The 55343-nt window shown below is 58.2% G+C and carries 60 protein-coding genes and 1 tRNA gene (2 of these 61 only partly in view); 35 read left to right on the top strand and 26 right to left on the bottom strand.

Translation table 11 applies throughout. The features are described from left to right. The 6 genes from IG617_RS09600 to IG617_RS09625 all read left to right on the top strand — a co-directional run. Window positions 1–522, top strand: partial view of a branched-chain amino acid ABC transporter substrate-binding protein gene (locus IG617_RS09600; protein WP_192108990.1) — the end only. It extends 594 nt beyond the left edge of the window; the window shows 522 of its 1116 coding nt (coding positions 595–1116); its start codon lies off the left edge, out of view; the stop codon is at window positions 520–522. 148 nt (window positions 523–670) lie between these two features. Continuing rightward, a complete protein-coding gene (locus tag IG617_RS09605) occupies window positions 671–1177 on the top strand; it encodes a L,D-transpeptidase (RefSeq protein WP_192108991.1) in 507 nt (168 codons plus the stop codon). A 136-nt stretch (window positions 1178–1313) separates the two neighbouring features. Further along, complete coding sequence (locus tag IG617_RS09610; protein WP_338109960.1) at window positions 1314–1847, top strand: YeeE/YedE thiosulfate transporter family protein; 534 nt, start codon at window positions 1314–1316, stop codon at window positions 1845–1847. Between the two features lie 12 nt (window positions 1848–1859). After that, entirely contained in the window at window positions 1860–2483 is a 624-nt protein-coding gene (locus IG617_RS09615; protein WP_192108993.1) for a YeeE/YedE thiosulfate transporter family protein, read from the top strand. Between the two features lie 196 nt (window positions 2484–2679). Continuing rightward, the gene (locus IG617_RS09620; protein WP_192108994.1) at window positions 2680–3048 is read left to right on the top strand and encodes a CidA/LrgA family protein; all 369 of its coding nucleotides are present in this window, start codon (window positions 2680–2682) and stop codon (window positions 3046–3048) included. Then, window positions 3041–3760, top strand: coding sequence for an LrgB family protein (locus tag IG617_RS09625; RefSeq protein ID WP_192108995.1), 720 nt, complete (start codon window positions 3041–3043; stop codon window positions 3758–3760). Before IG617_RS09620 ends, IG617_RS09625 begins: the two co-directional genes overlap by 8 nt. Here IG617_RS09625 and IG617_RS09630 read toward each other — a convergent pair. The 3 genes from IG617_RS09630 to ftrA form a co-directional block, all read right to left on the bottom strand. Then, window positions 3757–4986: a vWA domain-containing protein gene (locus tag IG617_RS09630; protein WP_192108996.1), complete on the bottom strand. Its 1230-nt coding sequence runs from the start codon at window positions 4984–4986 to the stop codon at window positions 3757–3759. The two genes, IG617_RS09625 and IG617_RS09630, sit on opposite strands and share 4 nt — an antisense overlap. A 268-nt stretch (window positions 4987–5254) precedes the next feature. Then, window positions 5255–6211, bottom strand: coding sequence for an AAA family ATPase (locus IG617_RS09635; protein ID WP_192108997.1), 957 nt, complete (start codon window positions 6209–6211; stop codon window positions 5255–5257). A 116-nt stretch (window positions 6212–6327) separates the two neighbouring features. Beyond that, a complete protein-coding gene (gene ftrA / locus IG617_RS09640; protein ID WP_192108998.1) occupies window positions 6328–7311 on the bottom strand; it encodes a transcriptional regulator FtrA in 984 nt (327 codons plus the stop codon). Between the two features lie 96 nt (window positions 7312–7407). Between ftrA and IG617_RS09645 the strand changes: the two genes are divergently transcribed. The 3 genes from IG617_RS09645 to IG617_RS09655 all read left to right on the top strand — a co-directional run bounded on the left by IG617_RS09645 (window position 7408) and on the right by IG617_RS09655 (window position 8675). Next, on the top strand, window positions 7408–7821 hold the full coding sequence (locus IG617_RS09645) for a rhodanese-like domain-containing protein (protein WP_192108999.1): 414 nt from the start codon (window positions 7408–7410) through the stop codon (window positions 7819–7821). A 98-nt stretch (window positions 7822–7919) separates the two neighbouring features. Further along, window positions 7920–8276, top strand: coding sequence for a c-type cytochrome (locus IG617_RS09650; protein ID WP_192109000.1), 357 nt, complete (start codon window positions 7920–7922; stop codon window positions 8274–8276). A gap of 126 nt (window positions 8277–8402) precedes the next feature. Further along, entirely contained in the window at window positions 8403–8675 is a 273-nt protein-coding gene (locus tag IG617_RS09655) for an usg protein (protein ID WP_153768509.1), read from the top strand. 11 nt (window positions 8676–8686) lie between these two features. Here IG617_RS09655 and IG617_RS09660 read toward each other — a convergent pair whose 3' ends face one another. After that, window positions 8687–9508 (bottom strand): tRNA1(Val) (adenine(37)-N6)-methyltransferase, encoded by an 822-nt coding sequence (locus IG617_RS09660; protein WP_192109001.1) that lies wholly within the window; start codon window positions 9506–9508, stop codon window positions 8687–8689. After that, window positions 9505–9747 (bottom strand): putative signal transducing protein, encoded by a 243-nt coding sequence (locus IG617_RS09665; protein ID WP_192109002.1) that lies wholly within the window; start codon window positions 9745–9747, stop codon window positions 9505–9507. The genes IG617_RS09660 and IG617_RS09665 overlap by 4 nt, the downstream gene beginning before the upstream one ends. A 163-nt stretch (window positions 9748–9910) precedes the next feature. On the opposite strand from IG617_RS09665, the gene IG617_RS09670 reads away from it, so the two are divergent. Beyond that, window positions 9911–10927, top strand: a complete 1017-nt coding sequence (locus IG617_RS09670; RefSeq protein ID WP_420826143.1) for a polyprenyl synthetase family protein — start codon at window positions 9911–9913, stop codon at window positions 10925–10927. A 10-nt stretch (window positions 10928–10937) separates the two neighbouring features. Here IG617_RS09670 and IG617_RS09675 read toward each other — a convergent pair whose 3' ends face one another. Further along, window positions 10938–11819: a 4-(cytidine 5'-diphospho)-2-C-methyl-D-erythritol kinase gene (locus IG617_RS09675; RefSeq protein WP_192109003.1), complete on the bottom strand. Its 882-nt coding sequence runs from the start codon at window positions 11817–11819 to the stop codon at window positions 10938–10940. 9 nt (window positions 11820–11828) lie between these two features. After that, entirely contained in the window at window positions 11829–13646 is a 1818-nt protein-coding gene (locus IG617_RS09680) for a tetratricopeptide repeat protein (protein WP_192109004.1), read from the bottom strand. 290 nt (window positions 13647–13936) lie between these two features. Between IG617_RS09680 and ppdK the strand changes: the two genes are divergently transcribed. Both ppdK and IG617_RS09690 read left to right on the top strand, forming a co-directional pair. Beyond that, window positions 13937–16603: a pyruvate, phosphate dikinase gene (gene ppdK / locus IG617_RS09685; RefSeq protein ID WP_192109005.1), complete on the top strand. Its 2667-nt coding sequence runs from the start codon at window positions 13937–13939 to the stop codon at window positions 16601–16603. Window positions 16604–16652: 49 nt separating this feature from the next. Continuing rightward, window positions 16653–17618, top strand: a complete 966-nt coding sequence (locus IG617_RS09690; protein ID WP_192109006.1) for an ArgK/MeaB family GTPase — start codon at window positions 16653–16655, stop codon at window positions 17616–17618. A 15-nt stretch (window positions 17619–17633) separates the two neighbouring features. Here the strand turns inward: IG617_RS09690 and IG617_RS09695 are convergent, their stop codons facing one another. From IG617_RS09695 to map, 3 genes are all read right to left on the bottom strand, one after another. Beyond that, window positions 17634–19925, bottom strand: coding sequence for a putative bifunctional diguanylate cyclase/phosphodiesterase (locus tag IG617_RS09695; protein ID WP_192109007.1), 2292 nt, complete (start codon window positions 19923–19925; stop codon window positions 17634–17636). 165 nt (window positions 19926–20090) lie between these two features. Beyond that, window positions 20091–20819 carry a RadC family protein gene (gene radC, locus IG617_RS09700; protein ID WP_420826144.1) on the bottom strand — a complete coding sequence of 243 codons (729 nt, stop codon included), beginning with the start codon at window positions 20817–20819 and terminating at the stop codon, window positions 20091–20093. Between the two features lie 42 nt (window positions 20820–20861). Next, window positions 20862–21692, bottom strand: coding sequence for a type I methionyl aminopeptidase (gene map / locus IG617_RS09705; RefSeq protein WP_192109153.1), 831 nt, complete (start codon window positions 21690–21692; stop codon window positions 20862–20864). Window positions 21693–21906: 214 nt separating this feature from the next. Here map and IG617_RS09710 point away from each other — a divergent pair. The 3 genes from IG617_RS09710 to sfsA all read left to right on the top strand — a co-directional run bounded on the left by IG617_RS09710 (window position 21907) and on the right by sfsA (window position 24342). Next, window positions 21907–21992 (top strand) — tRNA-Leu (locus tag IG617_RS09710). A gap of 154 nt (window positions 21993–22146) precedes the next feature. Next, window positions 22147–23592 (top strand): TrkH family potassium uptake protein, encoded by a 1446-nt coding sequence (locus IG617_RS09715; RefSeq protein WP_246542513.1) that lies wholly within the window; start codon window positions 22147–22149, stop codon window positions 23590–23592. A 45-nt stretch (window positions 23593–23637) separates the two neighbouring features. Next, on the top strand, window positions 23638–24342 hold the full coding sequence (sfsA, locus tag IG617_RS09720) for a DNA/RNA nuclease SfsA (protein WP_192109009.1): 705 nt from the start codon (window positions 23638–23640) through the stop codon (window positions 24340–24342). Between the two features lie 27 nt (window positions 24343–24369). Here the strand turns inward: sfsA and IG617_RS09725 are convergent, their stop codons facing one another. The 5 genes from IG617_RS09725 to IG617_RS09745 form a co-directional block, all read right to left on the bottom strand. Continuing rightward, window positions 24370–25041, bottom strand: coding sequence for a L,D-transpeptidase (locus IG617_RS09725; RefSeq protein ID WP_192109010.1), 672 nt, complete (start codon window positions 25039–25041; stop codon window positions 24370–24372). A 220-nt stretch (window positions 25042–25261) separates the two neighbouring features. Next, window positions 25262–25771, bottom strand: coding sequence for a xanthine phosphoribosyltransferase (gpt, locus tag IG617_RS09730; protein WP_192109011.1), 510 nt, complete (start codon window positions 25769–25771; stop codon window positions 25262–25264). 36 nt (window positions 25772–25807) lie between these two features. Next, on the bottom strand, window positions 25808–26551 hold the full coding sequence (locus IG617_RS09735; RefSeq protein WP_192109012.1) for a competence/damage-inducible protein A: 744 nt from the start codon (window positions 26549–26551) through the stop codon (window positions 25808–25810). Window positions 26552–26655: 104 nt separating this feature from the next. Continuing rightward, window positions 26656–27843 (bottom strand): FAD-dependent monooxygenase, encoded by a 1188-nt coding sequence (locus IG617_RS09740; RefSeq protein WP_192109013.1) that lies wholly within the window; start codon window positions 27841–27843, stop codon window positions 26656–26658. A gap of 60 nt (window positions 27844–27903) precedes the next feature. Next, a complete protein-coding gene (locus IG617_RS09745) occupies window positions 27904–28149 on the bottom strand; it encodes a zinc-finger domain-containing protein (protein ID WP_192109014.1) in 246 nt (81 codons plus the stop codon). Window positions 28150–28405: 256 nt separating this feature from the next. Between IG617_RS09745 and IG617_RS09750 the strand changes: the two genes are divergently transcribed. Next, complete coding sequence (locus tag IG617_RS09750; RefSeq protein WP_192109015.1) at window positions 28406–29161, top strand: alpha/beta fold hydrolase; 756 nt, start codon at window positions 28406–28408, stop codon at window positions 29159–29161. After that, the gene (locus IG617_RS09755; protein ID WP_192109016.1) at window positions 29158–30039 is read left to right on the top strand and encodes an alpha/beta fold hydrolase; all 882 of its coding nucleotides are present in this window, start codon (window positions 29158–29160) and stop codon (window positions 30037–30039) included. The genes IG617_RS09750 and IG617_RS09755 overlap by 4 nt, the downstream gene beginning before the upstream one ends. Window positions 30040–30169: 130 nt before the next feature. Here the strand turns inward: IG617_RS09755 and IG617_RS09760 are convergent, their stop codons facing one another. Further along, window positions 30170–30976: an enoyl-CoA hydratase gene (locus IG617_RS09760; RefSeq protein WP_338109961.1), complete on the bottom strand. Its 807-nt coding sequence runs from the start codon at window positions 30974–30976 to the stop codon at window positions 30170–30172. Window positions 30977–31130: 154 nt separating this feature from the next. On the opposite strand from IG617_RS09760, the gene cysE reads away from it, so the two are divergent. Beyond that, on the top strand, window positions 31131–31997 hold the full coding sequence (cysE, locus tag IG617_RS09765; RefSeq protein WP_192109018.1) for a serine O-acetyltransferase: 867 nt from the start codon (window positions 31131–31133) through the stop codon (window positions 31995–31997). Window positions 31998–32076: 79 nt separating this feature from the next. Continuing rightward, window positions 32077–32295, top strand: a complete 219-nt coding sequence (locus IG617_RS09770; protein WP_192109019.1) for a DUF3126 family protein — start codon at window positions 32077–32079, stop codon at window positions 32293–32295. A gap of 116 nt (window positions 32296–32411) precedes the next feature. Here IG617_RS09770 and IG617_RS09775 read toward each other — a convergent pair whose 3' ends face one another. Next, window positions 32412–33125 (bottom strand): hypothetical protein, encoded by a 714-nt coding sequence (locus IG617_RS09775; protein ID WP_192109020.1) that lies wholly within the window; start codon window positions 33123–33125, stop codon window positions 32412–32414. 236 nt (window positions 33126–33361) lie between these two features. On the opposite strand from IG617_RS09775, the gene IG617_RS09780 reads away from it, so the two are divergent. After that, the gene (locus tag IG617_RS09780; protein WP_192109021.1) at window positions 33362–33688 is read left to right on the top strand and encodes a DUF6949 family protein; all 327 of its coding nucleotides are present in this window, start codon (window positions 33362–33364) and stop codon (window positions 33686–33688) included. A gap of 19 nt (window positions 33689–33707) precedes the next feature. Beyond that, the gene (locus tag IG617_RS09785) at window positions 33708–34235 is read left to right on the top strand and encodes a gamma carbonic anhydrase family protein (RefSeq protein ID WP_192109022.1); all 528 of its coding nucleotides are present in this window, start codon (window positions 33708–33710) and stop codon (window positions 34233–34235) included. A 154-nt stretch (window positions 34236–34389) separates the two neighbouring features. Here IG617_RS09785 and IG617_RS09790 read toward each other — a convergent pair whose 3' ends face one another. From IG617_RS09790 to IG617_RS09800, 3 genes are all read right to left on the bottom strand, one after another. Continuing rightward, on the bottom strand, window positions 34390–35004 hold the full coding sequence (locus IG617_RS09790) for a transglutaminase-like cysteine peptidase (RefSeq protein WP_209008380.1): 615 nt from the start codon (window positions 35002–35004) through the stop codon (window positions 34390–34392). Window positions 35005–35605: 601 nt separating this feature from the next. Then, window positions 35606–36241, bottom strand: a complete 636-nt coding sequence (locus tag IG617_RS09795; protein WP_192109023.1) for a PilZ domain-containing protein — start codon at window positions 36239–36241, stop codon at window positions 35606–35608. A gap of 102 nt (window positions 36242–36343) precedes the next feature. Further along, window positions 36344–37009 carry a PAS domain-containing protein gene (locus tag IG617_RS09800; protein WP_192109024.1) on the bottom strand — a complete coding sequence of 222 codons (666 nt, stop codon included), beginning with the start codon at window positions 37007–37009 and terminating at the stop codon, window positions 36344–36346. Between the two features lie 568 nt (window positions 37010–37577). Between IG617_RS09800 and IG617_RS09805 the strand changes: the two genes are divergently transcribed. Continuing rightward, window positions 37578–38330, top strand: a complete 753-nt coding sequence (locus tag IG617_RS09805; protein WP_192109025.1) for a rhomboid family intramembrane serine protease — start codon at window positions 37578–37580, stop codon at window positions 38328–38330. Between the two features lie 101 nt (window positions 38331–38431). Next, a complete protein-coding gene (locus IG617_RS09810) occupies window positions 38432–38863 on the top strand; it encodes a CBS domain-containing protein (protein ID WP_192109026.1) in 432 nt (143 codons plus the stop codon). 65 nt (window positions 38864–38928) lie between these two features. Here the strand turns inward: IG617_RS09810 and hisI are convergent, their stop codons facing one another. Together hisI and folE are read right to left on the bottom strand one after the other, a co-directional pair. After that, entirely contained in the window at window positions 38929–39393 is a 465-nt protein-coding gene (hisI, locus tag IG617_RS09815) for a phosphoribosyl-AMP cyclohydrolase (protein WP_192109027.1), read from the bottom strand. Between the two features lie 20 nt (window positions 39394–39413). Beyond that, window positions 39414–40049, bottom strand: a complete 636-nt coding sequence (folE, locus tag IG617_RS09820) for a GTP cyclohydrolase I FolE (RefSeq protein WP_192109156.1) — start codon at window positions 40047–40049, stop codon at window positions 39414–39416. Between the two features lie 262 nt (window positions 40050–40311). Between folE and IG617_RS09825 the strand changes: the two genes are divergently transcribed. From IG617_RS09825 to IG617_RS09855, 7 genes are all read left to right on the top strand, one after another. After that, window positions 40312–40776: an iron-sulfur cluster assembly scaffold protein gene (locus IG617_RS09825; RefSeq protein WP_192109028.1), complete on the top strand. Its 465-nt coding sequence runs from the start codon at window positions 40312–40314 to the stop codon at window positions 40774–40776. Between the two features lie 24 nt (window positions 40777–40800). After that, complete coding sequence (gene yidD / locus IG617_RS09830) at window positions 40801–41160, top strand: membrane protein insertion efficiency factor YidD (RefSeq protein WP_192109029.1); 360 nt, start codon at window positions 40801–40803, stop codon at window positions 41158–41160. A gap of 164 nt (window positions 41161–41324) precedes the next feature. Beyond that, a complete protein-coding gene (gene thrS, locus IG617_RS09835) occupies window positions 41325–43295 on the top strand; it encodes a threonine--tRNA ligase (RefSeq protein ID WP_192109030.1) in 1971 nt (656 codons plus the stop codon). A 141-nt stretch (window positions 43296–43436) separates the two neighbouring features. Beyond that, a complete protein-coding gene (locus tag IG617_RS09840; RefSeq protein WP_192109031.1) occupies window positions 43437–44267 on the top strand; it encodes a lysophospholipid acyltransferase family protein in 831 nt (276 codons plus the stop codon). Between the two features lie 202 nt (window positions 44268–44469). Continuing rightward, complete coding sequence (locus IG617_RS21935; RefSeq protein WP_192109032.1) at window positions 44470–44685, top strand: 4Fe-4S dicluster domain-containing protein; 216 nt, start codon at window positions 44470–44472, stop codon at window positions 44683–44685. A gap of 4 nt (window positions 44686–44689) precedes the next feature. Continuing rightward, window positions 44690–45364 carry a ferric reductase-like transmembrane domain-containing protein gene (locus IG617_RS09850; RefSeq protein ID WP_192109033.1) on the top strand — a complete coding sequence of 225 codons (675 nt, stop codon included), beginning with the start codon at window positions 44690–44692 and terminating at the stop codon, window positions 45362–45364. Continuing rightward, entirely contained in the window at window positions 45365–47116 is a 1752-nt protein-coding gene (locus tag IG617_RS09855; RefSeq protein WP_192109034.1) for an FAD-dependent oxidoreductase, read from the top strand. It begins immediately after the preceding gene. A 41-nt stretch (window positions 47117–47157) separates the two neighbouring features. Here IG617_RS09855 and IG617_RS09860 read toward each other — a convergent pair whose 3' ends face one another. Further along, window positions 47158–48102: a hypothetical protein gene (locus IG617_RS09860; protein WP_209008381.1), complete on the bottom strand. Its 945-nt coding sequence runs from the start codon at window positions 48100–48102 to the stop codon at window positions 47158–47160. A 312-nt stretch (window positions 48103–48414) separates the two neighbouring features. Between IG617_RS09860 and IG617_RS09865 the strand changes: the two genes are divergently transcribed. The 4 genes from IG617_RS09865 to IG617_RS09880 all read left to right on the top strand — a co-directional run bounded on the left by IG617_RS09865 (window position 48415) and on the right by IG617_RS09880 (window position 52132). Continuing rightward, window positions 48415–49008, top strand: a complete 594-nt coding sequence (locus IG617_RS09865; protein ID WP_192109035.1) for a nitroreductase family protein — start codon at window positions 48415–48417, stop codon at window positions 49006–49008. A 6-nt stretch (window positions 49009–49014) separates the two neighbouring features. Further along, the gene (locus tag IG617_RS09870; RefSeq protein WP_192109036.1) at window positions 49015–49617 is read left to right on the top strand and encodes a flavin reductase family protein; all 603 of its coding nucleotides are present in this window, start codon (window positions 49015–49017) and stop codon (window positions 49615–49617) included. Window positions 49618–49843: 226 nt separating this feature from the next. After that, window positions 49844–50866, top strand: a complete 1023-nt coding sequence (locus tag IG617_RS09875; RefSeq protein WP_192109037.1) for a transglycosylase SLT domain-containing protein — start codon at window positions 49844–49846, stop codon at window positions 50864–50866. A 111-nt stretch (window positions 50867–50977) separates the two neighbouring features. Continuing rightward, a complete protein-coding gene (locus IG617_RS09880; protein WP_192109038.1) occupies window positions 50978–52132 on the top strand; it encodes a DUF2336 domain-containing protein in 1155 nt (384 codons plus the stop codon). A gap of 43 nt (window positions 52133–52175) precedes the next feature. On the opposite strand, the gene IG617_RS09885 is transcribed toward IG617_RS09880, so the two are convergent. From IG617_RS09885 to IG617_RS09895, 3 genes are all read right to left on the bottom strand, one after another. After that, entirely contained in the window at window positions 52176–52688 is a 513-nt protein-coding gene (locus IG617_RS09885; RefSeq protein WP_192109039.1) for an Hpt domain-containing protein, read from the bottom strand. Window positions 52689–52842: 154 nt separating this feature from the next. Continuing rightward, window positions 52843–53643: an NAD kinase gene (locus tag IG617_RS09890; protein WP_192109040.1), complete on the bottom strand. Its 801-nt coding sequence runs from the start codon at window positions 53641–53643 to the stop codon at window positions 52843–52845. A 155-nt stretch (window positions 53644–53798) separates the two neighbouring features. Next, on the bottom strand, window positions 53799–54689 hold the full coding sequence (locus IG617_RS09895; RefSeq protein ID WP_162009355.1) for a LysR family transcriptional regulator: 891 nt from the start codon (window positions 54687–54689) through the stop codon (window positions 53799–53801). A gap of 120 nt (window positions 54690–54809) precedes the next feature. Here IG617_RS09895 and IG617_RS09900 point away from each other — a divergent pair, with 120 nt between their 5' ends. Continuing rightward, on the top strand, window positions 54810–55343 hold the 5' end (the start) of the coding sequence (locus tag IG617_RS09900) for an ABC transporter ATP-binding protein (protein ID WP_192109041.1). 624 nt of this gene lie beyond the right edge of the window; the window shows 534 of its 1158 coding nt (coding positions 1–534); the start codon lies at window positions 54810–54812; its stop codon lies off the right edge, out of view.

Consider the following 55343-nt stretch of genomic DNA (forward strand, 5'->3'; position numbering starts at 1 on the left):
CTCTACGAGGCTTTCGACGCTGGCGCGAAAGACTACAGTGGTCTGGTGTCGCGGCTGAACTCAGAAGGCGTCGAGGCCGTCTATCTGGGTGGCTATCACAATGAGGCCGGGCACATAAAACGCCAGATGACCGAGCAGGGCCTTAGCGCAGTGCTGATCACCGGGGATGCGGTCGCGACCGAGGAATTCTGGTCAATTGCAGGCGAAGCCGGGGCCGGCACGCTGATGACGCTTGCGCTTGATCCCCACGACAATGCGCAAGCCAAGCCTGTGATAGAGGCCCTTGAGGCTGCAGATAAACCCGCAGATGGCTACACGCTGTTCACATACGCCGCTGTTCAGGCGTTCGCTCAGGCTGCGCGCGAGGTTGGGACTGGTGACCATGCCGCGCTGGTCGATGCGCTTGATACGGGCGCTTTCTCGATGGTTTTGGGCGAGGTTTCCTTTGATGAGAAGGGTGACTCCACTCTGCCGGGCTTTGTCTGGTACGAATGGCGCGATGGCAAATATGACCCTAGGTGAGATCTTCGGCTGATCTTGGAAGGAAGGCCTGCTAAGCGGCGCCGCAGGCTTAAGGTTAACAAGAGGTTTCCTCGCCTGAGCATTTCACAGGCGTCGTTGGTGACCTAGTTTGGGCAGATCCTGTTCCCGTTAAAACGGTTGATCTGTTATGCGTTCCGGTCTTGCTCTTTGCGTCATGGCTGCCGTTCTCGGCCTTTTTTCCGGTGCTTCACATGCAGCGGAGCTCGTGGGCTTTCATGAGCGTGGCTATCGTCCGGGAACCATCGTGATCCGAAACTCCGAGCGGAAACTCTATCTGGTTCTTGGGCGGGGGCAGGCGATCCGTTACAAGGTGGCCGTTGGAAAGCGGCAGAAGTCCTGGACAGGCTCTGCCCACATCACAGCAAAATACGTGCGGCCGGACTGGTCTCCGTCTGCGGAAGTGCGCCGGGACCATCCGAACCTGCCGAGGCTGATCAAGGGCGGTGCGCCGAACAATCCCATGGGCGTTGCCGCGATGACGCTTTCAAATGGCAATTACGCAATCCATGGGACCAACCGGCCGGGGTCCATCGGCCGGGCCGTCTCTTACGGCTGCATCCGCATGGCCAACAGCGACATTGCCGACCTGTTCCAGAGGGTGGGCGTTCGTACGCCGGTCATCGCCGTCGATTGACGATAAAAAGCGCCAGATTTTAGTCCTTCATTCAGGCCTGAGCGCCCTGAAATCTGCGATTTTGTGCAGGTATCCGTGTTCTTCCTGATTATATATTCGTAAAGATGAATATATAAGTCCATATGCATATCCTGAAGTGTTCAAGGAGGGCAAAATGGACATCCTAACCAAGAAATCCTGGTCGCCATACGCGGCTGGTGTCGTGATTGGCCTCTTGCAAATCCCGGCCTTTCTTCTGGTCGACACCGCGCTGGGCGCATCCTCGTCCTTTGTGACGGCTGCTGCCTGGGTCGCGGGTCTCTTCGATCCGGCGGCAGCGCAGATCGACTATTTCGCGAAATACATGACCAGCTCGAAATACTATTGGCAGTCCGCACTTGTCATCGGGATTGCGCTGGGCGCTTTCCTCTCGGCCAAAGCCTCCGGGACGGAACGGGCCAATTATGCTCCGAGCTGGACGAAAATGACCGGTATTCGGTCCCTGGCAGCGCGCATGGTGATGGGGTTTGCAGGCGGGTTCGTCCTGCTGATCGGCGCCCGGATTGCAGGCGGCTGTACGTCCGGCCATGGAATTTCCGGCATGGCTCAGCTTGCGGTCGGCTCGACCGTTGCCGTTGCCACCATGTTCGCTGGCGGCATTCTCATGTCGCTTGCTTACAAGAAGATCTGAGGAGGATCCGATATGTCCTTGTTTTTCATGATTGTCCTCGGCCTGGTCATGGGGCTGGTGTTTGGTGTCGCCCTGGAAAAGAGCCGCGTCATGGAGCCAGGTGTGCTCGTTGGCCAGTTCCAGTTCCGCAATTTCATCATGCTGAAAATGTTTCTGGCAGCGACCGCCACAGGTCTTGTTGTTCTGGCAGTCTTGAACGGTGTCTTTGATGTGCCGCTGCATCCGAAGGCGGCCGCTTGGGGACCGGTCATCATCGGAGGCCTGATCCTGGGGATCGGGATTGCCTTGGCGGGCGCCTGCCCGGGCACCGCGCTGGCCCAGATCGGGGCAGGCTACAAGGATGCCTGGGCCATCGTGGCCGGTGGCATCCTGGGCGCGATGGTCTATGGCTACAACATCAACTGGTTCAAGTCGGTTCTCGATTTCGGCGACGCCGGCAAGATCACCTTTGCGGATCTGAACCCGCTGCCATTCTGGGCGCTGGCCCTGCTTGCGGCAGCTGGTCTCATTGCCCTGATGGTTGTGCTGGAGAGACTATCGCCAAGTGCGATCGAAAACGGCAGATGCGACGTTCCCATGGAGGGAGCGGACGATGATCGGCTGGGTCATCAGGTGCACGGCCAGCCTGCCGAATAGGCGCTGATCGACATTTTGGAACACCGGGCCCGCCCGGTTTGAAGGCCCGCTTTTGCAATGGCAGCCCCAAGCCCTGCAGAAGCGGGCCATCTTTTTAGCCCAAATACAAAGGCGGTATCATCGCGGCCAGCTTGCGTTCTTTCTGTACCGGCAGCACTCTTGCTGCAACAAGGGCAGCGGATTCGGGGTGGCCTCCATGATTTTTTACCTGACTTTGATCTTCGCCTGTCAGCTGGTCGGCGAGCTTCTCAAAGTCGCACTCGAGTTGCCGGTGCCTGGACCGGTGATCGGCATGGTGCTGCTCTTCGCCGGACTGATGATCAAGCGGGGAATTCCCGAAGATCTGGCCGAGGTTGGGTACACGTTCCTCTCCAATCTCTCGCTCCTGTTTGTGCCAGCTGGTGTCGGCGTCATGCTGCATATTGCACTGATCGGGGAGCAGGCGCTGGCAATCACCCTCGCGCTGGTCGGCAGCACACTGGCGACGATCGCGGTGACGGCCCTTGTCATGCGAGCGATGAGCCGCGCCGAGGACGCTGATACGGGCAGATCCACGGATGGATAAGGGCTTCAGCGAAATCTGGGTTTATCTCTCCGCCAGCCCTTTGCTGGCCCTGACTCTGACGCTTGCCGCTTACCAGCTCGGCAACTGGGTCTATCAAAAAGGCGGAAAAAACCCTCTGCTTAATCCAGTTTTGATTGCGGTCGTGGTTCTGGTGGCGACCCTGCTTGTGACCGGGACGGACTACGCGACTTATTTCGAAGGCGCTCAATTTGTACATTTCCTGCTTGGCCCGGCGACGGTGGCTCTCGCCCTGCCGCTTTACCGGCAGATCGAGCGGGTCAGAAAGTCTGCACTGGCCATATCAGTCAGTCTGCTGGCGGGATCCCTGACCGCGACTGCGACTGCCGTCAGTATCGCCTGGGGCTTTGGCAGCAGCCAGGAGATCCTGATCTCGCTGGCGCCAAAGTCCGTGACTGCACCCGTTGCCATGGGCATTGCCGAGCAGCTGGGCGGGCTTCCGTCCCTGACAGCAGTGCTGGTGATCCTCACCGGGATCATCGGCGCAGCGCTCGGACCGCTTCTTCTCAACGTCATGGGCGTGAAGGACATGGCTGCGCGGGGCCTTGCCATCGGAACCGCCTCCCACGGCATCGGCACTGCGCGAGCCTTTCAGGTGAGTGAAGTGGCAGGTGCTTTCGCTGGCCTCGCCATGGGCCTCAATGCCCTGGCGACCGCGATTCTTCTGCCATTGATGTGGAAGTGGGTGTTTTAACCAGCCGGCTTCAGCCACCGCTTGGGATCGCTGAGCGAAGAGGTGGCGCCGTCCTTCGACAGGACCTTCACCAGATCCTCGACCGCGTTCAGGGAATGTGCGGCGCGGAACTCGTCGACATGGGGCAGCATGGCCCGGATGCCCTTGGCCTTGGCCTGGAAACCGTCAAACCGCAGCAGCGGGTTCAGCCAGATCAGCCTGCGGCAGGACCGGTGTAGCCTGTCCATTTCCCGCTCAAGATCTTCGTCCGTGTCCCGCTCCAGACCGTCGGTGATCAGGAGAACGGTCGGACCTCCCGACAGGACACGGCGGGACCAGACACGGTTGAACTCGTGCAGGGCTGTGGCGATGCGCGTGCCGCCGGACCAGTCCTCGACGCCGGCGCCGCAGGCCTCCAGCGCCTCATCCGGATCCTTCATCCGCAATTGCCGCGTGACATTGGTCAAGCGGGTGCCGAACAGGAAGGTGTGCACATCGCGCCGCTGTTCCTTGATGCCATGGAGGAAATGCAGCAGAAGGCGGGAATACTGGCTCATGGAGCCGGAAATGTCGCAAAGCGCAATGAGCGGCGGGCGCTTCTCCTGCTGTTTGCGAAACTTGAGGTCAATGATGTCGCCGCCTGCGCGCATGGACGCCTTGAGCGTGCGGCGTGGATCGATCCGCCCGCGCAGGGAGGGCTTCAGGCGGCGCTGACGCACTGTGTCCATGGTCAGGCTGAGAGAACGCAGCGCCTGTTTGGCTGTCTCCAGCTCTTTTACGGTCATCTGGGCGAAGTCCTTGGCCTGAAGCAGCTCCTTGCCGGACACCGTGAATTTGGCGTCTACCTCCACCTCCGGCCGCGTCTGGTCGCTTGCGCGGTCCTTGGCGGATTGAAACGCCTGGGAGACCCGTGTCTGTCCGGCCTTGGGCTTTTCCGGATTGGACCGTGGCGGGGCGACCGGAGACAGAATGGCCAGCATCTTCTCGATCAGGCCGCGGCTTTGCCAATAAATCCGGAAAGCTTCGTCGAAGAGAACCCGGTGCTCGCGCTTGCGCACAAAGACCGCATGGAGGGTCCAGTAGAGGTCCTCCCGGTTGGTGATGCCGGCAACTTCCACTGCTTGTACCGCATCGACCACCGAAGAAGGGCCTGCGGGCATCCCGGCCTTGCGCAGCGTGCGGGCAAAATGAACGATGTTGTCGACGATCTTGCCATGGGACGTGGCGAGCTGTTCGGCGGCGGTCATGAGCCGTGCTCCGCATGCGCGGATAGCGCCTGTTCGCTTAGGTTTCTCCCCCCTCTGTCTCCTGCGGAGACATCTCCCCCTCCAGGGGGGAGAGGAGCGCAAGCTGTGAAACCAGCGAGCCGACGCGCAACAATTGGTGTGTAGTCCCGGATTTTGTTGGAGGATACATGGATACCTATTCTCCCCCCTGGAGGGGGAGATGTCCGCGAATGCGGACAGAGGGGGGGGAGCTCCTGAACCAGTCTGGTGTCCGCTACCATCGACCCACTCACACGTTCGGCATGGCAGCGGCCGCCGCAATGGGAGCATCCTTGCGGATGTCATCGATCATCTGGCGCACCTTGGAGCCGCGGACACGCTCGATGTCGTCCTGGTATTTGAGCAGAACCCCGAGGGTATCGGAGGCCATGTCCGGATCGAGGGCAATCTCGTTGAGTTCGCTGAGGGCCGTGGCCCAGTCGAGTGTTTCGGCAACGCCTGGCTGCTTGAAGAGGTCTTCCTCGGCGCGCAGCGTTTGCACGAAGGTGACGATTTCTGCGCTCAGCCGTGCGGCTGCGCCAGGCACCTTGGAACGGACAATCTCGAGCTCCCGTTCCGCATCTGGGTAGTCGACCCAATGATAGAGGCAGCGGCGTTTGAGGGCGTCGTGGATCTCACGTGTGCGGTTGGTGGTGATGATGACAATCGGAGGCTCATCGGCTTTCACTGTGCCGAGCTCGGGGATCGTGACCTGATTGTCGGAAAGGACTTCCAGAAGAAAGGCCTCGAAGGCTTCGTCTGCCCGGTCCAGCTCGTCGATCAAAAAGACCGGCGGGCCGGAAAGGGAGGGTTCCAGCGCCTGCAGAACCGGGCGCTTGATCAGGAACCGTTCGTCGAAAATGGATTTGGACAGGTCCGAATGGTCTGTGTCCCCGGCTGCCTCCGAAACGCGGATCTCGACCATTTGGGCCGGATAGTTCCACTCGTAAACTGCAGAAGCGATGTCGAGCCCTTCATAGCATTGCAGGCGGATCAGATCCCGGCCGAGGGTTTTTGACAGAACCTTGGCGATTTCTGTTTTTCCGACGCCTGCCTCTCCTTCGAGAAAAAGCGGGCGTTTCATGCGCAGGGCCAGATGCAGGACGGTCGCCAGCGAGCGGTCAGCCACATATCCAGCGCTTTGCAGGAGATCCAATGTTTCGGCAATGGATGCGGGCATCGAAGCGGGCAAGGTGGTCTCGGTCATAGGGTCGGCTCGTTCTGGCTACTGGACGATTGGCTCTCTTCGAGAAGCATATAGGGTCTTTGACAATTGCGACACGGCGGATGGGGCAGGAACCGATTTGGGTCGGCGCAATTGTCTCAATCCTGGGGCAGGATCGCAAAATTTCCGCGATACGCCGTGGGTGTGGTGCCGAGCTCACGGCGGAAGTGATGCCGCAGGTTGGTGGCTGAACCGTAACCGCAGATCTCGGCAATGCGGTCGACCGACCTGGTGCTTTCTTCCAGAAGACGGCGAGCCTGTGTAAGCCGTTCGGCTTGAAGCCATCGAGCTGGTGTTGTTCCCGTCGCGCCCTCGAAGCGTCTCAGCAGCGTGCGTTCGCTCATGCCCGCAAGCTGGGCCAGCTCGCGCAAGGGAACTGCCCGGTCGAGATGTTGCCGCATATGATCAAACAGAGGGCTGAGGCGGGAACCTTCGTGGGCTGAGGGGACCGGTGTTGCCATGAATTGTGCCTGGCCGCCGTCTCTGTGTGCCGGAACCACAAGGCGTCGGGCGACGGAATTGGCTGCTTCCGGCCCCTTGTCCCGGCGCACGAGATGAAGGCAGAGATCAATGCCTGCGGCGCTTCCGGCCGATGTCAGAATCTGGCCGTTGTCCACGTAAAGCACATCCGGCTCGATGGTCAGTTCGGGATAGCGGGCGGCGAGTTTGTCGGTGTAGCGCCAGTGGGTCGTCACTCTGGCGTCCCGCAGCAATCCGGTTGCTGCAAGGACGAACACGCCGGAGCAGATTGACAGAAGCCTCGCGCCCCGGGCATGGGCCGCGCGCAATGCGTCAGTCAGCTCTTCTGGCACCGGTTCATCCGCGCCGCGCCAGCCAGGCACAATGATGGTTCCGGCTTGCTGCAGCAGTTCGAGCCCGCCATCGACCTCAAGTCTCAATCCCGCTGTGGAGCGGATCTCTTTCTGATCTACGGAAGCGATCGCAAAACGATACCAGTCGGGTCCCATTTCCGGGCGGGGCAGGCCAAAGACCTCGACCGCCAGTCCGAACTCGAACATGCACAGACCGTCGTAGGCGAGGGCAACCACAAGTGAGGAAGGTGGGGAATTCGAGTTTGTCATGATTTTTACGATAGGTGGCAATGCAGCCAGGCGTCAAAGAGAATTTGTGGAACTAGGGTCAGCGCAGTCAGCCATTTCGATTTCAGGAACCAAACGATGAGCCTTGTGAGTGACTTTCCAGCAGCAGCCTCAAGTGACGCCAACCGCCATTTCGGTGGCAAGCTGGCCTTTGAAACCGATTGCGATGACGTGGCCACGGTGTTGAGGGATGGGCAGCCGGATTTCGTGTTGCTTCATGTGGTTGGTACGCCTGAGGCCTATGCCAAGCGGCATATCCCAGGTGCCATCCACCTGCCTCATCGTGAAATCACCGAAGAGCGTATGGCAGACTGGCCGAAAGGGACCCTGTTTGTCGTCTATTGTGCCGGTCCTCATTGCAACGGCGCGGACAAGGCAGCTTTCAAACTTTCTGGTCTGGGCCGACCCGTTAAACTGATGATCGGCGGCATTACAGGTTGGGAAGACGAGGGTTTTCCATTCGCAAGTGGCGATCAGCCCGGCCATCTCTAGGCGGAGTTTCTATCTGCTTGGCCGTATTGGTCCGTATGGTTTCATGTGCCTCGGTCTTCTAAAACACTTTGGAGACCAGTGGAGAGGGGACGTGGCACATGAAACGCATTTGGAGCTCAGCGCTTTGCGCTGTGGCGGGCAGTTTGTTCTTTGGGGCATTTCAACCTGCCCACGCAGCGGGAAATTATCCAAGTGATCCGATGAGCGTTGCCAGTGGGCAGGAGTTGGCGGAAATCCACTGCGCGGCCTGTCATGCAGTTGGCCCGGAAGATGCCAGTGCCCAGCCTGGCGCGCCTGCGTTCCGTGAGCTTGGTCAACGTTATCCCGTGTCTAGCCTTGAAGAGAGCCTCGCCGAGGGCATCGTGACGGGGCATGAGGGCATGCCGGAATTCGCCTTTGCGCCTGATGATATCGATGACTTCCTGGGGTATCTGACGTCTCTGCAAGCCAGGTGATGTTGGTAGCACTCATTCGGAAATGCTGCTAACATATTGTTCTGAAACGTGGAATATATTGGCGTTTAGAATTTGTTAACCAGTCGAGCGCGATCCTTTTCTTGTCAAAGAGAAAGCGAGGCGAACATGTTGGTTGGTTCCGATTTTCAAAAACGCATCCTCGGATATGGCCTGATGACGGCAGAAATCCTCTACAGGATTCCCGATCATCCGAAATTCCTGCAGAGTTTCCTTTGGCAGACCGAGGACCTTGCGCCGCATTTCCCGGAGCTGAACAAGTTTCTGGCGTTCTGGGAAAAGGAAATCGAAGCACGGATCCACACGGTTCGGGTCGCGCATCAGGACCTTCTTGAGCCCGTCGACTATCGATATGCCAAGGGCGAGATCTGCGTCCATTAAAGCGGTCGTGGTTATCTGCGGCTGGGGAGGCCCAGGCCGGCGCCGTCGCGCATGACCGTGCTGGCCTGGTCGGTGAAATTTGTCCCGTTTCCCTCGTGGATCACAAATCCTGGCAGCAGCTGAAGCGGTGCCTTGCTGCCACGTACTCCGCGCAGGAGAATGCGCGTGGCGGGGAGATCCTGCCGCGGATGCAGCGGAACAATGTCGATCGCGCCAAAACGGCTTTGAACCACGTCCAGAAGCTCAGGCAGACCGTCTGCGCGAAAGACTATGGTCAGGCTGCCACCGACTTTCAGAACATCGGCTGCTGTGCGGATCCATGGCTCGACCCCGCGCTCGTCCAGCATATGGGCGTCGGCGCGGGCTTCATCGGGTGATGCGCGAAAACGATCGGCCTCGTAGTAGGGCGGGTTGATGATCACATGGTCAGCCATGTCGGGCGGCAGCCCGTTTTCATGGCGTATCTTGCCCTTGGCAGTGACATCGGCCTCCATCACCTTGACCCGATCTGCGAATGCCTTGTTTGACGGCTCATCGATGTTTCGACGGGCGAGGGCAAGCACAACGGGATCCAGATCGACCAGGGTGACATTGACGTTCGGCAGTCTCGCAGCAGCGCACAGGCCAGCGGTTCCGACGCCGGAGCCCAGATCCACCACATGCCCCTTTGTGCCGTCCGGCAAGGCGGCGGCCAGGTAGACTGCATCGAGACCAGCCCTGTGCCGGCCCTTGCGCGGTTGGAAGACATGCACTTGCCCGCCCAGGAACGCGTCGTGCGTCGTATCCAATGCTTGGGGGCTATCGAAGTCGGGCTCGGCCGGTGTGTCAGTCATCGGGACGAAGCATTGTTTTCCGGCCGCAGCTCATTCTCGAGTCCTGCGTCGACGATGAGACGGCGTGCCATGGCCATCTGATCGGAATCGACCAGCACGCGCCGGGGCAGCATTCCCAAAGAGCCCTCCAGGACACTCATGTTGCCGTCTGCGACAAAATGCTTGATGCCAGCCTCGTCGAGCAGTGATTCCAGAAAGGAAATCAGCACAGGATCGTTGGTTCTTACCAGTTCTTCCATTGACGCTCGCGCTCTCTTCAGGGGCTGACCGGATATTTCATACAAGCAGACCTAATAAAATGCGCTCCTGAAAGCATTTCAACAGTTTGTCAACTGATTGCTCCCTTGCCGGAAGTGCATTCGCGCCATATTGTCCGCTCAACTAAACACAGGAGTGCCTTTGGTGGCCGTGGTCGCATCCTTGTCCGAGAACAAGACCCTTCAGCCCTCAGTCCAGTCGCTGGTCGATTTGGTCTCCGGCGATATGGAACAAGTCAACCAGATCATCTTGTCGAAGGCCGGGTCGAATGTCGATCTGATCCCGGAGATTGCCAAGCATCTGATTTCGTCAGGCGGCAAGCGGTTGCGCCCGATGCTGACTCTCGCCTGTGCCGACATGTTTGGCTATCGCGGCGACGGTCATGTCACGCTTGCTGCCAGCGTGGAGTTCATGCACACCGCGACGCTCCTGCATGACGATGTGGTCGATGAAAGCGATATGCGGCGGGGGAAACTCGCTGCGCGCAAGGTCTGGGGCAATCAGGCCAGCGTTCTGGTTGGCGATTATCTGCTCGGGCAAGCCTTCAAGATGATGGTCGATGTGGGCTCGCTTGAGGCGCTTCGCATTCTTTCAGAGGCTTCTGCCATCATTGCAGAAGGCGAAGTTCTGCAGCTCGGCGCTGCCAAGAACATCACGACCACCGAAGCCGACTACCTGCGTGTCATCGAAGCCAAGACAGCTGCGCTGTTTGCGGCCGCTGCCGAAGTTGGGCCGGTGATCGCAGGTGAGGGCGCCGAGATGAAAGCCGCGGCGCGCAGCTACGGCATGGAGCTCGGTCTGGCCTTCCAGCTGGTCGATGACGCGTTGGACTATGGCGGGTCGAGTGCCGACCTTGGCAAAGACATTGGTGATGATTTCCGCGAAGGCAAGATCACGCTGCCGATCGTTTTTGCGGTCGCGCGTGGTTCAGACGAAGACCGTGTGTTCTGGCGCCGTTGCCTGGAAAGCGACGGCATTGAGGACGGTGATCTGGAGCATGCGATTGAGCTGCTGCGCAAATATGATGCGATTTCAGACACGGTCCAGCGCGCAAAAGACTATGGCGATGGCGCCTTGAAGGCGCTGGACAAGCTGCCTCAGGGCGCGCATGCCGACGCCCTGGCAGAGGCGGTTGCCTTCTGTATTTCGCGGGTCAGCTGACAACCAGCTTTCAGGTCACAGAGTTCGAAGAAGCCACCCACCAAGCCGGGTGGCTTTTTTGTATCCGCGCCGCCAGACCATCCTCGTCGCCGCTCCGGCACAGGGCGAAGCAGGTGGCACCGGAGCCGGACATTCGGCTCAAGAGTGTTTGAGGTTCGGCTGACAAGGCCGCGAGCACCTGGCTTATCACGGGGCAAAGACGCTCGGCTGTCGCCTGCATGTCGTTCCGAGTGTCTTCCAGATAGCTGATCAATGATGTCAGTGTCTCAAAGCCCGCGGGAATTTCAGGAAGGCAGGAGTTGTTGCGATTTTCCAGGCCCTTAAAAATGGCAGGCGTGGAGACCGCGACACGCGGATTTACAAGGACAATGCCGAAGTCGGGCAGCCTGGGCAGATGAGACAGGCTCTCGCCGATCCCTTTCAACCGAACTGCGCACTGGTCGAGGCAGACCGGGACATCTGCGCCCAGCTGAAGGGCAAGCCTTTCAAGCTCCAGCGTGGGCAGTGTCATTCCCGCGATGTTTCTCGCAAGCCGCAAGACGGCTGCTGCGTCAGCCGAGCCACCGCCAATACCTGATGCAACAGGCAGGTTCTTTTCGAGCGTCAGGGCCAGTCGGGGTTCAGGTTGGCCGCACGCGGTGGCCAGACTGCGTATGGCCTTGAGAACAAGATTGTCGCTGTTTGGAGCGAGACCGACGGCGAAAGGACCGGTGATTGTCAGACTGAGACCATCCGCGGCTTCAGCGTGAAGTCTGTCGCCGATGGCGGGAAAGACCACGAGGGAATCCAGCAGATGATAGCCGTCGTCTCGCCGGCCGGTGATGTGAAGCGCGAGATTGACCTTCGCGCGGGCGAACTCGCCCGCGCTGCCTGACATGGAAAGGTCGCTCATCGTCTCGGATCAGCCGCCGTTCTTGGTCTCTGACGCCTTGGCTTCATCGGTTGCCGGCGTGTCGGAAAGGCCGTTCGCGATCTTCTCGAGGATCTTCGGCAGCTCGTCTTCCTCAGGGTCCAGATCGCGTGCGTGGTTCCACTGGAAACGGGCCTCGTTGCGACGGCCGACCTTCCAGTAGGCGTCACCGAGATGGTCATTGATGACAGGGTCCGACGGGCGGAGTTCGATCGCGCGCTCCAGCTGAACCACTGCGTCTTCATACCGGCCGAGGCGATAGAAAACCCAGCCAAGGCTGTCGACGATATAGCCATCGGTCGGACGCAGCTCGACGGCCTTCTTGATCATGTCGAGAGCTTCGTCGAGCTTCAGGCCCTGATCGACCAGAGAATATCCCAGATAGTTCAACACCAGGGGCTGATCTTCGGACAGTTCGAGCGCCTTGCGGAAGTCGGCTTCCGCACTTTCCCATTTGTCGAGACGTTCACGGCAGATGCCTCGGAAATAAAACAGCAGCCAATGCTCCTGACCAACCTCCGGGATCGTCGCGAGGCCCTTCGTGTAAATCTCCTCGGCCTCCGCGAACATCTTGTGCGTGCGCAGAACGTTGCCAAGCGAAATGATGGCTTCAAGTTCGGAAGGGTCGGCTGCGATGAGCGCGCCGAGATGGTCTCGGGCCTCGTCAATCTGCTCAAGAGCGTTGTAGTTCAAGCCAATCTGAATTTCCGCGTCACGCTTGAGAGGCGAGTCAATCGGCACTTGCTTCAAGACGGCGATCGCACGTTCCGGCTGGCCCATGCGCTCGAAAAGGCCGCCAAGGGCGACGGCTGCAAATTCGGCATTGGGATCAAGATGCAAGGCCATCTGCAGATAGGCCGTAGAGAGTTCCTCCGCGCCATCGCGTCCAATTGCGGATCCGAGGCCATAGAGGATTTCCGACATGCCGGCGGCTGGTGTCGCGACAAGCGGCTCCAGCGGATTCCCGGCCTCGATCTCGGCTTTTGTATGGTCAAGCAGGGGATGACCGCGCAGGAGGCGGTCGTATTCGGCAAGGATCTCAAGTGCATCGTCCTTGCGGTCATTGTCCGCGAGAATGCGTGCATAGGCGTCAATCACCCGGATTGCGCCGCGATCCTGCTTGTAGGCTTCCTCAATCTGCTCGAGTGCCTGCTCGTTTCGCCCGGCGGCATATGAAATCAGAGCCTGATGCGTGGCCTTGAAGACCTCGAACCATTCGGGGCCCTTCAGCTCATCAATGACCTTGAGCGCATCGTCGGTTTGCCCAGCGCCCTGGAGTGCCCAGGCTCTTGAGATGTCCATGGAAAGCTGTGCAAGAGGTCCTGCACCGGTTGGGGCGAGAAGTGTGATTGCTTCGCCATATTTGGCGCGCGATACAGCGTCTGCGCCGCGGGCGAGCCTGGCGAGAAAGTTCTGAACGCCGAGCCTTTCAAGCTCGGTGGCATAATTGACCGCTTCAATGATGTCGCCATTGGCGAGTTTCAGGATAAAGGTCCGTTCCAGAAGCATTTCATTGTCGGGATCAGCGACCAGTGTTTCCTGGAAAAACGCGGCGGCGAAGGAGAAGTCGTTCTCAAGGCCTGCGAGCCGGCCTGCCAGATAGCTGCCGGAGAGCGTGATCGGCAGATCCAGCGGTGTGCCATAATGCGGCGTTTCGTCGCCGTTGGTGTCAGCCTGGGCGCTCAATGAAAGCGGAAGTTGCACGGCGAAAAGCGCAACGGCTGTCGTCAGCGCAAGGCGCTTCAACCGGGACTGGGCCGGCTTTGCCCTCAGGGCGGCCTTGTTGCTTGCGCTGGTCAGATTGTTCATGGCACCTCGCATCCGTCCGTCGCTCTATGACGACGCGGTTATTGTTTGCGTTCGACAATGGCGTCTTTAAGGCCGTGCGGCAAGTGAAAGAGGATCAAAGATCTGTTGGCTCATTTAAATCCATTTGATTGCTGTCGTTCCTCGATTTCGCCAAATTGGCCCGGCTTCCCCTAGGGTCTCCGCCTAAAAAATAACTTGAGTCCTTTGGACTGCCATAGCAGGTATGTGCGGCGCACAAGGCCAGGTGCAGCGGCTGGGCGCAGCAAACTTATACAGGTGGAGACGACCAGATGACCAAATGGGTCTTTAATTTCGGCGACGGCAAAGCGGATGGCGCAGCCGACAAACGAAACTTGCTTGGCGGCAAGGGTGCAAACCTTGCGGAAATGAGCAACCTCGGCCTGCCGGTTCCCCCTGGATTTACGATTACTACCGAAGTCTGCACCTGGTATTATGATCACGACAATTCCTATCCGGACGACCTTCGCGCTCAGGTAGAAGCCGCGCTGGAGCATGTGGGCAGCATCACCGAGCGTCGCTTTGGCGATGAGAAGGCTCCGCTTCTTCTGTCTGTGCGTTCAGGCGCGAGAGTTTCGATGCCCGGCATGATGGACACGGTTCTCAATCTCGGTCTCAACGACGTTACCGTGAAGGCGATCGGCGAAGAGGCGGGCGACATGCGCTTTGCCTACGACAGCTACCGTCGGTTCATCCAGATGTACTCCGACGTGGTGCTTGGCGTTGATCACCACGAGTTCGAAGAGATCCTCGAAGAACACAAATCCCTCAACGATCTGATGCTCGACACCGAGATCACTGCCGACGACTGGGTCGGCATCATCGAGAAGTTCAAGGCGCTCGTTGAAAAAGAACTTGGAACGCCGTTCCCGCAGGACCCTCAGGTCCAACTCTGGGGCGCGATCGGCGCGGTGTTTTCGTCGTGGATGGTGCCTCGGGCGAAAACCTACCGCCGTTTGCACGACATCCCCGCAACCTGGGGCACTGCCGTCAACGTGCAGGCGATGGTCTTCGGAAACATGGGTGAGACTTCTGCCACCGGTGTTGCCTTCACGCGCAATCCTTCCACCGGAGAGAAGGCGCTCTACGGCGAGTTCCTGGTCAATGCGCAGGGTGAGGATGTGGTCGCCGGGATCCGGACGCCTCAGGACATCACCGAAAAGGCACGTCTTGAGGCCGGTTCGACGAAGCCGTCTCTCGAAAACCTCATGCCGGAATGCTTTAGCGAGTTCCAGGCGATCTGCGATCGTCTCGAAGCTCACTACCGCGACATGCAGGATCTCGAGTTCACCATCGAAAAGGGCAAGCTCTGGATGCTGCAGACCCGTGCTGGCAAGCGGACGGCGAAAGCAGCTTTGAAGATTGCGGTCGATATGGCTGCAGAAGGCCTTCTCACCGAAGAGGAGGCGGTGCTGCGCGTTGAGCCGGCAGCACTTGATCAGTTGCTGCATCCGACAATCGATCCGAAGGCAAAGCGCGACATCGTCGCAACCGGTCTGCCAGCTTCGCCTGGCGCTGCTTGCGGTGCCATTGTCTTCACGTCCGATGAAGCGGAAGAAGCCAAGGCTGCGGGGCGCAAGGTGATCCTTGTTCGCGTCGAGACCAGTCCGGAAGACATTCATGGCATGCATGCGGCCGAGGGCATTTTGACAAGCCGCGGCGGCATGACCTCTCACGCAGCCGTCGTGGCACGCGGCATGGGCAAACCCTGTGTGTCTGGAGCTGGCATGGTGCGGATCGACTATCGTACCGGGACAATCTCGGCCGGTGGCCGTGTTTTGAACAAAGGGGACGTGATCACGGTCGATGGTGCGACCGGTCAGGTGCTCTTCGGCAAGGTCGACATGCTTCAGCCTGCGCTTTCGGGGGATTTCGGGACCTTGATGGGTTGGGCCGACAAGGTTCGCCGTATGAAGGTTCGTACCAACGCCGAAACTCCTGCGGATGCCAAGGTTGCACGCGAGTTCGGTGCCGAGGGTATCGGCCTGTGCCGGACCGAGCACATGTTCTTTGAAGGTGAGCGTATTGTTGCCGTGCGCGAAATGATCCTCTCCGAGACTGAAGATGGACGCCGCGCAGCACTGGCCAAACTCCTGCCGATGCAGCGACAGGACTTTACGACGCTGTTTGAAATCATGAAGGGCTTGCCCGTCACCATTCGTCTGCTGGATCCACCGCTTCACGAGTTCCTGCCCCATAGCGACTCTGAACTGGCTGATGTGGCCAAGGCGATGGGTGTAGACCCGGACAAGCTGCGTGAGCGTGCGTTGTCACTCCACGAGTTCAATCCGATGCTGGGTCATCGAGGCTGCCGCCTTCTGGTCTCCTATCCCGAAATCGCAGAAATGCAGGCGCGTGCGATTTTTGAAGCCGCGGTGGAGGCCGGCAAGGTGACCGGAGATCATGTGGTTCCGGAAATCATGGTGCCACTGGTCGGTCTCAAGGGAGAGCTCGACCTCGTGCGCGCCAGCATCGAGAAGACCGCCGAGGCGGTTCAGAAGGAAGCCGGCGTCGAACTGACCTATCAGATCGGCACAATGGTAGAGTTGCCGCGGGCAGCGCTTCAGGGCGCGGAAATCGCCAAGTCCGCAGAGTTCTTCTCTTTCGGCACAAATGATCTGACACAGACCACCTTCGGCATCTCACGCGACGATGCGGCGTCTTTCCTGGGCACCTATCAGTCCAAGGGATTGATCGAGCAAGACCCATTCGTGTCTCTTGATCAGGACGGCGTCGGCGAATTGGTCAAGATCGGCGCAGAGCGAGGCCGCTCGACCCGCAGCGATATCAAGCTCGGCATCTGTGGCGAACACGGCGGTGATCCGGCCTCGATTCAGTTCTGCGAGAGCATCGGGCTGGACTATGTGTCCTGCTCACCGTTCCGCGTTCCCATCGCACGTCTTGCCGCGGCTCAGTCCGCACTGAACGCCAAGAGGTGAGTCTTGCTGGCCGGTGACCGGAGACTGACGGGCGCGGGGAGGGGGTGATATGCAGCCACTACCCAGTCTGGATGAGCTCAGGCAAGCGGGAAAACGGGAGCTGTCACGGCTGCTGACGCGGCTTGAAACCTCGTCGGCAGATGCGGAGGTTGCGGCCTTTCTGGATAAGGCCTGTCGCTGTGAGGCCGGCATGGTCCTTGGTCTGACCGGGCCTCCCGGCGTTGGCAAGTCCACACTGACGGATGCGCTTATCCGTCAGTCGCGCGCAGCAGAGAAGCGGGTTGCCGTCTTGGCAATTGATCCGTCCTCGCAGCTGACCGGCGGGGCGCTGCTGGGGGACCGGACGCGTCTTCAGACCGATCCGGAGGACCAGGCGGTGTTTGTGCGCTCGATGGCGGCACGTGATCGTCTGGGTGGTCTTTCTGATCACGCGATCGCTGCGATCGCAATGCTGCGATCGGTCTTCGATCTGGTGATTGTGGAATCGGTTGGAATTGGTCAGTCCGAGGGCGATCTCGTCCATGCCTGTGACACGCTGGTCCTTTGCATTCAGCCAGGTTCCGGCGACAGCCTCCAGTTCATGAAAGCCGGGATCATGGAACTGCCGGATGTGGTGACAGTGACCAAGTCCGATATGGGGGCAGCGGCCCGGCGGGCGGCTTCCGACGTCGTTGGCGCTTTGTCACTGGCGCAGCCGGATAGCGATCAATGGACTGTTCCGGTGTGCGAAATTTCAGCACGAACCGGATCTGGCATCGAGGATCTCATGCGGGCGATTGAAAAGCACAAGCTGTTTCTCGATCAGAGCGGCTGTCTGCAGACTAGACGCGCAGCACAGCATGAGCATTGGTTCAAGGACATGGTTCGAACCCGCTACGGCACAGCCGGGCTCGACATTGCCAAATCAGATCCGGGCCAGCGGTTCCTGGTGGGGGCGTCTGTTGCACCGTTTTCGAGCTACCGTGATTTTTCAAGGCTGATCAAGCAGCGGTTGTTTGATGAACCTGCTCGATAGTGTGCCTGGATTGTCCTAGCCCTTGGCGAGCTTCAGCGGCAGGCTCGGCTGCTGCTCTTCGTTTGCCGCGACAGCCATTGCCTGTTTCATTGCGCGATCGTCCAGGAATTCGGCCAGGGCCTCATCGGCAAGAGGCCGTGAGATGTAAAAGCCTTGCATCCTGTGACAACCGTTGTCCGCAAGGAAGCCGATCTGATGCCGAGCCTCAATACCCTCAGCGACAATGGTCATTCCAAGGGCCTGACCCAGTTGGATGATCGACGTCAAAATGGCTTCTGCTTCGAGGCTGTCATCCATGTCCGAGATGAAGTCGCGATCGATTTTCAGCGTGTCGAACGGGAACTTGCGCAGATAGCTGAGGCTTGAGTAGCCGGAGCCGAAATCGTCGAGTGCAATCTTAACACCGCGATCCTGCAAACGTTTCATCGACTTGAGGATGGTCATGTGCTGACCGGCAAAGACGCTTTCGGTGACCTCGATTTCCAACCTGTTCGGCGCCAGATTGAAATCATCCAGCGTCTCCAGGATCATTTCGACGAACCGTGGATGCTTGAACTGGGTCGGGGAAACATTCACCGATACCAGGAGGTCGGGCCAGCGATGGGCGTCGCGGCAAGCCCGGCGCAAGATCCATTGGCCAAGATCATTTATCAGACCGGTTTCCTCAGCGAGAGGAATAAAACTGGAGGGAGAAATAGATCCCATCTCGGGATGGGTCCATCTTGCGAGTGCCTCGACTGCGATGACCTCGTTCGCGCTGGCATCACACTGTGGTTGATAGGCGACGTCCAGAGCGTCATTGTCGATGGCTCTGCGCAGTTCTCTCGACATCTTGTCCTTGGTCTGGACGGTCTCCTGCATGGAGTTGTCAAAGAATGACCAGCGGCCGCGGCCGTTCTCTTTTGCGTCATAAAGGGCAATGTCGGCCTTGCGCAGGAGTTCACCGGGATCGGTGCCATCGCGGGGCGCAAGTGCGGCGCCCATGGAGAGGCTGACGAACAACTCGTTGTTGTCGATGCGTATCGGCCTGACCATCTGATCCTGTACGCGGGTCAGGATCTGCTCGACGGACTGCTGATTTTCGCAATCGGCCAGCAGCATGGCGAATTCGTCGCCGCTGATGCGTGCAATCACCCCGGTTTTCGGGGCAATGGCCTTCAATCGTCCTGCGACGGCGCGAATGACTTCGTCACCTGCGGCATGGCCGAGCGTGTCGTTGATGTCTTTGAAGCGATCAAGATCGATATAGACGATGGCGGAGCCGACCGCTTCATCTTGCGTTTTCTTGAGAGCCTCGCTGAGCAACGTCGAGAACTGCTCGCGGTTCGGCAGGCCTGAAAGGGAGTCGTGGCTGGCAGTATGCACTGCCTGAGCCTGGCTGCTTGCCAGCCGGCGCGTCGTTTGCCGGGTAAAATCGATGACGCCGATCGTCAGTCCGACGATGGCCAGCGCGAGGATCAGCAGCACCGGTGCGACCCGGCCAAGCATGTCTGTGCCCGGCTTGTTTGGCCGCCACTGCAGATTGCCGATGACGACGCCTTTGGGCGAGCGCAGTTCGACCGTCGCAAGTCGCGGAAGCAGTCCGGCGTTTTCCGTCAGCCTCAGGTCGGCGAGACCGGAGATGTTGGCGATCTTGGCAAGCGCCTCGCTGTCCAGCTTGTCGAAGCTGACGAGCACGGCAGGCGGCCTGCGCACGGCAGTGATTGTATGCACTTCCTGAGTGATCGCGGCTGCGCTGAAAAAGTAGACGTGAGAGCCCATACGGACGAGGCCCGTTTCCGCAAGGATGCGGCCGTCATTGGTTTGATCCTGCTTGAAGCGGTAGAGACCTGACGGCGTACGTTGAAACGATGTGATGTAGTGGGCACGCGTTCTGGCGATCGCAGTCGAAAGCTGGTTCTGGATCTCTGGCGTCATCCAGTCGCGGTTCAGTTTTTCATCATAGATGAAAACCGGTTCGCGATCGCGATCGACGATCAACGCGCGGGAAAAGCCGTAGGTCGATTTCAGCCAGTGTCCGATGTTGTTGTAGAGCCAGGCGTGGTCGAGTTCCTCGCCCACCGTGTTGAAATAGGCCTGGTCCCAGACGACGGTGCCAACCTGTTGTCGTGCCATCTGGTCAAGCTTTAGCTTCAAGGCACCGTTGAGCAGTTTGCGCTGACTGTTCTCAGCGCTTTCATCGGAAATCTGCGAGGACCAGATCATCAGCCCGCAGACACAGGCAACGGCGAGAACAACGACCGCGATCATCGGAATGATGATTGCATTCGCAATTTTGCCACCGGACCCTTCCGCCACCACTTTCATTCAACGCTCCCAGCTCACTTTGCGCCAGTATCCACAAGAGCTGTTAATGAATGCCGGAGAAGTCTGGTTAACAGAGAATGACAGGGAGCATTTTAGTCAAAATATTTGGTTGCCGCGTTCAAAAAACTCACGTTTTCGTTGATCCATGGCCGGAATCGCGCGGTTCTAGATCAGCTGCAGTCCGCGAAAGCTCACCTGGCCCTCTCTGCCCACAATAATGTGATCGTGAACTTCCACGCCCAGAGGCTTTGCGATCTCGATGATCTGCTTTGTCATCTGGATATCGGCACGCGAGGGAGTTGGATCGCCGGAGGGGTGATTGTGAACGAGAATGATGGCCGTGGCAGAGAGTTCAAGCGCGCGCCGAATGACTTCGCGCGGATAGACCGGGGTATGGTCCACCGTTCCGGTTTGCTGCACCTCGTCTGCGAGGAGGCCATTGCGTTTGTCGAGGAAGAGTATTCGAAACTCCTCGACGTCAGAAAAGGCCATCGCGGTTCGAATGTAGTCAATCACCTTCGACCAGGATGAGAGCGGCGCACGGGTGTCAACTTCACCGCGGGCAAAGCGCAATGCCGTGGCCTGTGCAAGCTTCAGCGTATCAATGACCTTGTCACCAACGCCATCAACTTCCTTCAGTCTTTTGCGCGGAGCGGCAAGAACGCCGGAAAAGGAACCGAACTTGCCAATGAGCGCCTTGGCAATGGGTTTGGTGTCCCGGCGCGGAATGGCCGAGAACAGCAGAAGCTCGAGTAATTCATAATCGGCGAAGCCGTTCGGGCCATGATCGCGGAAGCGCTGGCGTAATCTTTCTCTATGGCCTTCGTCGTCCGACTTCTTCGATTTGTCGGGCTTTACGGCCTTCTCTTCAAAACCGTCCGGCGTTTCCGCCATAGGCATTGGTCTCCTGCGCCTTAGTTCTCCGGCGGCGTGGCCTCACTCTTTCGAAAGACCGGGCGTGTGCAGGCCGGAAGGGGAGAGGGTGAAGATTTCGCAGCCATCCTGGGTGATGCCGATGGAATGTTCATATTGTGCCGAAAGAGAACGATCCCGTGTGACAGCGGTCCAGCCATCGCTGAGGACTTTGACCTGCGGCCGGCCGGTGTTGACCATCGGCTCGATGGTGAAAATCATGCCAGGCTTCAGTTCGACGCCTTCGCCCGTACGTCCGTAGTGAAGGATGTTCGGTGTGTCGTGGAAAAGCTTGCCGACGCCATGACCGCAAAAGTCACGTACGACAGAGTAACGATGGCTCTCGACAAAGGTCTGGATCGCAGCGCCAATGTCGCCGGTGGTGTTGCCAGGTTTGGCCGCTTCAATCCCCAGCATCAGCGATTCATAGGTGATCTCGAGAAGCCGTTCCGCCTTGCGATTAATCTGGCCGACCGGATACATGCGGCTCGAATCGCCATGCCAGCCATCAAGAATGAATGTGACGTCGATGTTGACGATGTCGCCCTCGCGCAAGGGCTTTTCATTCGGGATGCCGTGACAGACGACGTGGTTGATCGATGTGCAGGACGACTTGGTGTAGCCGCGGTAGTTCAGTGTCGCGGGAAGGGCGCCGTGCGATTCTCCGTAGGCGAAGACGAAGTCGTCAATCTCCTGGGTGGTCACGCCGGGTTTCACCATTTCCGCAAGTTCATCGAGGCAGGCGGCAGTCAATTGACCGGCCTTCTTCATTCCGGCGAAATCGTCCTGGTCGTAGATGCGGACCTGGCCGGTGTTTTTCAAAGGGGCTTCAGCGGCGTCGATATAGGTGACCATGAACTGTCGTTGCTCTTTGTCGTGGGCCTCAAGACGCGACAGGGTCGATAGTCCGCCGTCAAAGCGTCCGGCCTTAAAATGGGCCATTGCAAGATTGTTACCTTCCCAAATATCGCCTTGTGCTGCGGATTGCTAGAGGCGCGGTAAAAGGCTTTTAAAAACCTGGCGAGGCGACTTGCGGTTTTCAGGGCCAAAGGGTACCCAGATGTTGAATGCGGGCGTGGCGAAATTGGTAGACGCAAGGGACTTAAAATCCCTCGGCCTTAGGCTGTACGGGTTCGAGTCCCGTCGCCCGCACCAGGCTCTCGAGAGCCGGAGATTGGCAAACGCAGCTCTTCAGTGTAGGGAAGAGCTTCGAGCGTTCCGCAAACGGCAACGCTGACGATTTGCAGATTTCAAGATGCGGGGCCAAAGACACCCCGCCGGAACAGCGCAGCCGCCGGGAAGCATCTTTTTGATTTCACTCCGTCCAGTCCTCAATGTCCTGGGATTCCTGTATGTCGGGCTTGCCACCGCCATGCTAATCCCCGCGATCGTCGATGTCGCCGCCAAGAACGCGGATTGGCAGGCCTTCGTGTTTTCGTCGCTTTTGACCGGGCTTGTGGGCATGCTTTTGTCGATTGCGGTCGGGGGATCGCTGTCGAAGGGCCTCGACACGCGCCAGACCTTCATTTTGACGACGCTTGCCTGGGCCAGCCTACCTGCCTTCGGAGCATTGCCATTCCTGTGGCTTGGCATCGGTTATGCGGATGCGGTGTTTGAAGCTGTTTCCGGGTTCACGACGACAGGCTCCACGGTCTTGAGCGGTCTCGATAACCTGCCTCCGGGCCTGCTTGTCTGGCGGTCGATCATGCAATGGATGGGCGGCGTCGGGATCATCGTTATGGCGATTGTTTTGCTGCCGTTCCTGCGGATTGGCGGAATGCAGCTGTTTCAGAGTGAAAACTCCGATCGCTCCGAAAAGATCGTCAGCCGATCGGTTGAATTGATCCGGCTGCTGGGACTGGCCTATCTTTTCCTGACAGTGCTTTGCATCGTTGCCTATCTGGCCACCGGCTTTGATCTGTTCGACGCCTTCAACCACGCGCTGACCACGATCTCGACAGGCGGTTATTCCACGCACGACCAGTCCTTTGGCTATTTCACAAATCCGGCGTCTGGCTGGGTTGCGGTTGTCTTCATGCTGATCGGGGCGATGCCGTTCGTGCTTTTGATCCAGGCGCTGCGCGGTCAGCCGCTGGTGCTCTGGCGTGACCCGCAGGTCCGCGCCCTGGTTGGTTTTCTCATCATTGTCTCGCTGCTTCTGACGGTCTACCTGGGCGTCAAGATGCGCTTTCCATTCGATGAGGCGTTGCTGCGGGCGACCTTCAACGTGATTTCCATCGTCACAGGGACGGGCTATGCGCTCGGCGACTACACCGAGTGGGGCCCGCCGGTCATCGGTCTGGCGCTCTTGTTGAAATTCGTCGGTGGCTGCACCGGCTCAACAACAGGTGGCATCAAGGTTTTCCGCTTTCTGGTGTTTTTCGGCACGGTGCGCGCCCATTTGCGCCGCATGGTCCGTCCGAACCGGGTCATGTCGGAAGAATACGGCGGAACGCGCCTGACGCAGGAACTTTCCTTCTCGGTTCTGGCGTTCCTCGTGGTTTATCTCGGCTCTGTTGGCGTGATCACGCTGGCGCTGTCCTTCTTTGACCTCGACCTTGTGACTGCTGTTTCGGCCGCTGCCACGTCTGTCGGCAACGTCGGTCCGGGCCTGGGGCCGATCATCGGACCGGCTGGGAATTTCGCACCGCTGCCGGATGGGGCAAAGTGGCTGCTTTCCTTTGCCATGCTCATGGGGCGTCTCGAGCTCTTCACGGTGCTGGTGTTGCTCGATCCGGACTTCTGGTCGCGCTGAGTCAAGTCTCTTGTTTCTCTTTTGTTCTCGCGCTAGACAAGAGCCATGAAGTTTCCAACTCCCCTTGTCAGCGGCCGCCTCGTCAAGCGGTACAAGCGCTTTCTGGCCGATGTCATTCTCGATGAGGATGGCTCCGAGGTGACGGCGCACTGCGCCAATCCGGGTTCCATGCTGGGCCTGAAGGAACCGGGCTCACGGGTTTGGCTGTCGAGCTCGGACAATCCCAAGCGCAAGCTGAAATACTCTTGGGAAGTGATGGAGGCGGACGGTGCGCTCGTCGGCATCAACACGGCCCACCCCAATGGCCTTGTCGAGGAAGCGATCCGGGCGGGCAGGGTGCCCGAATTGGCTGATTTTGCCAGCCTTCGCCGTGAAGTGAAATACGGCAAGAATTCCAGGATCGATATTCTTCTGGAATCGGCTGATGGCGCGAAGACCTATGTCGAGGTCAAGAACGTGCATCTGATGCGTGAGGCGGGACTGGCAGAATTCCCCGATTCGGTGACCGCGCGCGGAGCAAAGCATCTTGCCGAGATGTCCGCCATGGTCGCCGAGGGACATCGGGCGGCGATGGTTTTTCTCGTGCAGCGACCTGACTGCGCCAGGCTGTCTCTTGCGGGAGATATAGACCCCAACTACGCGGCTGCTTTTGCAGCTGCGCGGTCTGCCGGGGTCGAAGCCTATGCCGTCGGTTGTGATGTTAGGGTCGACGGCATCGACGTTGACAAGATCGTCGAACTCACGGTTTGAACGCGCACCGTCGCATGCTGGCTGACCTCAGGCCTGCAGGACGACGATGTTGGTGCCGTTCGGAACGCGATTGTAGAGATCGATCACATCCTGATGCATGAGGCGAACACAGCCTGACGATACGGCCTTGCCGATCGAATAGGCTTCAGATGTGCCATGCAGCCGGTACAGCGTGTCGCGATTGCCCTCGAAAATGTAGAGCGCGCGTGCGCCCAGAGGGTTGTCCAGGGCCGGGGCCATACCATTCCGGTATTTCTCCAGTTCCGGCTCGCGCTCGATCATTTCCGCAGGAGGTGTCCAGGTCGGCCACTCGCGCTTGTAGGCGATACGCGCCTTGCCGCCCCAGGCAAAGCCGGCCCGACCGATGCCGACGCCGTAGCGCATTGCCTTGTTGTTCTCCATGGTGAGGTAGAGAAAGCGATTTGGCGTGTCGACGATGATCGTTCCGGCAGGGTGCTCGGAGCGGTAGTCGACGTATTGACGATAATAGAGCGGGTCGACCTTCGTCAGATCAACAGCCGGTATCGGGAAACGCTCTTCCGGCATGGCCCTGTACATTTGCAGATATTCGGGTGCGATCCGACGGCCCGCAGGTGGTGCCGCCTCTGGCAGGCGTGGCGACTGGCGCGTGTAACTGGTACAGCCAGCGAGGGCGGCAGCGGAGGCAGTCAGACAAAAGGTTCTGCGTGTCAGGGACATTCGGTGGCCTTGATGATGCGACGGGCATGGTGGCGGGTGGGCGATGTTGCACACCCTCAAGATGGGTAACGCGGCTGGAGCGAAGCTGTTCCATGCGTTTGATGCGTTGCGTATCAGGAAAAATAAGCCAAGAAAGTGGCAAAGGCCTCAATCCCTTGCGTGCTCACGCAGGATTGAAGCCTTTTTTGATCTGGTGTGATTTTGCGGTACCGCAGAAAGGTCAGCCAGCCGTGTCTTTTGAAAGCGGCGGCTGGAACTGCCACCCCATATCCCAGGGGAAATAGATCCATGTGTCCTGGGAGACCTCGGTGATGAAGGTGTCGACCATCGGCACACCAACGGGCTTGGCATAGACTGTTGCGTAATGTGCCTTGGGCAGCATTTCGCGCACGACCTTCAGCGTCTTGCCCGTGTCAACGAGATCGTCGATCACCAGGACGCCGCTGCCTTGGCCGCCTTCAAGATCAATCACCTTGGGATCGACTGGCTTGATGACCTTCAGCTGACCCTGGTTTTCGTAGTCGTGATAGGAGGCGATGCAGACGGTCTCGATCGTGCGAATTCCGAGCTCGCGGGCAACGATCCCGGCCGGCACCAAGCCGCCGCGGGTCACGCAGACAATCGCTTTCCATTCGCCTTCGCTCGAGAGCCGCCACGCAAGGGCACGCGAATCCCGGTGAAACATGTCCCAGGAGACGGGAAAAGCTTTGTTTTGTGCTGGGTTTTCCATGTGGTGTCCTTTGAAACTTTGTTCTTTTGAGGCGCCTTACGCCAGCGCGCCCGCGACGGCTTCGCGCACAGCGGCTGTGGCCTCTTCGAGTGTGTCTTCATCGCGTGAGCGGATGACGATCTGAGTGGTGAAACGGCCATCGTTCGTCCGCGGATAGGAACCGATCAGCGTTTCGGGGAAGCGGGTCTGGATCTCGCCGACCTGGTCCGCAAGCCGGCTTTCCGGCACATCCGCGTCGACGTAGCGCGACAGCATCTTCCGCCCGGTTTTCAGCGTCGGCGCAATGGCATCGACCATGGCCTGCATGATCGACGGCACGCCGGCCATGACATGGACGTTCTCGATCCGGAAACCGGGTGCCTTGGAAACCGGGTTGTCGATCAGATCGGCGCCTTCGGGGATCCGTGCCATACGCAGACGGGCGGGTGTCAGCTGACCGGGAGGATAATGGGCCTCAAGGATCGCCTTGGCGCGGGGGTCAACATCAATCGGGACCCCAAAGGCGGCTGCAATGCTGTCAGCCGTGATGTCGTCGTGGGTGGGGCCAATGCCGCCGGAGGTGAAAACATAGGTGTAACCGGCACGCAGCTCGTTGACGGCATCGACGATTTTTTCGGTCACGTCGGGGACGATGCGCACTTCGCGCAGGTCAATACCAATGGTGGTCAGGTAATCGGCGAGAAAGCCGATGTTCTTGTCTTTGGTCCGGCCGGAGAGAATCTCGTCGCCAATGACGAGGAACGCTGCGGTTACCTCTTGATCTGCCTCAGCTGTCGTCATGGCCTGCCTCCCGGGAGTGATTGGACGATGCCTTTAGCCCAAGCGCGGCGCAGGCTCAAGGTTTGAGGCACTGTTTCACGGCGAAAGGGCGAATTGGTAGCCGTTCAGGACGGTGGCGTCCAGCCGTAGATCCAGTCCATGCGGGCAGAAAGACTTTCAGGAGAGGACATGCGCAAGACGGTGTCACGGCCAAGAGCCAGCGGCCCACTCATGTGATAGATGCGCCCGTTTTCCTCGGCCGTCTTTTGAACCTTGCGCACCCGTTCGCGTCGTTGACGTTCAAACGTACGTAGGGCGTTTGCAATGTCTGCGGTTTCGGGCGTGAGCACGCTTGCAAGCACCAGCGCGTCTTCGATGGCCATGGCAGCGCCTTGTGCAGCAAACGGCAACATGGCGTGCGCGGCATCACCAATCAGAACTGTCTTGCCTTGGGCCCAGTGGCCGGTTGCCGGCACGCCGCAAAGAGCCCATTTCAGCCAGCTGTCCGGCGTTTCAAGAAGCTGTCGCGCATCTGGCGCCCACTGCGCAAAGCGCCTGAGAAGGGTGCTTCGGTCTGCCGGCGCTGACCAATCCTGTTCATTCCAGTCTTCGGCAACGAGCGCAACGATGTTGAAGGCGCTTTGCTGGCGGATGGGGTAGTGGACGAGGTGGGCGTCCTTGCCGAGCCAAAGGCCGGTGTCTCGAAGAATCCCAGGATCGACCTGATCCGCGCGCAGCGTCGCACGATAGGCCGTCCGGCCACTGAACCGGGCCGTTGCATGTCCGTTCAAGGTTTCGCGCACCCTCGACCAGACGCCATCTGCGCCGACAAGAACCTTGGCTTGCAGAGTGAGGTTGCGACCGTCTTCAGCCTGGAAGGTCAGGCCAAGATTGCCAGCCTCGTCGACATAGCTGCCAATGAAGCTGTGTCCAAAGCGAATTTCAACCGATGGAAAAGAGCGGGCTTTGTCGTAAAGCGCTTTTTGCAGATCAGCGCGGTGGGACAGCAAGTAAGGCGCACCATACCGTGCGGACGCCTCCGATCCCAACGGGATGCGGGCAAGCGCTTTGCCGCTTCGGGCAGATCGGATGCGGATTGCTTCCGGCGCCGAAGCTGTCTTGAGAACCGCTTCCAGAACACCGATCTGGTCCAGGCATTTGCAGGCGTTGGGAGAAAGCTGAAGCCCTGCGCCGACTTCCGATAGGGCGCTTGCGCGTTCAAGCACAAGAACTCGATGGCCGGCGCGCGTGAGTGCGACCGCGGCAGTGAGGCCGCCGATCCCGGCGCCGGCGATCACGAGCGGTGCGTTCATCTGCGTCGCGTGCTCATCGGCAAGCCAATCTCAACGTCAAGGATATGATGATGTCTGACGTCAGGCCGCTTTGGGTGTCCAGACACAGTCGGCTGGAGATGATTCTGTCGGCTTCAAGGTCGCGTCGAACTTGTAAAGCGTCGAGCAATAGGGACAGACGATCTCGTTTTCCTCTCCCAGGTCGAGAAAAACATGCGGATGATCGAACGGTGGATTCGCGCCAATGCACATGAATTCACGAGCACCGATCGCGACCGAGTCGTGGCCGCTTGCGTTCTGGAAATGCGGGACAATGTGATCCGCCATGGGTCCATTCCATTCCATCAAGGTTTGTCTTGCGCGAGACCATACTCATTTGCGTGGCACTTGTGTAGGGGCAAGACGCCGCGATCCCCATCGCTTGATAAGGCCAGGAGGAGGCAGTCCTCCATTCGTTGCTACGGGGCAGTATTGATGAGATGAAAACTCCCCGAGCCAATCAAAGCGGGTTTCCCCGGCGCTCCATTCGACCTAATGTTGGTGGAAACATTGATTACCCTTTACGTAAGAGTAAGGTGAGGGAATGCCGAAATTTGAAAAAGACGGGGTCGCAATCTCATTTCTGGATGAGGGCGAGGGCGATCCGATCCTGCTCATACATGGGTTTGCGTCAAACAAGTCCATTAACTGGGAGTATCCCGGTTGGGTGGATCTCCTGGTCAAGGACGGCCGCCGCGTGATTGCCCTGGACAACCGGGGGCATGGCGAAAGCTCGAAGTTCTATGATCCCGAGGCGTATGGTGCGCCGGTGATGGCAGAAGACGCTTTCCGTCTGTTGAACCATCTGGATCTGCAGACCGTCGACGTCATGGGGTATTCCATGGGCGCGCGCATTTCCGCTTTCCTGACCCTCAATCATGCTGATCGTGTGAAAAGTGTGATCTTCGGCGGACTTGGCTATGGAATGGTTAGTGGCGTCGGGGATCCTGAACCGATCGCCTCCGCGCTCGAAGCCGAGCGGCTGCAAGATGTAACGGACCGAACCGGGCGAGCCTTCAGGGCCTTTGCTGAGCAGACGAAGTCAGATCGACTGTCCCTCGCCGCCTGTATGCGTTCGTCCCGTCAGAAGATTTCCGAGGAGGATATCTCCCGGATCACACGTCCCGCACTCGTTGCCGTGGGAACCAACGATGACATTGCCGGTTCGCCGCACCGCCTTGCAGACCTGATGCAGGATGCGCGGGTGCTTGATATTCTGGGACGCGATCACATGGTTGCGGTCGGTGACAAAGTCTACAAGAAAGGCGTGCTCGAATTCCTTCATGGTGAGATGGAATGACCGCGCAGCGTGTCACCTTCACCGGCGCTGAGAAGAATGCGCTTGTAGGTGACCGCTACGGCGACCACGGCCGCCCCGTGCTCATGCTCCATGGAGGCGGACAGACCCGCCACTCCTGGGACTCCGCAGCTGAGCGAATTTACAGACTCGGGCACGTGGTCTATTGCATCGACCAACGTGGTCATGGTGAAAGCGCCTGGGTTTCCTCCGGGAACTATGCCTTTGTCGATTTTGCCCGCGATCTTGCCGCCGTCTGCAATGACGTCACCGCTCAGACCGGTGAGAGACCGGTTCTGGTCGGAGCTTCCCTTGGTGGTCTGGCTGGCATTCTGGCGGAAGGCGCGATTGCACCTGGTTGCCTCTCCGCGCTTGTTCTCGTCGATGTTACGCCGCGGCTTGATCTTGGCGGTGTTTCAAAGATCCTGGGCTTCATGGGCGCCCGTGTCGAAGACGGATTTTCGAGCGTTGAAGAAGCAGCTGACGCCATAGCAGCCTATCTGCCAAACCGATCGCGGCCGCGTGACCTTTCCGGCCTGTCCAAGAACCTTCGTCTGCACGAGGATGGTCGCTACCGCTGGCACTGGGATCCGAGGTTCATTGCCGCCAAGGATGCATCTGGAGGCGCAAAGGCGGCTCTGCTCGAAGCCGATCTTGTTGCCGCAGCCGAGAAGCTCACCCTGCCAGTTCTGCTGGTCCGAGGCCGCAATTCCGAACTTGTCTCGGAAGCTCATGCCGCCGAGTTCAAGGGCATGGTACCTCACTCTGAGTTCGTGGATATCAAGGGCGCAGGCCATATGGTGGCGGGTGACAAGAACGATGTCTTCGCAGAAGCGGTTGAGGCGTTCTTACTCCGCTTGTCAGAAGCTGAGAGTGTCTGACTGATTTTCTCTTTTATTGCAGTACCTTGCTCTCATTTTTGCAAGTCGATGCGGTTCTCGGTTTTTGTCTGTTCCGTCGGCTAAACATGAGTCGCGCCAGTGCCTTGCGTTGTGGTGCTCTGAAGTTGATTCAAGTGCCTGAAAAGTTCGGCTGGCGTTTCTCAAGGAAGGCGTCTCTGCCTTCCGCAAAATCCCGGCTTTCATAACAGGTTTCAGCAGCCTTTGCGGCAAGGGCCATTGCATCATCCTGACAGCCACCGGCTATGGCATTGATCGACATTTTCGCGGCTGTCTGGGTGAGGGGGGCATTGTTTGTCAGATCCGCGCAGAGCGCGGCAATTCGAGCGTCGAGATTCGCTTCAGCCACGGCTTCGCCGATGAGCTGAATGCGCAGAGCTTCCTCCGCACCAATTCTCTCTGCGGTGAACAAGAGCCGTTTGGCGGTTGTCGGTCCGACGGCCTCGACAATGTCGCTCATTGCGTCAAGCGGGTAAGCGATGCCAAGCCGTGCGGCCGGAATGCCGAACACGCTGCCAGCCGCCGCAATCCTGAGGTCGCAGGCGAGTGCAAGGCCAAGACCTCCACCGAGGCAGTGGCCCCTGATCATGGCAATGGTCGGTTTGGCCGCCTGCTTCAGCGCCTTGAAAGCTGCAACATTGATGACGTCATAGGCTTTTGCCGCGGCGGCCGTCGAGCGCGTTTGTGCAAATTCCGAGATGTCCGCGCCTGAGACGAAACTCGTTTCTCCAGCGCCCCTGACGACGATCACGCGAATGTTTGGATCGGCCACAAGCCTGTCGACAGCGGCCGGTACTTGTTTCCACATGGCAAGCGACAGGGCGTTGCGCTTGGCGGTATTGTCGACTACGAGCCAGCCAACAGACCCTTCAACCCTGGTGGAAATGGTGCCTTGATCGCTCGCAAGGGGCGTGTTCACAATTGTGTTCTCCAGAATTTGGCGGACGCGCCAGGGCGGGTTCTTAAGGCAAAACAAACCAGCTTGGACATGCCCGGGCAAGTTTGACTTTGGAATTAGACCGAACACCCCTATCTTAGGGGCAAGAACGGACGGCTTGAAAAGGAGACAAGCCATGACGAACCTGACACCTCGTCAGAATGCTGCACATCTGGCCCTGCATGACCCGGTTTGGCGTCAGCTCCGGGACGAGGCAGAAGCGATGGTTACGGCCGAGCCGGCCTTGTCTTCGTTTGTCTACGAAACAGTCCTGAATCACCAAACCCTTGAGGAGGCGGTTGTTCATCGCCTCGGTGACCGTCTTGGCCGTGATGTGGTCTCAGCGTCCCTGATCCGGCAGACTTATCTGGAAGCCCTGTCTTCCGAGCCAGAGCTCGCCGAGATTTTCCGCGTCGACATGGTGGCTGTCTACGACCGCGATCCCGTTTGCGATCGCCTGCTCGAGCCCGTGCTCTACTTCAAGGGATTTCATGCCCTGCAAACGCACCGCCTGGCCAATTGGCTCTGGCGGCAGGGACGCAAGGACTTTGCGCTTTATCTTCAAAGCCGCGCTTCTGAGGTCTTTCAGGTGGATATTCATCCCGCTGTGCCCGTGGGTCGCGGGATCTTTATCGACCATGGAACCGGTCTTGTTGTCGGCGGAACCGCGTCCATCGGCGATGACGTTTCCATCCTGCAGGGCGTCACCCTGGGCGGGACGGGCAAGGAATGCGGTGATCGGCATCCGAAGATCGGAAATGGTGTGCTTATTGGCGCGGGCGCCAAGATCCTCGGCAACCTTCAGATCGGCCATTGCTCACGGATCGCGGCCGGTTCGGTGGTCCTGAACGAAGTTCCGCCGAACACGACCGTCGCCGGTGTTCCCGCCAGAATCGTCGGCAAGGCTGGCTGTTCAGAGCCTGCACGAACGATGAACCAGCTACTGGCGGCAGACAACGTCATGCGTGTTGATCACGAAGGTGAGGAACACGGGGATAGCTGAATTGGGCTGTTGGCATGCTGCGGCATTGCTGTAGGGTCCGCGCTCGATAATTTATTCACGACCGAACAGGAGTGAAAACGTGAAACCAGACGAAATCCGCAAGCTCGAAGTCTACCTTCGCAAGAAGTTCGAATTGGAGAACATTAAGGTGAAGGCGCGTCCCCGTAAGGACGACAGTGCGGAGGTCTACATCGGCGAGGAATTCATCGGCGTCATCTATCGCGACGATGAGGACGACGATGACCTGAGCTGGAACTTTCAGATGGCCATTCTCGAATTCGACCTCGAAGAAGCCTGATCTGACACGTTACGGATTGTGTCCGTTTCTAAAAGGCCCGGAACCGAAAGGTTCCGGGCCTTTGTCGTTCTGGGCCGCAGCTTAGAAGAGTTGTGCCTGGCGTAGTGGCACCCGCGTTATTGGCGAAGGGCTTCGATCAGATCATTGACCCGCCGGTCCAGACGACCCCAGCTGGACAGCAGTCCGCGCTCGAAGCGATAGGAGACGGCAAGGTCACCGTCTGCGCTTGCTGCGCGGTGGCAGACCGCGTTCGTCCCTTGCGCGGCCTTGCACCGTGCGATGAAGCCATTCGCGCGGTTCGGCTCAAACACCACCTGATCCAGCTCCAACGCGACCGGTGATGACAGGGTGAGAACCTTGAGGCCGGCAGGGCCATCTGTTTCAGGGCCGCGGGCCAGCCGGCGGTAGACTGTCTCCAGCCGATCGCGCATTGTCTCTGCGCCCTGGTTTGCCGTTATGTCGATCAGGACAAGATTGGATCCGCGCTTAAGGTCTGTAGACGTCGGATGCTGTGCGCTGCGCGCAGCTGTCATTGTCGGCCAGATCGCGGCAAGCTTTAGGTTTGAAAGCCGTTCCCTGCCATTGCTCAGTGCAATCTTTGCCATCTGGCTTCGCATCAAGCTCGCCGGCACGAGGAGGTCCTGATCGTTGACGCTAACCGCGACCTCCGTTCTGTCGTCGGTCCAGACAATCTCGCCGCGCCAGTATCCGCTCCATCTCGCTCCGACATAGGCCATATAGGCGAGCGTCAGAACGACCAGAGAGGCTGTAAGGATCGTGAAGTGAAGCGGGCGAATGCCGCTGGCGCGGGGCAGCTCGATCGGAATCATGCTGCCAACCCCGGCAGCAAGGATCCGGAGGTGCGAAACGTGAGCTTGGCCTTGGATCTGTCCCGTAGAGACACGGATGTCCCGGATCGGGATGGCCAGATTTGAGAGTTGTCTCGCATTCGTCAGGGTTACTGCCAGGTTAACGCCGATATCAAAAACGGCACGGCGTTTGCTATTGACCCTTTGAGTTTCATCAAGCAGCTTCTGCCCTCAAGGGTTAACGAAAGGTTAATAGTGTGTTGTTCGACCTATTCGTCGCTTTCTACATCGGGTCAGCGGGATTCGTTTCTGCAGGGCTAATTGGCAGCTTTTATCAGCTTTTGACCGATCAGCCACCCCGTTTCAACATCGCGGTGGAAAGCCTTTTCGGCGCCATTGCTGTCGTCACGGTTTGCCTGCTTGCCGGGCCCTTCATCATTATGCGCAATGCCATCCGGGGACGGCGAATCGAAGGCCGTCCGCTTGGCTGGCTGGTTGCGTCGTCAACGATCGCGGGCATGTGGAGCCTGTGTTCGGGGATGTTTGTGACACATTTTGCGTTGGGGCTGACAGGCTTCATCTGATTTCAGCGGGGGAGGCATTATGGCTGTTTACGAGCTGGAGGGCACGGCGCCGAGTTTCGGCAATGCCGAACGCTACTGGATTGCGCCGAACGCTTGTGTGATCGGCCGAGTGAAGCTCGAAGAGGACGCCAGTGTCTGGTTCGGGGCGGTCATTCGGGGCGACAACGAGCTGATCCATATTGGTGCCCGTTCGAATGTCCAGGATGGCTGTGTCTTCCATTCCGACATGGGCTACCCGCTGACCATCGGTGCGGATTGCACGATTGGCCACAAGGCGATCCTTCACGGCTGTACCATCGGGTCCAATTCTCTGATCGGAATGGGCGCGACGGTGCTCAATGGCGCGGTGATCGGGTCGAACTGCATTGTCGGTGCAAATGCACTCATTCCGGAAGGCAAGGAAATTCCGGACAATTCCCTGGTCGTTGGCATGCCGGGGAGAGTGGTGCGGCAACTGGATGAAGCTGCCGCCAAATCCATCACCAAATCAGCCGAAGGCTATGTTCGGAATTGGAACCGTTTCAAGGCCGGGCTTAAGCCGATCTAGTCAAGATCCCGAAGCTCCACTGCGATCGAAAAAGCGGGAGCCGGCCTGCGGGGGCTGGCCGACTCCCTGGATCCGGTCGTGGTAGGGATGGGGAGGGTGGGGACGCGACCGGATCTTCCCTTTTGCCTCCGTGGAGGCAAATCCCTGTTTGTATTCAGTTGCCGACGCTGCCCACGGTGGTTACGCGGGTGTCGGAAATACCTGTCCACTTCGCGGGTTCGCGTGTCGACTGGCGCTTGATGTAGCGATAGGGCGTTGAGTACCAGGGCAGAACGGCCTCGATCTGATTGTCGAGGATCATGTCTCCCTGATCTGTCCTGACGGTCAGGACTGCGTGACCGGCGTTTTTCACATCCTTTGCCACGGTTATGAGAAGGGCGCTTTTGGGCCAGCCTGCGGCCAGAAGCGCTCGTTGCTTCTCAAGCACATACTCCTCGCAATCACCGGCTCCGCCACGCGGGTAGGTCCAGTATTCCAGTTTACCGAAGAGCTTTTCGTCGGTGACCGGTCGGATCTGCCGGTTGATGCGAGTGTTCAGGTCAATCAGCTCGTTCCAGCGCGCTTCCGTCAGCTTGACCACCACTGGTGAGTTGTCTCGCCCCCTACAGGCGCTTCTGTTTTCCTCACAGAACTGGATGTGGCCCAAGGGCGCTTTCACCGAGTTTCCCATCGCCATGAAACGGGCTGGTGCGGCATAGGTGCCGGTAGCCCATGACATGCTGGATAGTGCGAGAACAGTAATTGCGAAGGTTGAATTGCGTAATTTCATCGTATTGCCCTCCCCAAGGCTGACAAAACGATGACATATGCTTTTTTATTGCACGATAATTGCGCAAGTAAAAATGTATATGTACTTGAATTTTATTTGATTTTATTTTTAATTTGTTTTGATTTTACTTTAAATAAAACTCGAGCGGTATTTGTTTCAAATTTGATGGAAGTGGCGAAAGATATTGAATTTATGAAGGAATTTGACTTTTCAGGAGGGCGAACCGTTCTGCGCTAGATGAGTGCAACCAAGTGCTACGAAGCCTAAAGTGACGTTGCGGCAAATGTTTCCACGCGAGAAAAAAATGCAAAAAACTTTGTCTGACCGACGATGCAGCTGCCGGCACTGGCTGGATGCTTGACAGATTTGACAGGGGGCGTCTGATGCGAGGTGGCGGCGTGGCCGCAGGTGTCATGCGCGAAGGCGTCTATACGCGCTCTTCATGTCGTGCCGGGACCTTGAAGTCGAACGAGCTAGATCGCGCAGCGCCGGATGTCAGATGGGGGTGGTCGAAAGGGCCGGCCGACTTGAAGCATAGATGCGCATGGCAATGGCCGCCGTCGCATTGCTCTTTATCTGTGCTGGAGGCACGGAAGGTGCGTTAGGAAGTGGTTTCGCCGGTGATGTGGTGTTCCAGAAGTTCACGGTTCTGGATGGCGGCGAATTCGACGGCGATGCCGCCTTCGATCTGGCGCACGACGCGCGCGCGCATTTTGCCCAGGGCAATGCTGTCGCCCATTTCAGGGACAACATCGGTGGCGAGGGCAGCACCTGAAAGAGAAACGTCTACAATCCGGCAGACATGCTCCGAGCCATCCGGCAAGACGATCTTCGTGATCGGGTTCTTCGGCACGAAGCGGTCGTGGCGACGGTCTTCGGGAAGATTCAGCTCATCGCGATTGGCCAGCCAGGTCAGGATGTTTGCAATCTTGTCGCGCTTGCGCGGCGTGTTTCGAAGTTCGACAGCGAAACCGCCGTCAATCAGGCGAGAGATTTTGCCCTCAACGCGGCTGAGGTGATCGAGATAGGCGACAACACGTTCGCCCACCTGACCCGAAACCGGGGTGATCATCGCCAGCCCGCCGGGGGACATGTCGACAACCTGACAGGGATATTCGCGGCGATCTTCCAGCATGAAACGGCCGAGAATATTGACAGCAACACGCTGATGCCGCCGTCGATCGGCAGCTTGAAGCGGTTTGCTTCCTTCAATCTCTGTCGCTAAGCCGGCATTCATGCCCGATCATCCACCGTTCCGCATGTGAGACGCCTTGGTCTCCATTCAACTTATTCTAGAGGATGCAGAGTTAATGATCGGTAATGCTGCCAAGTGTGTTGATCAGGATTTTCCACCTTCATAGACGGTCAGATGTCCCACGCGTCGTTCTGCACCCTGCGGCATCGGCGCCATGGCACCGGCCGGCATCGACATGCCTTCAGCCGTGAAGCGTGGCAGGATCGGATTGACGCCGGTGGTGTGGCCTTCCGTACGGTTCATGAAATAAGGTCGTTCGTCCGGCCATACGAGGCGCAGGCTGGTGATCGACTGTTTCATGATCGGGTGAAGACCAAGCCAGTAGGGGCGCTCCATGGGGGTGCAGCTGCCGAGGATTCGAATGCGGCCTTCGCCCGGCACATTCAACGGCAAAAGCAGCATTTCCATGTGGAGCTGGTGCTCGTGTTCCGTATGGCCGGCAATGCCGACAACAGCTGCTGCAGCGTCTTCAGTAATCGCGGCGAGCAAGCTGGACATGGCTTCACGATCTTTCTCGCCCCAGCCACGCAGGAAGTTGCGCCCTTTCAGCTCGCGGCAGTGGGCCGAGCAAAGGCGCGTGCCCGCAAGGCGATATCTGGCCGTGTGTGCATCCGTGACTTCCAGAATGAAGGTGTCGCCTAGAAGGGCACGAATGCTGCCGGGATCGATTTCGCTCCGGTTCGGCGCCGGGCGCACTCCGCGCAAATCGTCCCAGTAGCTATAGAGTGTCTGAGTTACGCCGTTTTTCATCTGGAACGCCTCTTCTTCCGCTTGGAGATCGTCGTCAGCCGGGCAGGGGAGTTTTCCCTCCTGTCCAAAATCGGGACACCGATCATCCAGTTGTCTTTCGTGGCCTTAACTAAGCAGAGGGCATGCCAAACCGAGGAAATGAGCCGAAATCGCCTGTGATATGAAGCATTAGGGTTAACCGGGTGAAGCGCTTGCAAAGGTCCCTGAGGGATGTGCAGGTTAAGGAAATGTTAAGCAGATGCCCGCTTCTGCGAGATCAAGCTGGACCGACCGGTTGAGCAGCGCGGCAATCAGATTTCCGAAATGGGGCGCGTGGGGACGCGACCTGATGCGCTCGCTGCCCACAAGGCAGCGGGCGTATCTGTTTCAAGACGGCACTTTTCAGACAGTTGGCCCATGAATGGGACATTGAGGCCGTCTCGGCCAGCTCTCGTTACTTTTTGAGAAAGAGCGCAAGAGTAAACGGGCGGCGAGACACTCTTGCCCCATTAAGCCTGTTTGCAAGGAAAGGCTTGTCAGGACGCGCCAGCGACGTACATCAGGCAGGAAAGTATTTCGAGGAATTCTGATGAACCAGCATTTTCCCAATCCCGGTCGCCCGGTCGACCAGCCTGCCTTCAATCTGCCATCCGTGGTGTTCTGGCTGGGCGCGATTATGATCGGCATTCACATTCTCCGGGTTTTGGTGCTGCCGGACAGCTGGAACTCGCAGATCCTGCTGTATTTCGCCTTTTGGCCCGTGCGCTATGATCCTGAGTTGCTTGCTAGTGGCATGGCACCGGGTGGGCTTGCCGCGGACACCTGGGCTTTTGTCACCTATGGCCTGCTTCATGGCGGTGCGACACACATCATCTTCAATTTGCTTTGGATGGCGATCTTCGGCAGCGCGGTTGCGCGCCGGTTCGGAACATGGCGTTTTCTGGTGCTTTCGGCGCTGTGCGCCATAGCTGGGGCGGCGACGCATCTCCTGTTTCATTTCGGCGAATCCACTCCAATGATCGGTGCTTCGGCGGCGGTTTCGGGACATATGGCTGCGGCTCTGAGGTTTGTCTTCGAGCTTGGCGGTCCGCTTGGAGCATTCAGAAGGCAGGATCTCGGAGCTTACCGGATGCCTGCTGTCAGCCTGCGTGATTCTCTGGAAAACCGTCAGGTTCTGGGGTTCATGGCCGTCTGGTTCGGGCTGAATATCCTCTTCGGGATCATGAGTACCCCAGTTACCGGCGGGTCCGCATCGATTGCCTGGGAAGCGCATATCGGCGGTTTTCTGATGGGGCTCCTGCTGTTTCCGCTGCTTGACCCGGTTCCACGCCGGCTGCGCTAACGCAACGGCAAGGATCTATTTGCGTCAGCGTGAATTTTTGTCATGATGAAAGGCCGGGCGGGCAATGGCTTGTCCGGCAACGCCATGGGAGGACATCGCTGATGACGGTTGCTGCAATCTTGAACGGAAAAGGCCGGGACGTGATCGCCGAAAAAAGCGGCACGCTGCTTTCGGGAATTTGCAAGGTTCTGGCTGAAAAGGGGATCGGCGCGATTCTCGTAACTGATGATGAAAGCCGCATCGAAGGCATTATTTCCGAGCGTGACGTGGTGAAGGCGATCGGACGTCAGGGGGCAGGCGCACTGGATCTGCCGGTCGGAGACGTGATGACTCGTTCGGTCGTCACCTGCGTGGAAAATGACAGCATCAACGATGTGATGACCAAAATGAGCCAGGGGCGCTTCCGACATGTGCCGGTCGTCAAGGATGGAAAGGTCGCAGGCCTGATTTCCATCGGGGATGTGGTCAAATACCGGATCGCTCAGGTTGAGCAGGAAGCCGAGCACATGCGCAGCTACATCACTACCGCCTAGAAATAAAAACAGCGGCAGGGTTCCTGCCGCTGTCGATGCCTGATCCCGCGCCTACCGACTTGGGCTTATTTGTTGCCGTAGATATCCTTGGGATCATAAACGCGGCCTGCCTCGGTGCGTATCAATTCGACACGACCGTCCTCGTGCTTGACGATCTTTCGGAAAAAGCAGGAGCGAAAGCCCACGTGGCATGTCGCGCCGTTGCCTTTGACAGATACTTTGAGCCAGATCGCGTCCTGATCGCAATCGGTACGGATCTCCTGAACTTTCTGCACCTGACCAGAGGTTCCGCCCTTTTTCCAGAATTCTTGGCGTGACCGGCTCCAGTACCAGGCCTCGCCGGTATCGATCGTGCGTTTCAGGGCCTCGGCATTCATATAGCCGACCATCAGCACTTCGCCAGTTTCAAAGTCTGTCACGACGGCCGCAATGAGGCCGTCGCTGTCGAATTTCGGCTGAAGGCTGGTGCCGGTCTCGATCTCGGATTTGTCGCCGCGCTTGGCGAAAAGGGGGCTCGTCGTCATTGTCATCCTACCCTATTGGCAGGATGTCAAAGACCCCCGCCGCGTACCAGGGACATGAATTTGGCCTGCTCGGCCGCTTCATCCTGGAAAATCCCGGTAAATTGAGTGGTAATCGTCGAAACGCCGGGCTTCTGCACGCCACGCATTGTCATGCACTGGTGCTCGGCTTCCAGCATTACGGCGAGCCCGCGAGGTGCGAGCTGATCGTCAATGGCCGATGTAATCTGCGCCGTCAAGTTTTCCTGGGTCTGCAGGCGCTTGGCGAAAATGTCGACAACGCGGGCCAATTTCGACAGCCCAACAACCCCTTCAGCTGGATAGTAGGCGATATGGGCAGTGCCGATGAAAGGGAGCATGTGGTGTTCACAGTGAGAATGGAAGGGGATGCCCCGTACCATCACGATGTCCTGATAGCCGCCAACGTCCTCGAAGGTCCGCTTGAGATGCTCGGTCGGGTCCTCGAAGTAACCGCCAAAGATCTGGCCATAGGCCTTGGTCACGCGTTTGGGCGTATCCAGCAGGCCTTCCCGGTCCGGGTCGTCGCCCGCCCACGCAAGGAGCGTTCTCACCGCAGCTTCGGCTTCTTCGCGGCTTGGGCGTGCCAAGTCGTCCTGCGATTTGCGCTCCAGCTTCTTGCCGACGGTTTTCAGCATAGCGTCCATCGTGACCCTCGTTACCTTGTCGTGACTGCCTGCCATACATGACGCCCCTGTCAGCGCCGTATGGTAACGGAGCCTCTACGAACCAGCCTATCAGGCAGATCATGGCGCATGGGTAAATGCACCGATCTTTTTGTTGTGGGGCTTGATCTTGGCAGAATTTAGCCTGCGACGTCCAAGACCCTTGCAGAAATCATCTTGCGACTGATCTATATAGGTAAAAGGAGCCGTGCTGCAATGAAGCCCGGATCACGAAGAGGCGAGAATGCTCGACGATATCTACAACGCGAAGATCCTTGAATTCGCTGGAAATATTCCGCGGCTGGGACGTCTGGATGCCCCGCAGGCCTCTGCCAAGGCGCATTCACGGCTTTGCGGATCCACCGTTGTCGTTGATCTGAATGTCGCAGACGGCAAGGTCAGCGACTTTGCGCATGACGTCAAAGCCTGCGCTCTCGGTCAGGCCTCTGCCTCCATCATGGCGCAACATGTGGTCGGCGCGACACCGGACGAGCTTCGTGAGTTGCGCGAGACGATGCGGGCAATGCTCAAGGACAACGGCCCTGCTCCGGAAGGTCGTTTTGAAGACCTGAAATTCCTCGAGCCGGTGCGTGAGTACAAGGCCCGTCACGCATCGACACTCCTCACGTTTGATGCGGTGGTTGATGCGCTGGACCAGATCGAACATGGGCTCGACGAACAGCAACGGGCAGATGGCGCGGCTGTCTGACAGTCCTTTGGGAGCATAGGTTTCGTGTGTTCTGACAAGGGTCATTGCTCCCCTGAAAAGCCTGCACAAGGTCCGCCCTCGCTTCCTGCGCGCTTCGGGCTCCTCCTGATCTGGGTCTATCGCCATTCGCTCTCGCTCGTCATGGGGCGGGGCTGCCGATATGCGCCAACCTGCTCCGACTATACCGGAGATGCGATCCGCCGCTTTGGCCTTTGGGCTGGCGGATGGGTTGGCCTTGCGCGCATTCTGCGCTGCAATCCCTGGGGACCGTCGGGCTATGATCCGGTGCCAGACCAGCTTCCCGAAAGCGCCCGCTGGTATCTGCCCTGGCGCTATGGCCAATGGACCGGCGACCATATGGAAGACAGCAGCCGTCTCTCTTAGCCGGGCATGGCAAGCGTGACCAGGAAGAAGTGGCGGTCGGCGGCCTTGGTGCGGCCTAGTGGCCTGACAAGGTTGCCTCTTATGTTGAAAACCCTTATGTGAAGCGCACTTGAAAACACCAATGCTTACCTGCCTTGTCTGCAGGAGTGAGCCGGAGACATGATATGATTCACCTGACTTTCCCCGACAATTCCGTTCGCGATTATGACGATGGCACCACTGGCGCCGACGTGGCCGCCGGTATTTCCAAGTCGTTGGCCAAAAAGGCCGTTGCGGTTGCCTTGGATGGAGAGCTGAAAGACCTGTCCGATCCGATTTCCGCTGATGCCAAGATCGAGATCGTGACCCGAGACGACCCTCGTGCGCTGGAACTGATCCGCCACGATGCAGCCCACGTGATGGCCGAAGCTGTGCAGGCACTGTGGCCGGGCACGCAGGTGACGATCGGACCGGTCATCGAGAACGGGTTTTACTACGACTTCAAGCGGGTTCATCCAGATACGAAAGAAGATTGGCCCTTCACGCCCGAGGACCTTCCGGTCATCGAAAAGAAGATGCGCGAGATCATTGGCCGTGGGGATGCGTTCACCAAGGAAGTCTGGAGCCGTGACGAGGCCAAGGCCTTCTTTGCTGAGAAGGGCGAGGACTACAAGGTCGAGCTGATCGACGCGATCCCGGACAATCAGAGCCTGAAGATCTACAAGCAGGGCGATTGGCTCGATCTGTGCCGTGGTCCTCATATGGCCAATACCCGCCAGATCGGCAATGACTTCAAATTGATGAAGGTGGCCGGCGCTTACTGGCGCGGAGACAGCAACAACGAGATGCTGACTCGCATCTACGGCACTGCCTGGTCCTCGGAAAAGGAGCTGAAGGGCTATCTCCACATGCTGGAGGAAGCCGAGAAGCGCGATCACCGCAAGCTTGGCCGCGAGATGGACCTGTTCCACTTCCAGGAAGAGGGACCAGGCGTCGTCTTTTGGCATGCGAAGGGCTGGAGCCTTTTCCAGAGCCTCGTTTCCTACATGCGTCGCCGGCTCGCCGACGACTACCAGGAAGTCAATGCTCCGCAGGTTCTGGACACCTCGCTCTGGGAAACGTCAGGTCACTGGGGCTGGTACAAGGAGAACATGTTCTCGGTACAGTGTGCCGACACGGAAGCAGAAGACACTCGTATTTTCGCGCTGAAGCCGATGAACTGTCCGGGTCATGTCCAGATATTCAAGCATGGTCTGAAGAGCTACCGTGATCTGCCGCTGCGTCTGTCCGAATTCGGCACAGTGCATCGCTATGAGCCATCGGGCGCCATGCATGGCCTGATGCGCGTGCGCGGATTTACACAGGACGACGCCCATATCTTCTGCACTGAAGAGCAGATGGCGGATGAGTGCCTCAAGATCAACGACCTGATCCTGTCCGTCTACAAGGACTTCGGCTTCGAGGAAGTAGTCGTCAAGCTGTCGACCCGCCCGGAGAAGCGCGTCGGGTCCGATGAACTCTGGGATCATGCCGAAGCCGTCATGACCAAGGTTCTCAAGACCATCGAGGAACAATCCGAGGGCCGGATCAAGACCGATATCCTGCCGGGCGAGGGCGCCTTCTATGGTCCCAAGTTCGAGTACACCTTGAAGGATGCCATCGGCCGTGAATGGCAGTGCGGCACGACCCAGGTCGACTTCAACCTGCCGGAGCGGTTTGGTGCTTTCTATGTGGACAGCGACGGCGAAAAGAAAACGCCGGTGATGATCCATCGTGCTATCTGCGGATCCATGGAACGGTTCCTTGGCATTTTGATCGAGAACTTTGCCGGTCATTTCCCACTTTGGATGTCGCCGCTGCAGGTGGTCGTTGCGACGATCACGTCCGAAGCTGACGACTACGGCCGTGAAGTTGCCGCGGAGCTCAAGAAGGCGGGCCTCAGCGTGGAAACGGATTTCCGCAATGAGAAGATCAACTACAAGGTCCGTGAACACTCGCTGGCGAAGGTTCCGGCGATCGTGGTCTGCGGCAGGCGTGAAGCGGAAGAGCGGACTGTGAATGTCCGCCGACTGGGATCCAAGGATCAGACGGCTATGTCTTTGGAGGAAGCCGTTGCGGCCTTCAAGGCCGAGGCTGTTTCGCCGGATCTTAAGTGAATTGTGATGATAAATACGAAAAGCCGCGGGATTTCCTGCGGCTTTTCTTTTGCTCGGTCTATGCTGTCACGAAACCGCAATAGATAACCGGCTATCGGTTCGGAATCATTTTACGCTGCGTTCGAGAGAATTGGATTCGTAATGGACTACGCTGAATTCAGCTATGCCAATCCAGATCATCCCCCTTTGAAGCGGTGGCTCATCCGCTCTATCGAGGGACTCTCGGGCCGTCGTCAGATCCTCAACCTCTACGAGATCTGGAAAGCCTCGACTGTCGGGACGTCTCCACAGATCTGGAGCGACCTGCTCGGGCTGATCAATCTGAATGTTTCTGTTGCTGATGGGGAGTGGCCGCCGAAGGCTCTGCCAGAAGGTCCCCTTGTTCTGATTGCAAATCACCCCTATGGCATTGGCGACGGCCTCGCGATCCTGTCGCTGGCCGAGCAGTTGGGTCGTCCCTTCAAGATCTTGATCAACAACGAGTTGTTGAAAGTTCCCGAAGTGCGGCCTTTCTCGCTGCCGGTTGATTTCGAGGAAACCAAGCAGGCCCTCAAAACCAACATGGAGACGCGCCGGGAGGCTTTACGTCTCTTGAGCGAAGGCACGACCATCATCGTGTTTCCGGGCGGAGGGGTGGCCACAGCGCCCAAGCCATTCGGCCGGGCAGAGGAGCTTCCCTGGAAGACCTTCACCGCAAAAATGATCCGCTCTTCAAAGGCGACCGTGTTGCCGCTTTATTTCGACGGGCAGAATTCCTGGCTCTTTCACCTGGTTTCGCGGTTTTCACTGACGTTGCGATTGGCACTTTATGTGCGTGAGTTCCGGCGAACCCTTGGCACAGCGATTACGGCACGGGCCGGCGCTCCCATTCCGTTCGAGACGCTATCTGGTTTTCGCGACCAGAAAGAGATCATGGATTTCCTCCAGGGTCAGGTCATGCAGCTGGGCAACCCGGACCGGCCGATTTCCTGATGGGACATTTCGCGCTTTCCTCAAGCTGCTGATTGTATTGGATTTATTTTTAGTTCTGACTTTGGATCTGCGGTTTCTTTTCTGACCTGTTACACTTTTTTGCCCTCGCCAGTTTGCCTCTCCACCAGCGCATTGACTCTGATCAAGGCTCTACGATAGGCGCAGCCTAGGCTGCCCATCGGACACCTTGGAGAGCAGAGCAATGACAATCGAGAACATCAGTGGATGCATTGGTTGCGGCCGATGTGTTCATGCCTGTCCGTGTGACGTGATCCGGATAGACAAGGAGAGCGGCAAGGCCGCAATTGTCTATCCGGCCGATTGCCAGATTTGCCATTTGTGCAGAATGAACTGTCCGGTCGATGCCATAACGCTATCACCTGAAAAAACAATTCCGGTCGTCGTGTCGTGGGGATAGAGCCATGAAGGTGATGCTCAGGACATCTGTAATCGTCATTGCCCTGATGGTTTTTCTGGGGCTGCCGATATTGTTCTACTGGCTGGGTGAGTTTCCACGTCGTTCGGTCTTGAAAGAAGCGATCTCGCTGCTGACGCTCTTGGCTTTTTCGCTGATGCTGTCTCAGTTCTTTATGGCGCGTAGCAACCTGAAAGTCATCCAGCTCTTTGATCTGCGGCAGGTTCAACTGGTGCACAAGTTCATTGCCTACGCTGTCATGACCGTCTTGCTCCTGCACCCAGTGCTGATTGTTTTTCCAAGGCTCTTCGAGGCAGGAATTGGTCCATGGCAGGCCTTCAGAACCATGCTGACGACCTTTGAAAACCCTGGAATTTTATTGGGGTTGGCGGCTTGGATCTTGCTTCTGGTTTTGACGCTGACCGCGATTTTTCGCCTGAGGCTAAATTGGGCGCTCGGCATCAAATATAGAAACTGGCGCTATTTTCACGGGCTCTTGAGCGTTCTCGTGACCGCGGTTGCAGTCCTGCATGCGATCAAGCTGGGACGTCATTTCAACCCTTCAATGGTCTTCTTTTCGGTCTCCGTCGCGATCACCGGGGCCGCGATGCTGTTCAAGATGTACCTTTTTCCGCCGACCAAGCCGACCGTGTCAGCAAAACAGACCGTCGGGAGCGAATAAATGACGACGACAGAGCAACAGAGTGGTCCCACGCGCCGTGCGTTTATGGCGATGGGGGGAAGTGCGGCGGGCATGGCGGCGTTGGGCGTCAATGCCGGATGGGGGCAGAACACCTCGGTATCTGATGCAAGTGCATTTACAACGGCGACGCATGATTGCGATGTGTTGGTTATCGGCGGTGGCATGGCAGGGCTTTTTGCTGCGGTGAAGGGGCATGACGCTGGTGCGAAGATCCGAATTGTCTCAAAGGGGCGACTCGGATCTTCCGGTCTGACGCCTTTCGCGAAGGGATTTTTTGCCTTTGATCCGGCGCAGGAAGAGCTCACGCTGGATGAATATGTGGCCGCTGTCTCAAGGTCAGCTCTTGGGACCAACAATCCGGTCTACACGCGGCAAACTGCGGAGCATTCACTTGCGCGTGTCGAAGAGCTGAAAGCCTGGGGTTTCTTTGACAGCAATCTTTACAACAAGTCTTTCATGACGCCGATCGAGGCGCGTGGCATTCCGCTGCATGAGCGCGTGGTTGTGACCCATCTCCTCAAGGACGGTGAAAGGATTGCCGGCGCGGCCGGGTTTCGCCTGGACGCAGAGGAAGTAGTTATCTTCAGGGCCAAGAGCGTGGTTCTGTGCACGGGCGCAGGCGCTTTTAAACCGAACGGTTTTCCGGTCTGTGACCTGACACATGATGGCACCGTGATGGCCTATAACATCGGTGCGAAGGTAACCGGCAAGGAGTGGAACGACGGCCATGTCGGGCGGGCAAAGAACCCGGCGGCCACCTATGATGGCTGGGGGGACATGTTTGATCGCCGGCCTTCATTGGAAGGTGTTGGGATCCGGCATGATCTGGGTGTCGACGCAAACTATCTCGCCTACAAACTTGGCAACCCGGTTGAAGCAGGACCTGGATCTGGACCAGGGAAAAACGTTGCGGGTGGCCCCTTCAGGCCCGTGGAATTTGCCGATAATGGTCCCCCTCCTGGACCTCCGGAAGCCGCTGGGATGGGCGATGGCCCTCCTGCCGGGGGAGGTCCTGGCATCGGCGGCGGACCTCCGGGGATGCGTGGCCCGGCTATGGGGGGGGCATCCGCCGGCATGTCCATTCACAAGTCCGAAGGCCTGGTGCCGATCAATGACCGCTGTGAATCGAATATACCCGGTCTATTCGCGGCTGGTGATGCTCTGGGGTCCCATATGTGTGGCGCAATTTACACTCAGATCGGTTCCTCCTTGGCAGGTTCAGCAGTGCAGGGTGCGGTTGGCGGAGAAGCTGCTGCGGACTATGCCCGCGATGTCGAAACACCCATTCTTGAAGAAACCGAACTTGCTGCCGTTGAGGAAGAGATTCTTGCTCCTCTACGCAGGAAGGCCGGGTATGGCCCGGCATGGGTCACGCAGACCTTGCAAGGCATCATGATCCCGAACTTCGTGCTCTACATTAAGAAGGAGAGCATTCTGAGCGCCGCGCTCGCGTATATCGAGGAGCTGCGCGATCATCATAGCCCCATGTTGCGGGCGGCCGACATGCATGAGCTGCGGCTCGCGCATGAGACTTCAAACATGATTATCAGCGCAGAGATGAAGCTCAGGGCATCGCTCATGCGTAAGGAAAGCCGCTGCAGTCACTACCGTCTGGACTATCCCGATGTAGACGATGAGAACTGGCGGGCATGGATCAATATCTACAAGGATGAGAGTGGGGACATGCGGCTTGAGAAGCAACCGTTTGACACCTGGCCGGCCCAAACATAAGGCTTCGGCCGTTGCGTTTGACCTAAAGTCACGTCGTAGGGTCAGTTCGACAGCTGCGACTTGCTGCTTGCCGTGACAACTTCGACTTCGCGGTTCTCACCTGACGCGACAGAGAAATTGCTGCGAAAGGTCTCGCCGTTGTTGCGGGCGATGACTTCGTATTCCCCGGCAGCCAGAACGAAATCCGGGAAGGCGCCATTGGCTTCAACGACCATGTCTCCGCCTGGGCTGAGAACCGACCAGGATGTGTTTGCGATGGCTTCGCCGCCCGGAGCGTTGACCAGCTTCAAGGTGATATCGGCGGCCTTGTGATAGATCGTCGCCTCGGTCAGCTTGCCCGGAATGACCTGAATGTCCGCGCGCACGACTGCGTTGACCGCGCCGTAGCGGCTAACGACATGATAGGTGTCGGAGTTCAGACGAATGATCTTGCCGGAGTGAACGTCGCTGGCAATCAGATTGCGTTCGCCGCGTTCGTTGAACTCCATGCCATAGATGTCGAAGGTGATCGGGCCTTCGGCCAAAGCCACATCGTCGCTCAAGGCTGCGTCCAGCTTGATGCCGCCAGCGTTCAAGATCACCATCTTGGATTTTACATCGCGGCCCATGACGATGCGATTGGTTGCCGTTGCGTGGCCATAAGCGGTGTGAATGAGATAGGCGCCAGGATCGAGCCTGAATTCGGCATCGCCGCCCTGGGCCGTTGCCACCAATTCAAGACGCCCCTCGTCATTCGTCGTTTCGCTGTAGATGCGCCAGATCAAGCCGTCGTTTAGCGGCTCGCTGTCGCGGGTCAGCTTTGACATCAGGTAGAGCGCGCCTTGCTCGGTCGCCGAGCCGCTGCCCGACAGACTGCGCGTGGAAGGCGCATAGGGCACGAGCGTATCTGAGAACAGTGGCTCAGGTGCTCGGTCCAGCAAATTCTCGATTGCCTCTTCCGGCTCCGTCACGACCGCGTTCGGGTCGGGTTTGGGAGCAGGGGGCATCGGATTCGCCTGGGCCACGGATTGCGCCGAGGCCAGGCCCACTGGTTGCGTTGCGAGCAAAAGAATTGCCAGAAGGCGGAAAACGATATGTGCCGGACTTCTCACGCCGCTTAGCGAGCCTCTTGTGGTTTCAACCATCGTTCCGAATGAACGCAAATATCAGTAATAGCATGCCAGAGCCATACCCTGCACCCGTCTTGTGTGCCGGAAAATCGGACAAATTCAAGTCATAACTGGAAAGTTGACAACTGCGGTCAATGAATTAGGTGAAAGGCACGTTGTTCTCAATTCCTCAAGACAGGCTGCTCCGCGATGTCAACATATTCGCCCCGGCGCCAGGAAGCTCTTGACTTCCTGCTGACCCGTCGTTCGCACCCCTGTGTGACCATGACCGAGCCAGGGCCAGGCGAGAGCGATCTTCGCGATATTCTGACTGTGGCAGCTCGTGTGCCGGACCATGGCAAGCTCGCGCCATGGCGGTTCGTCATCTACCGCGAGGCCAAGCGCGAAATCATCGGGCGAAAGCTGCTGGAGATTTGCGAAGCGGAGAATGGTCCGCTCGATGAGGCGCGCAAGGAACAGGAACTTTCCCGCTTTAGCCGGGCGCCGCTTGTGATCGGTGTGATCAGCACTGCGGCGATCCACCCGAAGATCCCGGTCTGGGAACAGGAGCTTTCCGCTGGCGCGGTCTGCATGAACCTGGTGAGCGCAGCCAGTGCAGCGGGCTACGCTTCGCAATGGCTGAGCGAATGGTATTGCTTTCACGAGACGGCAGCCCGGTATCTGGGCTGCGGCGAAGACGAGCGCTTCGCCGGTTTCATCCACATCGGTACCCCGACACAGGCGCCATTTGAGCGCCCCCGTCCGGATCTGGCCGATATCTGCACTGACTGGTCGGAGACCTGACGCCCAATGTACTACGAAACATCCAAGAACGATCACGGCTTGCCCCACAATCCCTTCAAGGCAATCGTCGCGCCGCGTCCAATCGGCTGGATCTCCACGATCGACAAGGAAGGGCGTCCTAATCTGGCTCCCTACAGCTTTTTCAATGGCATCGGTGACACGCCGCCCATGGTCATGTTCGCATCGACCGGGTTCAAGGATTCCGCGGCCAATATCGCAGAGACCGACGAGTTCGTTTGCAACATGGCAAGTTATGACCTGCGTGATGCCATGAACATCTCCTCTGCGCCGCTGGAGCATGGGGTCTCCGAGTTTGAGCGCGCCGGTCTCGAGATGGCGCCGTCGAAACTGGTGAAAGCGCCGCGTGTTGCTGCGGCCTATACCGCTCTTGAGTGCAAGCACCTGAAGACGGTGCGCATGCAGGATCTGGAGGGCAATGACACCCAGTCGTGGGTGACCTTCGGCCAGGTCGTTGCGGTGCATATCGATGACAGCGTTTTGGTCGACGGTTTGCTGGACCTGACCAAGGTGCGTCCCTTGGCCCGTCTGGGATACAAGGACTACTCCGTTGTCGACGAGCTTTTTCAGATGAGCCGTCCGGCGGTCTAAAGCGACGCGTTCTGCCTCGACAGAGAGGGAAAGGCCGGTGTGCTTGGCGCACCGGCCTTTTTTAATTTTCGCTTTTCCAGGCCTCGGGTGAGACTTGCTGCCGCCCGATTTGTCCGGTTGCCGCTTGCTCATGACATTACCCGCAAATCCACCGCGTTAAGGTTTTGTTAACCTTCTGAGCGCGAAATTAAGGAAATGGTAAACTTTTCATCGGGGAGATTGGTTCATGCTCATAGCTGACACTGCCTCGATCGCGTCTCGGATCGAGCAAGCATTTCAATCAGCAAGCACCTCTACAGGTACGTCCTTCGACTATCTGGTGAAGACAGCTGCCCGCGAATCGTCGTTCAATCCAACAGCCAAAGCCGCGACCTCCAGCGCCACCGGGCTCTTTCAATTCATTGAATCCACCTGGCTGGAAACAATGAAAGAGGCCGGGCCAAAACATGGCCTGGAAAAATATTCGGACCAGATCCAGCGCACCGGCAGCGGCAAATACCGGGTATCTGATCCGGCGGTGCGTCAGGAAATCCTCGACCTTCGCAAGGACCCGGATATCGCATCGGTGATGGCCGGTGCGCTCACTCAGAAAAACGCTGCGCACCTCAGTCGCAAACTCGGACGCCAGCCGAGCGAAGGCGAACTCTACATGGCGCACTTCCTGGGAGCTGGCGGTGCCAACCGTTTGATCCGTGCGTCCGAGGATAGTGCCGAGATGCGGGCGGACAAATTGTTTCCGTCCCAGGCGCGGGCAAACAAGTCGATTTTCTATCACTCGAACGGTGAGGCTCGAACCACTTCGGAGGTTTATGACGTCATCACGAGCAAGCACAGCAATGTCACGATGATTGCGAGTGCCGTGCAGTCCGGTGGCGGTGCGCCTTCGCTGAACGATGTTGCGGCCTTGCCGAACCAGAAGCCCGGGGCGGGGGGGGATGGTCTTGAGGGCGGAGAGGATCTTGCGACGCAGCGCGTGGTGAACGCCTTCCGTGCCACGGAAACGGCTGATCCTTTCGAAGCCTTGTTCCGAACGGGCAACACTTTCGACGAAAAGCCTCTCGGATCCAGGTTCTCCTCTGCCTTTACCGCGGTTGAACAGGCCAGCGCGTTCTCAGCGCTCGGTGCGTCAGATGCCAAGGTTGCGGCTCAGCAATTTGCCTCGTTGGGTTATGAGGGGCCTTTGGACCTGACACGTTTTCTGTCCTACCGGGAAGACCGGGAACAAAACGACCTTCTTCCGCCGGCTTGAAGGCGCCGGCAATAGGCAGCCTCTAGTTTCCTCGTCATTTTTATGGTGAACCGAACGTTAAGTCTTTGATGCCAGCATGGGATCAAAGACTTAGGGCTGTAGTGCGTCATCATGATCATTCACGATTTTCTAAACTGGGTTGAGACTGCGCCGGATGGACCGCGAGCGGAGGCTGCGGGCGCACTTGCGCGCGCCTGGCTTTACTCCGAATTGGATGATGACAGCCGCAAGGGCGCATCTGCGGCGCTGACTGTTCTGCTCGACGATCCTTGTGTCGATGTGCGCATGGCAATTGCGCACAATCTGTGTCGCAGTTCAGATGCCCCTCGGCATATCCTTCTGTCGCTGGCTGAAGACCGGCAGGAGGTTGCAAGCATCGTTCTGGAGACGTCACCGCTCTTTTCCGATGTTGATCTGATCGATGTCCTGGCGAACCCACAGGAAGACCTGCAGCGGGTTGTCGCGAGCCGTCGGGAACTGTCGGCCGCAGTGTCTGCTGCGATCGCGGAGATCGGTGCTGAATCCGCTTGCCGGGCGCTGTTGTCAAACAACTCGGCGAACATTGTGCCAACCAGCCTATTGCGGCTCGCTGAGCGGTTCGAGGACGTCGCGGATCTGCGCGAAGCCTTGCTCAAGCGTCCAGACCTGCCGATGCATATGCGTCATGCGCTCCTGCTTCGTCATGCCAGATCCATCGGAGAGACTGCGCGTGCGGCCGGCGAGCGGGATCAAAACGACGACGAAAATCTGTTGGCGGACGCCTCAGACAAGATCGCCCTTCGCTTGGTTCATGGCGCGTCACATGCCGAGCTGCTCGAGATGTCAGAGTACCTGCGCGCCAGCGGGCATTTGAATACGCGGCTGATGCTGCGGGCTGTCTGCTGTGGCCGGTTCAGGTTCTTTGCAACCGCTCTCGGGCTCTTGTCGGGGGTTCCGGAAGAACGGATTTTCCGGGCGCTCATTGCCGCGCGTCCGTCCGCTTTGCGGGCGGTGATGCGGAAAGCCGGACTGCCGATGCGCTCTCACCAGGCGTTTCTGTTGGCGATTGACATGGCAAGGGAAGGGGGCGCCGATCTCACGGCCGATCTTCCGCTTGATCTTGCTCGGATGTTGACGGAATGCCTGCTTGGCGAACTGCAGGATGAGGCGCTGGGCGCCGACGGCGATATCCTCGCCTTCCTGAGGCGGTTCGCGCTTGAAGTCGCGCGTCTTGAAGCTCGGGCCTATATTCACGGCACGGCACAAAGAGCACTCAGCGCAGCCTAGACCGCAACTTGGCCAGGAGCCCGCCAACTGCAGCGGGCGTCAGCTATTTCTTGAGTTGTGCGAGGTAGTCTTCAGTGACTTCGGTCAGCCGGTCGAGCAGCGCCGATCCCGTCTCGTTCTGATCGTCTTTTGCGCCTTCGGCCACCATCGCACGGATCGCCACGACATATTGCTCGACGAGAGGCAGCGGCAGGGCGGAGGGCGATGGCACTGTTTCAATCAAACGGCAGAAGCTGGCTGCGACGGAGCCGACCAGCGGATAGCCCAACGTTAGTGCCTGACCCTTGATGTTGTGAGCGGACTGATAAAGCGTGTCGAGGTTTTCGGCGGTCAGTCCTTCGCTCTGAACCACATCCCAAGCGGCCATAAGTTCAGCTGCTTCATTGGACATCCAGCCGCCGAAGTTTTGGGAGAGGCGTTCCAGCGCGATTTCTGCCGCTTTGACCGGATCGAACTTGGCTGCCTCGCGCTTGTTCATGATGCGAACCTTCTTGCGCAGGTCACTGGGAGGCGTGACAAGTTCATATTCCTCGCCCTCAAACAAATCGGCAGACATCTCGAATTCCTCATACCGTTCCCGGAGCGTTCATGGAGAAATTGAACATCTGCTCGACGCGCCGACGACGCTTTTCCCCACGACAAGTTGAAGCATTATTGCGCGCGGAGCTTAACAGGGGCTTGTCAGTGAGAATTTGGTAAGGACAAAATTCTCAATAGCGGAACATCTCAGCAAGAATGCGTTCGTCCCATCCGTGATCGGAGTCGAACATCATCAAACCTTCGACTTCGCTGTCCTCGTGAACCGTGACCTTTGCGACATTTCTGATCTCGGTATGATCGGCGGCGGCACTGACTGGTCGCTTCAGCGAATCAAGGACTTCTATGTCGACCTTTGCGCGGTTCGGTAGGAGGGCGCCGCGCCACCTGCGGGGGCGAAATGCACTGATCGGGGTCAGAGCAAGAAGCGACGCCGAGATCGGCAGAATCGGCCCATGGGCAGACAGGTTATAGGCTGTGCTGCCTGCAGGCGTGGCCACCAGACAGCCATCGCAGATCAGCTCCTCCAGGCGAACGCGGTCATCGACCGAAATCTTCAGACGCGCAGCCTGGGATGTCTGCCGTATGAGGGAAACTTCATTGATCGCACGGGCAACGTGGCTGTATCCAGCGTGGTCAACCACCTCCATGCGCAGAGGATGGATCGTGGTGATGTCGGCGCTTTGAAGGCGCTCGCGCAGGTCCTCTTCACGGTATTCGTTCATCAGGAAGCCGACCGATCCCCGGTTCATGCCGTAAATCGGTTTTCCCGTTCCCATGAAGGCGTGGAGGGTTTGCAGCATGAGGCCGTCGCCGCCGAGCGCGATAATGACGTCGGCCTCTTTGGTACGGGCATTGCCATATAGCGCGGAAAGCTTTTGCAGGGCTTCTTGCGCTTCTTCCGTTTCACTGGCCAGAAAAGCGAGCTTGTCACATTTTATCGCTCTTTTTACTTCTGCCTCGAGCTGGCTCATTGCATTCCCCGGTTGGTGGACCCGAACAGATGTTCAAAGGCCTCTTAGCGGCTAATAAACAGCACGAAGCCCTTGAAAGCCAACGCCGATTTTAGGCAAAGCTGTGCTGTGGCCCATTTTTGGCCCACGGGCCATGATCTGCGACCTCTCAAGGGTCAGAAAATATGTGCTGCTCGGGCATCAACTGCCACATTCAGGAAACTCTGTATCAGCCGCAATTCGCGCTTGTCAGCGGACAGGGCAATGCAGTCCCGGTATTGCTCGGACATTTCCTTGATTGGTATCGCGACGAGTTTTTCCGACGGGTAAAGACTGTTTTCCAGCAAGATGCCAAGTCCGAGACCATGGAGGATGGCTTCCTTGACCATCGGAAAGGTCGTTGTCTTGATGATCCGCGGGAACTCAAAGCCGAATTCGCTGATCTTGGCGCGCACCACTTTCTGGGTGAGTGATCCGTCTTCCGGCAGGATCAATGTGTCTGCCTGGAGATCGGCTAGTGAAAGACTTTTTCTCCCGGCCAGCCGGTGATCAGCGGGCATGTGCGCCATATAGGTCGTCCGGCGCAGCTCCTGGGTAAAGAGCGCGTCGCTTTCCTCCGGTTCCGTGACGATCGCTATATCGACATGGCGGTCCGCAACAAGCCCCATCGCTGTGGTCCAGTTGTAAAGTGTGAAGTCGATCTGCACCTTTGGGAACAATTCTCCATAGCGCGAAATGATCGGCATTGCCGGGCGTGGAGCATTCGCGATGATCCGGATGTGCCCGTCTGTCAGTGCGCTGTAATCATTCACCTTCTCCGTCACCAGCTGATCCAGTGTTGCCAGCCGATCCGTGATTCGAAAGAGCTCGCTGCCGGCACGGGTCATCTCGAGACCGTCGCGTCTGCGGACGAAAAGCTGCGTCCCCATGCGCTTTTCCAGGTTGGCGACGTGCTGGGTGATTGAGGACTGGGTGACGGACAGAACGCTTGCGGCTCCGGAAAAGCTCCTTTCGCGGGCAACATAGGTGAAGGCAGTGATTTGGTAGGGGCTTGGACGGTTGTTCATGACAGTTCCATGTTGAACTTCATGAGAAACTCTATCCGTCATTAGCGACGCTAATATTACGTCACAGGCAATTCAATTGAGCTGCATATGGTGCCGCCCGAAAGAAAAGGGAATGGTGTCATGTCTGCGATCAAATTGCGCTCTATCGGCAAGTCTTACGGCACGACCTCGGTTCTTCAGCGGATCGATCTCGACATTCGTTCGGGGGAATTTCTGACACTTGTCGGTCCTTCGGGGTGCGGAAAGTCGACGCTGCTGAGGATCCTTGCTGGTCTTGAGGTGCCGAGCTCCGGTGAAGTCGAGATCGGGGGCATGCCTGTTACTGACGTCCGTCCAGCGAACCGGAATCTGGCGATGGTGTTTCAGTCCTATGCGCTCTACCCGCATCTGACGATCGCCCAGAACATGATGACACCGCTTCGTCTGCGCGATCTGTCGACAGCCGAGCGGTTGCCTTTTGTCGGGCCAATGCTGGGACGCGTGAAGTATCAGCAGATTCAGCAGCAGGTGCAGGAGACGGCCAAAGTTCTAAGGATTGAAGCGCTTCTAGACCGCAAACCGGGTCAGTTGTCGGGCGGTCAACGGCAGCGTGCAGCTCTTGGGCGTGCGATGGTGCGCAAGCCAGTCGCCTTTTTGATGGATGAGCCGCTGTCC

This window comes from Roseibium polysiphoniae, assembly GCF_014842925.1.
In the GTDB taxonomy this organism is placed as follows: domain Bacteria; phylum Pseudomonadota; class Alphaproteobacteria; order Rhizobiales; family Stappiaceae; genus Roseibium; species Roseibium polysiphoniae.

Coding starts and splice junctions, on each gene's coding strand:
- IG617_RS09745 (WP_192109014.1), bottom strand. CDS start 28,149: ATGGCGGATCACATTGTCCCGCATTTCCAGAACGCAAGCGGCCACGAC.
- IG617_RS09740 (WP_192109013.1), bottom strand. CDS start 27,843: ATGAACGCACCGCTCGTGATCGCCGGCGCCGGGATCGGCGGCCTCACT.
- sfsA (WP_192109009.1), top strand. CDS start 23,638: ATGAAGTTTCCAACTCCCCTTGTCAGCGGCCGCCTCGTCAAGCGGTAC.
- IG617_RS09635 (WP_192108997.1), bottom strand. CDS start 6,211: ATGACCGAGACCACCTTGCCCGCTTCGATGCCCGCATCCATTGCCGAA.
- gpt (WP_192109011.1), bottom strand. CDS start 25,771: ATGGAAAACCCAGCACAAAACAAAGCTTTTCCCGTCTCCTGGGACATG.
- IG617_RS09795 (WP_192109023.1), bottom strand. CDS start 36,241: ATGAATGCCGGCTTAGCGACAGAGATTGAAGGAAGCAAACCGCTTCAA.
- ftrA (WP_192108998.1), bottom strand. CDS start 7,311: ATGACAAACTCGAATTCCCCACCTTCCTCACTTGTGGTTGCCCTCGCC.
- IG617_RS09620 (WP_192108994.1), top strand. CDS start 2,680: ATGATTTTTTACCTGACTTTGATCTTCGCCTGTCAGCTGGTCGGCGAG.
- map (WP_192109153.1), bottom strand. CDS start 21,692: ATGGTCACCTATATCGACGCCGCTGAAGCCCCTTTGAAAAACACCGGC.
- IG617_RS09885 (WP_192109039.1), bottom strand. CDS start 52,688: ATGTCTGCCGATTTGTTTGAGGGCGAGGAATATGAACTTGTCACGCCT.
- IG617_RS09875 (WP_192109037.1), top strand. CDS start 49,844: ATGCTCATAGCTGACACTGCCTCGATCGCGTCTCGGATCGAGCAAGCA.
- ppdK (WP_192109005.1), top strand. CDS start 13,937: ATGACCAAATGGGTCTTTAATTTCGGCGACGGCAAAGCGGATGGCGCA.
- hisI (WP_192109027.1), bottom strand. CDS start 39,393: ATGACAATGACGACGAGCCCCCTTTTCGCCAAGCGCGGCGACAAATCC.
- IG617_RS09665 (WP_192109002.1), bottom strand. CDS start 9,747: ATGGAAGAACTGGTAAGAACCAACGATCCTGTGCTGATTTCCTTTCTG.
- IG617_RS09680 (WP_192109004.1), bottom strand. CDS start 13,646: ATGAACAATCTGACCAGCGCAAGCAACAAGGCCGCCCTGAGGGCAAAG.
- IG617_RS09800 (WP_192109024.1), bottom strand. CDS start 37,009: ATGAAAAACGGCGTAACTCAGACACTCTATAGCTACTGGGACGATTTG.
- IG617_RS09615 (WP_192108993.1), top strand. CDS start 1,860: ATGTCCTTGTTTTTCATGATTGTCCTCGGCCTGGTCATGGGGCTGGTG.
- radC (WP_420826144.1), bottom strand. CDS start 20,819: ATGGCGGAAACGCCGGACGGTTTTGAAGAGAAGGCCGTAAAGCCCGAC.
- IG617_RS09855 (WP_192109034.1), top strand. CDS start 45,365: ATGACGACGACAGAGCAACAGAGTGGTCCCACGCGCCGTGCGTTTATG.
- IG617_RS09790 (WP_209008380.1), bottom strand. CDS start 35,004: ATGAAATTACGCAATTCAACCTTCGCAATTACTGTTCTCGCACTATCC.
- IG617_RS09695 (WP_192109007.1), bottom strand. CDS start 19,925: ATGAAAGTGGTGGCGGAAGGGTCCGGTGGCAAAATTGCGAATGCAATC.
- IG617_RS09605 (WP_192108991.1), top strand. CDS start 671: ATGCGTTCCGGTCTTGCTCTTTGCGTCATGGCTGCCGTTCTCGGCCTT.
- IG617_RS09825 (WP_192109028.1), top strand. CDS start 40,312: ATGCTCGACGATATCTACAACGCGAAGATCCTTGAATTCGCTGGAAAT.
- IG617_RS09805 (WP_192109025.1), top strand. CDS start 37,578: ATGAACCAGCATTTTCCCAATCCCGGTCGCCCGGTCGACCAGCCTGCC.
- IG617_RS09870 (WP_192109036.1), top strand. CDS start 49,015: ATGTACTACGAAACATCCAAGAACGATCACGGCTTGCCCCACAATCCC.
- IG617_RS09725 (WP_192109010.1), bottom strand. CDS start 25,041: ATGTCCCTGACACGCAGAACCTTTTGTCTGACTGCCTCCGCTGCCGCC.
- IG617_RS09650 (WP_192109000.1), top strand. CDS start 7,920: ATGAAACGCATTTGGAGCTCAGCGCTTTGCGCTGTGGCGGGCAGTTTG.
- IG617_RS09655 (WP_153768509.1), top strand. CDS start 8,403: ATGTTGGTTGGTTCCGATTTTCAAAAACGCATCCTCGGATATGGCCTG.
- IG617_RS09880 (WP_192109038.1), top strand. CDS start 50,978: ATGATCATTCACGATTTTCTAAACTGGGTTGAGACTGCGCCGGATGGA.
- IG617_RS09895 (WP_162009355.1), bottom strand. CDS start 54,689: ATGAACAACCGTCCAAGCCCCTACCAAATCACTGCCTTCACCTATGTT.
- IG617_RS09840 (WP_192109031.1), top strand. CDS start 43,437: ATGGACTACGCTGAATTCAGCTATGCCAATCCAGATCATCCCCCTTTG.
- IG617_RS09750 (WP_192109015.1), top strand. CDS start 28,406: ATGCCGAAATTTGAAAAAGACGGGGTCGCAATCTCATTTCTGGATGAG.
- IG617_RS09865 (WP_192109035.1), top strand. CDS start 48,415: ATGTCAACATATTCGCCCCGGCGCCAGGAAGCTCTTGACTTCCTGCTG.
- IG617_RS09660 (WP_192109001.1), bottom strand. CDS start 9,508: ATGACTGACACACCGGCCGAGCCCGACTTCGATAGCCCCCAAGCATTG.
- IG617_RS09850 (WP_192109033.1), top strand. CDS start 44,690: ATGAAGGTGATGCTCAGGACATCTGTAATCGTCATTGCCCTGATGGTT.
- IG617_RS09860 (WP_209008381.1), bottom strand. CDS start 48,102: ATGCCCCCTGCTCCCAAACCCGACCCGAACGCGGTCGTGACGGAGCCG.
- IG617_RS09785 (WP_192109022.1), top strand. CDS start 33,708: ATGGCTGTTTACGAGCTGGAGGGCACGGCGCCGAGTTTCGGCAATGCC.
- IG617_RS09675 (WP_192109003.1), bottom strand. CDS start 11,819: ATGAGCGACCTTTCCATGTCAGGCAGCGCGGGCGAGTTCGCCCGCGCG.
- IG617_RS21935 (WP_192109032.1), top strand. CDS start 44,470: ATGACAATCGAGAACATCAGTGGATGCATTGGTTGCGGCCGATGTGTT.
- cysE (WP_192109018.1), top strand. CDS start 31,131: ATGACGAACCTGACACCTCGTCAGAATGCTGCACATCTGGCCCTGCAT.
- IG617_RS09625 (WP_192108995.1), top strand. CDS start 3,041: ATGGATAAGGGCTTCAGCGAAATCTGGGTTTATCTCTCCGCCAGCCCT.
- thrS (WP_192109030.1), top strand. CDS start 41,325: ATGATTCACCTGACTTTCCCCGACAATTCCGTTCGCGATTATGACGAT.
- IG617_RS09645 (WP_192108999.1), top strand. CDS start 7,408: ATGAGCCTTGTGAGTGACTTTCCAGCAGCAGCCTCAAGTGACGCCAAC.
- IG617_RS09690 (WP_192109006.1), top strand. CDS start 16,653: ATGCAGCCACTACCCAGTCTGGATGAGCTCAGGCAAGCGGGAAAACGG.
- IG617_RS09890 (WP_192109040.1), bottom strand. CDS start 53,643: ATGAGCCAGCTCGAGGCAGAAGTAAAAAGAGCGATAAAATGTGACAAG.
- IG617_RS09810 (WP_192109026.1), top strand. CDS start 38,432: ATGACGGTTGCTGCAATCTTGAACGGAAAAGGCCGGGACGTGATCGCC.
- IG617_RS09735 (WP_192109012.1), bottom strand. CDS start 26,551: ATGACGACAGCTGAGGCAGATCAAGAGGTAACCGCAGCGTTCCTCGTC.
- IG617_RS09630 (WP_192108996.1), bottom strand. CDS start 4,986: ATGACCGCCGCCGAACAGCTCGCCACGTCCCATGGCAAGATCGTCGAC.
- IG617_RS09755 (WP_192109016.1), top strand. CDS start 29,158: ATGACCGCGCAGCGTGTCACCTTCACCGGCGCTGAGAAGAATGCGCTT.
- folE (WP_192109156.1), bottom strand. CDS start 40,049: ATGGACGCTATGCTGAAAACCGTCGGCAAGAAGCTGGAGCGCAAATCG.
- IG617_RS09775 (WP_192109020.1), bottom strand. CDS start 33,125: ATGATTCCGATCGAGCTGCCCCGCGCCAGCGGCATTCGCCCGCTTCAC.